Annotated in this window: 49 protein-coding genes (2 of these 49 running past the window's edge); 32 read left to right on the top strand and 17 right to left on the bottom strand. The window is 57.6% G+C overall.

Annotated features, from left to right (window positions below):
* Positions 1-855, bottom strand: partial view of a bifunctional tRNA (5-methylaminomethyl-2-thiouridine)(34)-methyltransferase MnmD/FAD-dependent 5-carboxymethylaminomethyl-2-thiouridine(34) oxidoreductase MnmC gene (gene mnmC / locus HU755_RS13020; protein ID WP_186633175.1) — the 5' portion only. The gene continues 1,125 nt to the left of window position 1, outside the view; the window shows 855 of its 1,980 coding nt (coding positions 1-855); it begins with the start codon at positions 853-855; its stop codon lies off the left edge, out of view.
* Positions 856-1,131: 276 nt separating this feature from the next.
* On the opposite strand from mnmC, the gene pap reads away from it, so the two are divergent.
* Both pap and HU755_RS13010 read left to right on the top strand, forming a co-directional pair.
* Positions 1,132-2,646 carry a polyphosphate:AMP phosphotransferase gene (gene pap / locus HU755_RS13015; protein WP_186633172.1) on the top strand — a complete coding sequence of 505 codons (1,515 nt, stop codon included), beginning with the start codon at positions 1,132-1,134 and terminating at the stop codon, positions 2,644-2,646.
* Between the two features lie 105 nt (positions 2,647-2,751).
* Complete coding sequence (locus HU755_RS13010; RefSeq protein WP_186633169.1) at positions 2,752-3,936, top strand: thiolase family protein; 1,185 nt, start codon at positions 2,752-2,754, stop codon at positions 3,934-3,936.
* 270 nt (positions 3,937-4,206) lie between these two features.
* Here HU755_RS13010 and HU755_RS13005 read toward each other — a convergent pair whose 3' ends face one another.
* Entirely contained in the window at positions 4,207-4,404 is a 198-nt protein-coding gene (locus tag HU755_RS13005; protein WP_186633165.1) for a DUF6316 family protein, read from the bottom strand.
* A 209-nt stretch (positions 4,405-4,613) separates the two neighbouring features.
* On the opposite strand from HU755_RS13005, the gene HU755_RS13000 reads away from it, so the two are divergent.
* Positions 4,614-5,573 (top strand): DMT family transporter, encoded by a 960-nt coding sequence (locus HU755_RS13000; protein ID WP_186547024.1) that lies wholly within the window; start codon positions 4,614-4,616, stop codon positions 5,571-5,573.
* A 105-nt stretch (positions 5,574-5,678) separates the two neighbouring features.
* Here the strand turns inward: HU755_RS13000 and HU755_RS12995 are convergent, their stop codons facing one another.
* Positions 5,679-7,073 carry a class II fumarate hydratase gene (locus HU755_RS12995; protein WP_186633162.1) on the bottom strand — a complete coding sequence of 465 codons (1,395 nt, stop codon included), beginning with the start codon at positions 7,071-7,073 and terminating at the stop codon, positions 5,679-5,681.
* A 192-nt stretch (positions 7,074-7,265) separates the two neighbouring features.
* On the opposite strand from HU755_RS12995, the gene HU755_RS12990 reads away from it, so the two are divergent.
* The 7 genes from HU755_RS12990 (at position 7,266) to HU755_RS12960 (ending at position 15,195) form a co-directional block, all read left to right on the top strand.
* Complete coding sequence (locus tag HU755_RS12990; protein WP_186547026.1) at positions 7,266-7,781, top strand: DUF2059 domain-containing protein; 516 nt, start codon at positions 7,266-7,268, stop codon at positions 7,779-7,781.
* 12 nt (positions 7,782-7,793) lie between these two features.
* Positions 7,794-8,093 carry a BolA family transcriptional regulator gene (locus HU755_RS12985; RefSeq protein WP_186547027.1) on the top strand — a complete coding sequence of 100 codons (300 nt, stop codon included), beginning with the start codon at positions 7,794-7,796 and terminating at the stop codon, positions 8,091-8,093.
* A gap of 274 nt (positions 8,094-8,367) precedes the next feature.
* Positions 8,368-9,309, top strand: a complete 942-nt coding sequence (locus tag HU755_RS12980) for a rhodanese-related sulfurtransferase (protein WP_186633159.1) — start codon at positions 8,368-8,370, stop codon at positions 9,307-9,309.
* A 35-nt stretch (positions 9,310-9,344) separates the two neighbouring features.
* Complete coding sequence (locus HU755_RS12975) at positions 9,345-9,947, top strand: DsbA family protein (RefSeq protein WP_186633355.1); 603 nt, start codon at positions 9,345-9,347, stop codon at positions 9,945-9,947.
* The gene (locus HU755_RS12970; protein WP_186633156.1) at positions 9,940-11,757 is read left to right on the top strand and encodes an ATP-binding cassette domain-containing protein; all 1,818 of its coding nucleotides are present in this window, start codon (positions 9,940-9,942) and stop codon (positions 11,755-11,757) included. The genes HU755_RS12975 and HU755_RS12970 overlap by 8 nt, the downstream gene beginning before the upstream one ends.
* 137 nt (positions 11,758-11,894) lie before the next feature.
* Positions 11,895-14,354, top strand: coding sequence for an EAL domain-containing protein (locus HU755_RS12965; protein WP_186633153.1), 2,460 nt, complete (start codon positions 11,895-11,897; stop codon positions 14,352-14,354).
* A gap of 46 nt (positions 14,355-14,400) precedes the next feature.
* A complete protein-coding gene (locus HU755_RS12960; RefSeq protein ID WP_186633150.1) occupies positions 14,401-15,195 on the top strand; it encodes an iron-containing redox enzyme family protein in 795 nt (264 codons plus the stop codon).
* A 136-nt stretch (positions 15,196-15,331) separates the two neighbouring features.
* Here the strand turns inward: HU755_RS12960 and HU755_RS12955 are convergent, their stop codons facing one another.
* The 5 genes from HU755_RS12955 to HU755_RS12935 all read right to left on the bottom strand — a co-directional run bounded on the left by HU755_RS12955 (position 15,332) and on the right by HU755_RS12935 (position 20,308).
* Positions 15,332-16,258, bottom strand: a complete 927-nt coding sequence (locus HU755_RS12955) for a GGDEF domain-containing protein (protein WP_186547032.1) — start codon at positions 16,256-16,258, stop codon at positions 15,332-15,334.
* Positions 16,259-16,619: 361 nt separating this feature from the next.
* Entirely contained in the window at positions 16,620-17,360 is a 741-nt protein-coding gene (locus tag HU755_RS12950; protein WP_186633147.1) for a YciK family oxidoreductase, read from the bottom strand.
* Between the two features lie 181 nt (positions 17,361-17,541).
* Positions 17,542-18,213 (bottom strand): N-acetylmuramic acid 6-phosphate phosphatase MupP, encoded by a 672-nt coding sequence (mupP, locus tag HU755_RS12945; RefSeq protein WP_186547034.1) that lies wholly within the window; start codon positions 18,211-18,213, stop codon positions 17,542-17,544.
* Positions 18,214-18,217: 4 nt separating this feature from the next.
* Positions 18,218-18,916 (bottom strand): bifunctional 2-polyprenyl-6-hydroxyphenol methylase/3-demethylubiquinol 3-O-methyltransferase UbiG, encoded by a 699-nt coding sequence (gene ubiG, locus HU755_RS12940; protein WP_186547035.1) that lies wholly within the window; start codon positions 18,914-18,916, stop codon positions 18,218-18,220.
* Between the two features lie 57 nt (positions 18,917-18,973).
* Positions 18,974-20,308, bottom strand: coding sequence for a TRZ/ATZ family hydrolase (locus HU755_RS12935; protein WP_186633144.1), 1,335 nt, complete (start codon positions 20,306-20,308; stop codon positions 18,974-18,976).
* 108 nt (positions 20,309-20,416) lie between these two features.
* Here HU755_RS12935 and mtnA point away from each other — a divergent pair, with 108 nt between their 5' ends.
* From mtnA to HU755_RS12825, 22 genes are all read left to right on the top strand, one after another.
* Positions 20,417-21,493 (top strand): S-methyl-5-thioribose-1-phosphate isomerase, encoded by a 1,077-nt coding sequence (gene mtnA, locus HU755_RS12930; protein WP_186633141.1) that lies wholly within the window; start codon positions 20,417-20,419, stop codon positions 21,491-21,493.
* A 424-nt stretch (positions 21,494-21,917) separates the two neighbouring features.
* Positions 21,918-24,692, top strand: coding sequence for a DNA gyrase subunit A (gyrA, locus tag HU755_RS12925; protein WP_186633139.1), 2,775 nt, complete (start codon positions 21,918-21,920; stop codon positions 24,690-24,692).
* 253 nt (positions 24,693-24,945) lie between these two features.
* Complete coding sequence (gene serC / locus HU755_RS12920) at positions 24,946-26,031, top strand: 3-phosphoserine/phosphohydroxythreonine transaminase (RefSeq protein ID WP_186633136.1); 1,086 nt, start codon at positions 24,946-24,948, stop codon at positions 26,029-26,031.
* Positions 26,031-27,125, top strand: coding sequence for a prephenate dehydratase (pheA, locus tag HU755_RS12915; RefSeq protein WP_016770924.1), 1,095 nt, complete (start codon positions 26,031-26,033; stop codon positions 27,123-27,125). The genes serC and pheA overlap by 1 nt, the downstream gene beginning before the upstream one ends.
* 11 nt (positions 27,126-27,136) lie before the next feature.
* Complete coding sequence (gene hisC, locus HU755_RS12910) at positions 27,137-28,249, top strand: histidinol-phosphate transaminase (protein WP_186633133.1); 1,113 nt, start codon at positions 27,137-27,139, stop codon at positions 28,247-28,249.
* A gap of 28 nt (positions 28,250-28,277) precedes the next feature.
* The gene (locus tag HU755_RS12905) at positions 28,278-30,485 is read left to right on the top strand and encodes a bifunctional prephenate dehydrogenase/3-phosphoshikimate 1-carboxyvinyltransferase (RefSeq protein ID WP_238349992.1); all 2,208 of its coding nucleotides are present in this window, start codon (positions 28,278-28,280) and stop codon (positions 30,483-30,485) included.
* Positions 30,482-31,171 carry a (d)CMP kinase gene (gene cmk, locus HU755_RS12900; RefSeq protein ID WP_064391442.1) on the top strand — a complete coding sequence of 230 codons (690 nt, stop codon included), beginning with the start codon at positions 30,482-30,484 and terminating at the stop codon, positions 31,169-31,171. The genes HU755_RS12905 and cmk overlap by 4 nt, the downstream gene beginning before the upstream one ends.
* 119 nt (positions 31,172-31,290) lie before the next feature.
* Positions 31,291-32,976 (top strand): 30S ribosomal protein S1, encoded by a 1,686-nt coding sequence (rpsA, locus tag HU755_RS12895; protein WP_016770920.1) that lies wholly within the window; start codon positions 31,291-31,293, stop codon positions 32,974-32,976.
* Positions 32,977-33,167: 191 nt separating this feature from the next.
* Positions 33,168-33,446 carry a hypothetical protein gene (locus HU755_RS12890; RefSeq protein WP_186547042.1) on the top strand — a complete coding sequence of 93 codons (279 nt, stop codon included), beginning with the start codon at positions 33,168-33,170 and terminating at the stop codon, positions 33,444-33,446.
* A gap of 154 nt (positions 33,447-33,600) precedes the next feature.
* Positions 33,601-33,897, top strand: a complete 297-nt coding sequence (ihfB, locus tag HU755_RS12885; protein ID WP_007950920.1) for an integration host factor subunit beta — start codon at positions 33,601-33,603, stop codon at positions 33,895-33,897.
* 30 nt (positions 33,898-33,927) lie between these two features.
* Positions 33,928-34,167 (top strand): lipopolysaccharide assembly protein LapA domain-containing protein, encoded by a 240-nt coding sequence (locus tag HU755_RS12880; protein WP_186547043.1) that lies wholly within the window; start codon positions 33,928-33,930, stop codon positions 34,165-34,167.
* Positions 34,168-34,390: 223 nt separating this feature from the next.
* On the top strand, positions 34,391-35,467 hold the full coding sequence (rfbB, locus tag HU755_RS12875; RefSeq protein ID WP_186633128.1) for a dTDP-glucose 4,6-dehydratase: 1,077 nt from the start codon (positions 34,391-34,393) through the stop codon (positions 35,465-35,467).
* Positions 35,464-36,357, top strand: coding sequence for a dTDP-4-dehydrorhamnose reductase (rfbD, locus tag HU755_RS12870; RefSeq protein ID WP_186633125.1), 894 nt, complete (start codon positions 35,464-35,466; stop codon positions 36,355-36,357). Before rfbB ends, rfbD begins: the two co-directional genes overlap by 4 nt.
* On the top strand, positions 36,354-37,244 hold the full coding sequence (gene rfbA / locus HU755_RS12865; protein ID WP_186633122.1) for a glucose-1-phosphate thymidylyltransferase RfbA: 891 nt from the start codon (positions 36,354-36,356) through the stop codon (positions 37,242-37,244). The genes rfbD and rfbA overlap by 4 nt, the downstream gene beginning before the upstream one ends.
* Positions 37,245-37,302: 58 nt before the next feature.
* Complete coding sequence (locus HU755_RS12860) at positions 37,303-38,226, top strand: glycosyltransferase (RefSeq protein WP_186633119.1); 924 nt, start codon at positions 37,303-37,305, stop codon at positions 38,224-38,226.
* Positions 38,223-39,185, top strand: a complete 963-nt coding sequence (locus HU755_RS12855; protein ID WP_186633117.1) for an SDR family oxidoreductase — start codon at positions 38,223-38,225, stop codon at positions 39,183-39,185. Before HU755_RS12860 ends, HU755_RS12855 begins: the two co-directional genes overlap by 4 nt.
* A gap of 353 nt (positions 39,186-39,538) precedes the next feature.
* The gene (locus HU755_RS12850; protein ID WP_346655434.1) at positions 39,539-40,522 is read left to right on the top strand and encodes a glycosyltransferase family 2 protein; all 984 of its coding nucleotides are present in this window, start codon (positions 39,539-39,541) and stop codon (positions 40,520-40,522) included.
* A 117-nt stretch (positions 40,523-40,639) separates the two neighbouring features.
* On the top strand, positions 40,640-41,458 hold the full coding sequence (locus HU755_RS12845) for an ABC transporter permease (protein WP_186633110.1): 819 nt from the start codon (positions 40,640-40,642) through the stop codon (positions 41,456-41,458).
* Complete coding sequence (locus HU755_RS12840; RefSeq protein WP_186633107.1) at positions 41,448-42,815, top strand: ABC transporter ATP-binding protein; 1,368 nt, start codon at positions 41,448-41,450, stop codon at positions 42,813-42,815. Before HU755_RS12845 ends, HU755_RS12840 begins: the two co-directional genes overlap by 11 nt.
* A 4-nt stretch (positions 42,816-42,819) precedes the next feature.
* On the top strand, positions 42,820-47,757 hold the full coding sequence (locus HU755_RS12835) for a glycoside hydrolase family 99-like domain-containing protein (RefSeq protein WP_186633103.1): 4,938 nt from the start codon (positions 42,820-42,822) through the stop codon (positions 47,755-47,757).
* Between the two features lie 63 nt (positions 47,758-47,820).
* Positions 47,821-48,414 carry an adenylyl-sulfate kinase gene (gene cysC / locus HU755_RS12830; RefSeq protein WP_186633100.1) on the top strand — a complete coding sequence of 198 codons (594 nt, stop codon included), beginning with the start codon at positions 47,821-47,823 and terminating at the stop codon, positions 48,412-48,414.
* The gene (locus tag HU755_RS12825; RefSeq protein WP_186633097.1) at positions 48,411-49,787 is read left to right on the top strand and encodes an FAD/NAD(P)-binding protein; all 1,377 of its coding nucleotides are present in this window, start codon (positions 48,411-48,413) and stop codon (positions 49,785-49,787) included. Before cysC ends, HU755_RS12825 begins: the two co-directional genes overlap by 4 nt.
* A 96-nt stretch (positions 49,788-49,883) precedes the next feature.
* Here the strand turns inward: HU755_RS12825 and rffA are convergent, their stop codons facing one another.
* The 9 genes from rffA to HU755_RS12780 all read right to left on the bottom strand — a co-directional run.
* On the bottom strand, positions 49,884-51,023 hold the full coding sequence (gene rffA, locus HU755_RS12820) for a dTDP-4-amino-4,6-dideoxygalactose transaminase (RefSeq protein WP_186633093.1): 1,140 nt from the start codon (positions 51,021-51,023) through the stop codon (positions 49,884-49,886).
* Between the two features lie 79 nt (positions 51,024-51,102).
* On the bottom strand, positions 51,103-51,477 hold the full coding sequence (locus tag HU755_RS12815; protein ID WP_186633090.1) for an EamA family transporter: 375 nt from the start codon (positions 51,475-51,477) through the stop codon (positions 51,103-51,105).
* Complete coding sequence (locus HU755_RS12810) at positions 51,477-52,166, bottom strand: metallophosphoesterase (RefSeq protein WP_186633087.1); 690 nt, start codon at positions 52,164-52,166, stop codon at positions 51,477-51,479. The genes HU755_RS12815 and HU755_RS12810 overlap by 1 nt, the downstream gene beginning before the upstream one ends.
* Positions 52,147-53,121 (bottom strand): ATP-grasp domain-containing protein, encoded by a 975-nt coding sequence (locus HU755_RS12805; protein ID WP_186633084.1) that lies wholly within the window; start codon positions 53,119-53,121, stop codon positions 52,147-52,149. The genes HU755_RS12810 and HU755_RS12805 overlap by 20 nt, the downstream gene beginning before the upstream one ends.
* Positions 53,118-53,975, bottom strand: coding sequence for an NAD(P)-dependent oxidoreductase (locus HU755_RS12800; RefSeq protein WP_186633081.1), 858 nt, complete (start codon positions 53,973-53,975; stop codon positions 53,118-53,120). The genes HU755_RS12805 and HU755_RS12800 overlap by 4 nt, the downstream gene beginning before the upstream one ends.
* Positions 53,972-54,700 (bottom strand): bifunctional 2-polyprenyl-6-hydroxyphenol methylase/3-demethylubiquinol 3-O-methyltransferase UbiG, encoded by a 729-nt coding sequence (locus HU755_RS12795; protein WP_186633078.1) that lies wholly within the window; start codon positions 54,698-54,700, stop codon positions 53,972-53,974. Before HU755_RS12795 ends, HU755_RS12800 begins: the two co-directional genes overlap by 4 nt.
* Complete coding sequence (locus tag HU755_RS12790; protein WP_186633075.1) at positions 54,684-55,637, bottom strand: glycosyltransferase family 2 protein; 954 nt, start codon at positions 55,635-55,637, stop codon at positions 54,684-54,686. The genes HU755_RS12795 and HU755_RS12790 overlap by 17 nt, the downstream gene beginning before the upstream one ends.
* On the bottom strand, positions 55,634-56,329 hold the full coding sequence (locus HU755_RS12785) for a WbqC family protein (RefSeq protein WP_186633072.1): 696 nt from the start codon (positions 56,327-56,329) through the stop codon (positions 55,634-55,636). The genes HU755_RS12790 and HU755_RS12785 overlap by 4 nt, the downstream gene beginning before the upstream one ends.
* On the bottom strand, positions 56,326-57,671 hold the 3' portion of the coding sequence (locus tag HU755_RS12780; protein ID WP_238349990.1) for a hypothetical protein. 250 nt of this gene lie beyond the right edge of the window; 1,346 of the gene's 1,596 nt are visible here — the last part of the coding sequence; its start codon lies off the right edge, out of view — the gene reads right to left on this strand; the stop codon is at positions 56,326-56,328. Before HU755_RS12780 ends, HU755_RS12785 begins: the two co-directional genes overlap by 4 nt.

The raw sequence follows: 57,671 nt of genomic DNA, 5'->3' as shown, positions 1-57,671 counted from the left end.
CCAGCCTCGTGCGGCGAGACTCGATGCGCTGGCGCAGCCGGCCAGACCGGCGCCGATCACCAAGGCCCTTCGCTCGCCACTCATCGGGGCAGGGCGTGCAAACCATGGCTTTGCCGGGGCGGGCGCTGCGACCTCTGGCGGCCAGCCGAGAAACTCGCCACGCAGAATCTCCCATTTATGCCCGATGCCCGGCGTGCGCTTCATTTTGAACCCGGCGGCATTGAGCAAACGCCGCACCCAGCCGGTGCTGGTAAATGTGCTGATGGTCGCGCCCGGCGCCGCGAGCCGCGCCAGTTCGACGAAAAGTTCTGCAGTCCACATGTCGGGGTTTTTCGCCGGAGCAAAACCGTCGAGAAACCAGGCGTCAATCTGGCCGTCGAGTTGGGGCAGTTGCTTCAGCACATCGCCGATCAGCAGGGTCAGCGTCACTCGCCCGTCGGCCAGGGTGATGCGCTGAAAACCTTGGTGGATCGCCACGTAACGGGTCAGCAACTGATCGGTCAGGGATTTGAGTTCAGGCCATAACGCCAGCGCCCGCTGCAGGTCGGCAGGGCTCAGGGGATATTTTTCGACGCTGACAAAGTGCAGCCGCGCACCGGCCACGGCATGCTGCTCGAACAATTGCCAGGCGCAGAGAAAATTCAGTCCGGTGCCAAAGCCGGTTTCACCGATGACCAGGCGTCCGCCCGCCGGCAGCGCAGCAAAACGCTCGGCCAGGCGGTTTTGTTCAAGGAACACATAACGGGTTTCGTCCAGCCCCGACTGGTCGGAAAAATACACGTCGTCGAACACTCGCGAACGAGGACGTCCGTGGTCATCCCAATCGAGTTGGGCATGGGGCAATGGGGCTTTCATGGCAGGCTCGGCAACGACAAGGCCGCCATTCTAGCCGATCAGGCGCGGGCTGCCTGATCCACAGCAATGTTGACCCTTGTGGCGAGGGAGCTTGCTCCCGCTCGGCTGCGCAGCAGGCGCAGACCTGCGATCGCTTTTTCCTGGCAGACCGCGTGCACTGGTTTTTGGGCTGCTCCGCAACCCAGCGGGAGCAAGCTCCCTCGCCACAGGGAATTTATGCGCCGCCTGCATGCCCAATCCGCTAGTCTTGCTGAACCCTGGAAGGAGCCGTCGCCCATGTTTGAATCCGCTGAAATCGGTCACGCCATCGACAAAGACACCTTTGAGGCCGCCGTCCCGGCGCTGCGCGAGGCGTTGCTGGAAGCCCAGTTCGAATTGCAGCAGCAGAAGCGCTTCCCGGTGATCATCCTGATCAACGGCATCGAAGGTGCAGGCAAGGGCGAGACGGTCAAGCTGCTCAACGAGTGGATGGACCCGCGCCTGATCGAGGTGCGCACTTTCGATCAGCAGACCGATGAAGAACTGTCGCGACCGCCGGCCTGGCGCTATTGGCGGATGCTCCCGGCCAAGGGGCGCATGGGTATTTTCTTCGGCAACTGGTACAGCCAGATGTTGCAGGGCCGGGTGCATGGGCTGTTCAAGGATCCGCGTCTGGATCAGGCCATCGCGGGCGCCGAGCGTCTGGAAAAAATGCTTTGCGATGAAGGGGCCCTGATCTTCAAGTTCTGGTTTCACTTGTCGAAAAAACAAATGAAAGCCCGGCTCAAGACCCTGGCCGACGATCCCCTGCACAGCTGGCGTATCAGCCCGCTGGACTGGCAGCAATCGCAGACCTACGACAAGTTCGTCAAATACGGCGAGCGCGTGCTGCGCCGCACCAGCCGCGATTACGCACCGTGGCACGTCATCGAGGGCGCCGACGCCAATTACCGCAGCCTGGCCGTCGGCAAGATTCTCCTCGAAGGCCTGCAAAATGCGCTCAAGCGTGCCGACGTCAGTCCTCACGATGTCAGCGCCGCGCCGTTGGGCACGCCGGTCGATCAGTTGAACCTGCTCGACAGCCTCGACCTCAGTCAGCGTCTGGACAAGAAAGACTACGAAGAACAACTGATCACCGAACAGGCGCGCCTGTCGGGTTTGATGCGCGACAAACGCATGCGCCGCCATGCACTGGTCGCGGTGTTCGAAGGCAACGATGCAGCGGGCAAGGGCGGGGCGATTCGCCGTGTCGCGGCGGCGCTCGATCCGCGCCAGTACAGCATCGTGCCGATCGCCGCGCCGACCGAAGAAGAGCGCGCGCAACCGTACCTGTGGCGGTTCTGGCGGCATATTCCGGCGCGAGGCAAGTTCACGGTATTCGATCGCTCGTGGTACGGACGGGTGCTGGTCGAGCGGATCGAGGGCTTTTGCACCCCGGCCGACTGGCTGCGCGCCTATGGCGAAATCAACGACTTCGAAGAGCAACTGGCCGATGCCGGGATCATCGTCGTCAAGTTCTGGCTGGCGATCGACAAATACACGCAAATGGAGCGCTTTCAAGAGCGCGAAGAGATTTCCTTCAAACGCTTCAAGATCACCGAAGATGACTGGCGCAATCGCGAAAAATGGGACGCCTATCGCGCAGCGGTCGGCGACATGGTCGATCGCACCAGCACCGAAATCGCGCCGTGGACGCTGGTCGAGGCCAATGACAAGCGCTGGGCGCGGGTCAAGGTTTTGCGCACGATCAACCGGGCATTGGAAGAGGCTTTCGAGCAATCCGACAAGAAAGCCAGGAAACACAAGCACTGAGGCGATGGCCGCGCATACGCCGGGTGAATGATCCTCGCGGTCGGCAAGAAGGTGGACTTATGCTCAGGTCCACTCTCAACCGACAACAACAATGAGGTATGCGCCATGCGTGAAGTGGTGATCGTCGACAGCGTGCGGACCGGCCTGGCCAAATCCTTTCGCGGCAAGTTCAACCAGACCCGCCCCGACGACCTGGCGGCCCATTGCGTCAATGCGCTGCTTGAGCGCAACGCCCTCGACCCGGCCAGCGTCGAGGATTGCATCGTCGGTGCCGGCTCCAACGAGGGCGCGCAGGGTTACAACATCGGTCGCAACGTCGCGGTGCTGTCGCGTCTGGGCACCGGCACCGCCGGCATGACCCTGAACCGTTTCTGCTCGTCGGGCTTGCAGGCAATCGCCATCGCCGCCAACCAGATCGCCTCGGGATGCAGCGACATCATCGTTGCCGGCGGCGTCGAGTCGATCAGCCTGACCCTGAAAAGCGTCAACACCGACAACTTGATCAACCCGCTGCTCAAGCAACAGACCCCGGGCATCTACTACACGATGGGCCAGACCGCCGAAGTGGTGGCACGGCGTTATGACGTCAGTCGTGAAGCGCAGGATCACTATGCGCTGCAAAGCCAGATCCGCACCGCTCAGGCGCAGGCGACCGGGCTGTTCGATGATGAGATCGTGCCGATGGCGGTGCAGTATCGCGTCGAGGACAAAAACACCGGCCAGGTGCAGGTACTCGACGGCGTCGTGGATCGCGACGACTGCAACCGTCCCGACACCACTTACGAAAGCCTCGCGGCGCTAAAACCGGTGTTTGCCGAAGACGGTTCGGTGACGGCGGGCAACTCGTCGCAACTGTCTGATGGGGCGTCGATGACCTTGGTGATGAGCCTGGAAAAAGCGCTGGCGCTGGGGCTTAAGCCGAAAGCGTTTTTCCGCGGTTTCACTGTGGCCGGCTGCGAGCCGGACGAGATGGGCATCGGCCCGGTGTTCTCGGTGCCGAAACTGCTCAAGGCCAAAGGCTTGCAGGTGGCGGATATCGATCTGTGGGAATTAAATGAGGCGTTCGCTTCGCAGTGCCTGTACAGCCGCGATCGGCTGGAGATCGATAACGACAAATACAACGTCAACGGCGGTTCGATCTCGATCGGACATCCGTTTGGCATGACCGGGTCGCGCCAGGTCGGGCATCTGGTGCGCGAGCTGCAGCGGCGTAATCTGCGTTACGGCATTGTCACCATGTGCGTGGGTGGCGGGATGGGGGCTAGCGGGTTGTTTGAGGCGGTGCGCTAAGCCGCAAATAATTGGGTCTGTTCCGGCCTCTTCGCGAGCAAGCCCGCTCCCACATTCAACCGCGATCCCAGGTGAGGAATGCGGTCGAATGTGGGAGCGGGCTTGCTCGCGAAAGCAGCACTGCGGTCTATCGGTTGCAATCCTGCCGCTGCATCCGCGCGACGTAAGCCTTTATTTCCTGCTCAGCATTCTCGGGACTGAACCGCGATCCCAGGTGAGGAATGCGGTCGAATGTGGGAGCGGGCTTGCTCGCGAAGGCATCACTGCAGTCTATCGGCTGCAATCCTGCCGCCGCATCCGCGCAATATAAGCCTGAATTTCCTGCTCTATCACCCGGCCGTCAAACGGCCCCTCAAGGGTGTTTTCCCGGGTGCTGAAAAACAGTTCGCCGTTGACCCTGCAGATGCGGTCGCTGCGAAAACGGGTAGCGGGAGCGGGGGCGCTGTCGTCGGCGCGCTTGGCGTACATGTCGGTCTCCTGAGCAATGCGCTGAAACGTCTGCAATCAGCTTATGCCTGAAGCACTTGGGGCGCCTGTTGAGGCGATCAACGGCGGCGCGCCGGTTTACTGCTGCGACCCGCACAGTTTCATTCGCGGCCTGTCCTCAACTGTCCCTGTGTTGCACGCGGCGGCGCGCCTAGAATGAGTGCTCTTGTCAGCAGGCTTTTGGGGTTCGCATGCACATTTCATCGGGGCGCTGGGTGTACGGATTGTTCCTGGCGCTGCTGACCGCATTTTTGTGGGGCATCCTGCCGATCAAGCTCAAACAGGTGTTGCTGGTGATGGATCCGGTCACGGTGACCTGGTTTCGCCTGATGGTGTCCGGCGGCTGCCTGTTCATCTACCTGGCGTCGGTGAAGCGTCTGCCGAGCCGCAAGGTACTCGGGCCCAAGGGCGGCTGGCTGGTGCTGATGGCGGTGCTCGGCCTGGTCGGCAATTACGTGTTGTACCTGATGGGCCTCAACCTGCTCAGCCCCGGCACCGCGCAACTGGTAGTGCAGATGGGGCCGATCATGTTGCTGATCGCCAGCCTGTTTGTGTTCAAGGAGCGTTTCAGCATCGGCCAGGGCATCGGGTTGGCGGTGCTGCTGATCGGTTTCGGATTGTTCTTCAACCAGCGTCTGGCCGAATTGCTGACCTCGTTGTCCGATTACACCGCAGGCGTTTTGCTGGTGCTGCTGGCCTCGACGGTATGGACCTTTTACGCGCTGGGCCAGAAGCAATTGCTGACGGTGTGGAATTCGCTGCAAGTGATGATGGTGATCTACCTGTTCTGCGCGTTGTTGCTGACGCCGTGGGTGCATCCGCTTGAAGCGTTGAACCTGAGCCCGCTGCAAGGCTGGCTGCTGCTGGCGTGCTGCATGAATACGCTGATCGCCTACGGGGCATTCGCCGAAGCGCTGGCGCACTGGGAGGCGTCGCGGGTCAGCGCGACCCTGGCGATCACGCCGCTGGTGACGTTTGCTGCGGTGGCGATTGCGGCGCGGGTCTGGCCCGAATATGTGCATGCCGAGCAGATCAATGCGCTGGGCTATGGCGGGGCAGTGCTGGTAGTGCTCGGCTCGGCGCTGGTGGCGCTGGGGCCGTCGTTGATGGCCGGGCTCAGGGCGCGGCGTCTGAAAATGGCAGCCAGTTAAACCGCGTCGGCCGCATTCGCGAGCAGGCTCGCTCCCACATTGGAATGCAATTTTCCTGTGGGAGCGGGCTTGCTCGCGAAGGCTGACTTGCAGGCGCTACATGACTCAGCCCTTGGCCCCAGCCTCGATCATGTTCTCCGGCCGCACCCACGCCTCGAACTCTTGATCGGTCAGATAGCCCAGTTGCAGCGCCGCTTCGCGCAAGGTCAGCCCTTCGCTGTAAGCCTTCTTGGCGATTTCCGCCGATTTGTCATAACCGATGTGCGGGTTCAGCGCTGTCACCAGCATCAAGCCACGTTCCAGGTGTTGGGCCATGACCTCGGCATCCGGTTCCAGCCCGGCAATGCAGTGCTGCTGGAAGTTGCTGCAGCCGTCGCCCAGCAGGCGGATCGATTGCAGCAGGTTGTGAATGATCACCGGTTTGAACACGTTCAACTGCAAGTGACCCTGGCTGGCGGCGATGCCGATCGTCACGTCATTGCCCAATACCTGACAGGCGAGCATCGACAGCGCCTCGCACTGTGTCGGATTGACCTTGCCGGGCATGATCGAACTGCCTGGTTCATTGGCCGGCAACTTCACTTCGGCGAAACCGGCACGCGGGCCGGAGCCAAGCAGACGCAGGTCGTTGGCGATTTTCATCAGGGCTACGGCGAGGGTTTTCAGCGCGCCGGACAGGTTAGTCAGTGGCTCGTGGCCGGCCAGCGCGGCGAACTTGTTCGGCGCGGTGACAAACGGCAAGCCGGAAAGCGCGGCCAGCTCGGCGGCAATCGCCTCACCAAAACCGTGCGGCGAATTCAGCCCGGTGCCGACGGCGGTGCCGCCCTGAGCCAGCTCGCAGACAGCGGGTAGAGCGGCGCGAATGGCACGCTCGGCGTAATCGAGTTGCGCAATGAAACCGGACAACTCCTGGCCGAAAGTGATCGGGGTGGCATCCATCATGTGCGTGCGGCCGGTCTTCACCAGTTTCATGTGCCGCGCCGCCAGTTCGGCGAGGCCGCCGGACAACTCGGCAATCGCCGGCAGCAGTTGTTCGTGCACCGCTTTGACGGTGGCGATGCTCATGGCCGTGGGGAAGCAGTCGTTGGAGCTTTGCGAGCGGTTGACGTGATCGTTCGGGTGCACTGGCGTCTTGCCGCCGCGCGGATTGCCGGCCAGTTCGTTGGCACGGCCGGCGATCACTTCGTTGACGTTCATGTTGCTCTGGGTGCCGCTGCCGGTCTGCCAGACCACCAGCGGAAACTGGTCGTCGTGCTGACCATCGAGAACTTCATCGGCGGCTTGTTCGATCAGGCGGGCGATGTCGGCGGGCAGGTCGCCGTTGCGGTCGTTGACCCGTGCGGCGGCTTTCTTGATCAGCGCCAGGGCGTGCAGCACCGGTAGCGGCATGCGTTCCTGACCGATGGCAAAGTTGATCAGCGAGCGTTGCGTCTGAGCACCCCAGTAGGCGTCGTCCGGGACTTCAATCTGGCCCAGGCTGTCGGTTTCGATACGGCTCATCGTGCTCACTCCTGTTGGTCGGTTGGCGCAGTTTAGGCCGGCTTCGGCCCGGGTGGTTCCATCGGCTCGATTGTTGACCGCAAAACCGGGCCAATCAAGCGCGGCAAGGGTCGGGGGTTGAGCCATAGCGTTTTTTAGGCGCAGAATGGTCGCCCTTGGGGTTTGACCTCGCTTTGCTTAAAAGGAAACTCGATGACTCGTCTTCGTGCCATCTGTACCGCGGTTGCACTGGTTTGCGCCAGCGGCCAGGTGCTTGCCGATACCGCCAGCCACAACGCCAGTGCCGAAGCTTTCCTGACGCTGGCTCACGCTGACAAACTGGGCACTCCGGTGTACATGCAAGTGCAGCAAATGTTCGCTCAGCGCTTCGAGCAGACCAAAGCCCCTGAGGCCAAGAAAGCCGTACTGGAAACCTATCAGGCCAAGGCCAACGCCGCGCTGGACCAGGCCATCGGCTGGAACAAGCTGAAGCCGGACATGGTCAAGCTCTACACCAGTAACTTCAGCGAATCCGAGCTCAAGGATCTGGTTGCTTTCTACAAGTCGCCACTGGGCAAGAAAGTCCTGGAAAAAATGCCGCAGCTGACCCAGCAATCGGCGCAGATGACCCAGGGCAAACTGGAAAGCGCCGTACCGGTCGTCAACAAACTGCTCGACGACATGACCAAAGAGCTGACCCCTGCCGCTGCACCGGCCAAGAAGAAGTAAGCGGAGTTCGTGATGACCATGCAACAACGCATCGAATCGACGCTGGGCCTGCTTCAGCCTGAGCATCTGCAAGTGCTGGACGAAAGCCACATGCACAGCCGCGGGTTACAGACTCACTTCAAGGCTGTGGTGGTCAGTGCGCAGTTCGAAGGCCTGAACCGGGTCAAGCGCCACCAGAAAGTCTACGGCACGCTCGGCGAGCTGATGGGCGAGTTCCATGCGTTGGCGCTGCACACCTACACCCCGCGGGAATGGGCAGAGACCGGCGCCGCCCCGGCGTCGCCGACCTGTGCCGGCGGTAGCAAACACTGAGAACGGCGAGGGCTGCTGTTGTGGCGAGGGAGCTGGCTCCCGCTGGAGTGCCCAGCATTCCCATACTGGCAAAAGTGCGCTGATTGAAGAGGTGCGTTTGCTGGTTTTATGACTGCTTCGCAGCCAGGCGGGAGCAAGCTCCCTCGCCACAGAGATATCAGTGCATCCTCAACCGATCGTGTTTTTGCTAGAATCCGCAACGCGCCGCTTAGCCGGCGCGTTTTTTTTGAATCCGGTTCACCCTTTGCGAGGGTAGCCACCTGGAGAAATACCCATGACACAACCGATTGTCGTGGCGGCACTGTACAAGTTCGTCACCCTCGAAGATTACGTCAACCTGCGCGAGCCACTGCTGCAAGCGATGGTCGACAACGGCATCAAAGGCACTCTGCTGATCGCCGAAGAAGGCATCAACGGCACGGTCTCCGGCACCCGCGAAGGCATTGACGGCCTGCTCGCCTGGCTGAAGAACGATCCACGCATGGTCGACATCGACCACAAGGAATCGTACTGCGACGAGCAGCCGTTCTATCGCACCAAGGTCAAGCTGAAAAAAGAAATCGTCACCCTGGGCGTCGAAGGCGTCGACCCGAACAAAAAGGTCGGCACCTACGTTGAGCCGCAAGACTGGAATGCGCTGATCAGCGATCCGGAAGTGCTGCTGATCGACACGCGCAACGATTACGAAGTGTCGATCGGCACGTTCGAAGGCGCCATCGATCCGAAAACCACCAGTTTTCGCGAATTTCCCGACTATATCAAAGAACATTTCGACCCGGCCGTGCACAAGAAGGTCGCGATGTTCTGCACCGGCGGTATTCGTTGCGAGAAAGCCTCGAGCTACATGCTCGGCGAAGGTTTCGAAGAGGTTTATCACCTCAAGGGCGGCATCCTGAAGTACCTGGAAGAAGTACCGCAGGAAGAGACCAAGTGGCGCGGCGACTGCTTCGTCTTCGACAACCGCGTGACCGTGCGCCACGACTTGACGGAAGGCGACTACGATCAATGTCATGCCTGCCGCACGCCGGTCAGCGTGGAAGATCGCGCCTGCGAACACTACGTGGCCGGCATCAGTTGTCCGCATTGCTGGGACAAGCTCAGCGAGAAAACCCGGCGCAGCGCCATCGATCGGCAAAAGCAGATCGAACTGGCCAAGGCGCGCAACCAGCCGCACCCGATCGGCTACAACTATAAGCAAGCATCCACCGAGGCTTAACCATGTCCGCGCGCCTGCTCTATGTGATGGATCCGATGTGTTCCTGGTGCTGGGGGTTCGCTCCGGTCGCCAAGGCACTGGTCGAGCAGGCGCAGGCCGGCGGAGTCGAGCTGCATCTGGTGGTCGGTGGTTTGCGCACCGGCAGTGGTTCGGCGCTGGAGCCGACCACGCGGCGCTACATTCTGGAGCACTGGCAAGCGGTCACCGAGGCCACCGGCCAGCCGTTCAGATTCGATGGCGCGTTGCCTGACGGTTTTGTCTACGACACTGAGCCGGCCTGTCGCGCCATCGTCACCGCGCGCAGTCTGGCGCCGGATTGTGCATGGACACTGGTCGGGCTGATCCAGCAGGCGTTTTACGCTGAAGGCCGCGATGTCACCCAGGCCAGCGTGCTGGTTGAGCTGGCCGAACAGGCCGGGGTGCCGCGCATCGAGTTCGCCGAGCATTTTGATCACGCCGATCAGCACAAGGCGACTCAGGCCGATTTCAGCTGGGTGCAGGATCTGGGCATCGCCGGGTTTCCGACCCTGCTGGCCGAGCGCAACGGCCAATTGGCGCTGTTGACCAACGGCTATCAACCGCTCAGCGAGCTGTCGCCGTTGCTCGGCCGCTGGCTGGAGCGTGCGGCCTGTGTCTGATCTGGCCGATGACACGCCAGGCGTAACGCGTATCGACCGGCTGAGCTGGGCGGAAGTCCGGCGGCTGGCGCTGCATCACAAAAAATCGCTGTGGATCGCCAACGGCGTGGCCGTGCTGGCGACGCTGTGCAGCGTGCCGATTCCTTTGCTGCTGCCATTGCTGGTCGACGAAGTCCTGCTCGGCCACGGCGATGCTGCGTTGAAAGTCATGAATCATTTCCTGCCGAGCATGTGGCAGCAGGCGGCGGGCTATATCGGCCTGATGCTGCTGGTGACCCTGACCTTGCGTTGCGGCGCCCTGTGTTTTGGCGTGTTGCAGTCACGGCTGTTCGCGCGGTTGGCCAAGGACATCGTCTATCGCATTCGCGTGCGTCTGATCGAGCGACTCAAGCGCATCTCCCTCGGTGAATACGAAAGCCTGGGCAGCGGCACGGTGACCACGCATCTGGTCACCGACCTGGATACCCTGGACAAGTTTGTCGGCGAAACCCTCAGTCGTTTTCTGGTGGCGATGCTGACCCTGGTCGGCACCGCGAGCATTCTGATGTGGATGCACTGGAAGCTGGCGCTGTTGATCCTGCTGTTCAATCCGCTGGTGATCTACGCCACGGTGCAGTTGGGCAAACGGGTCAAGCACCTGAAGAAGCTTGAGAACGACAGCACCTCGCGCTTCACTCAGGCGCTGAGCGAAACCCTCGATGCGATTCAGGAAGTGCGTGCCGGCAACCGTCAGGGGTATTTCCTCGGCAGGCTCGGATTGCGTGCACAGGAGGTGCGCAACTACGCGGTCAACTCGCAGTGGAAAACCGACGCCTCCAATCGTGCCAGTGGCTTGCTGTTCCAGTTCGGTATCGACATCTTCCGCGCCGCAGCGATGCTCACCGTGCTGTTTTCCGACCTGTCGATCGGGCAGATGCTCGCGGTGTTCAGTTACCTGTGGTTCATGATCGGCCCGGTGGAACAACTGCTCAATCTGCAATACGCCTATTACGCGGCGGGCGGGGCGCTGGCGCGGATCAACGAGCTGCTGGCGCGCGCCGACGAGCCGCAGTACCCGGGCGGTGTCGATCCGTTCAAGGGACGCGACACCGTGGGCATCGAAGTGCAGGGCCTGAGTTTCGGTTATGGCGACGAACTGGTGCTGGATCAGATGAACCTGTCCATTGCGCCCGGTGAAAAAGTCGCGATCGTTGGCGCCAGTGGCGGCGGCAAAAGTACCCTGGTGCAACTGCTCCTGGGGCTGTACACACCGTTGGCCGGGAGCATCCGTTTCGGCGGTTCGACCCAGCAGGAAATCGGCCTGGAGACGGTCCGCGAGAATGTCGCGGTGGTGCTGCAGCATCCGGCGCTGTTCAACGACAGCGTGCGCGCCAACCTGACCATGGGCCGGCCCCGTACTGACGAAGCCTGTTGGCAGGCGCTGGAAATTGCGCAAATGGCCGCGACTATCCGGGCGTTGCCCGATGGCCTCGACAGCATCGTCGGGCGTTCCGGTGTGCGTTTGTCGGGCGGCCAGCGGCAACGGCTGGCGATTGCGCGGATGATTCTCGCCGAACCGCGGGTGGTGATTCTCGACGAAGCCACGTCGGCTCTTGATGCCGCCACCGAATACAACCTGCACCAAGCGATGGCGAAGTTTCTCAATGGCCGCACCACGCTGATCATTGCCCATCGCCTGTCGGCGGTGAAACAGGCGGACCGGGTGCTGGTGTTTGACGGCGGGCAGATCGCCGAGGACGGCGACCATCGCCAACTGATTGCCGACGGCGGTCTTTACGCCAAGCTCTACGGCAACTTGCAACAGCACTGATCGAAACACTTGCTGGCCTGTCAGACGTTCTACGCGTGGTGTAAAGCCGCGCCTTGCCTTGCGCGAGAACCCCACCTAGTCTCGTCATAGCGATTTCGTCCGGAAGGCGAGCGGGCAGTGCTCATGCAAGGAATCTCATGAAGCAAAAGCAGACTCTGGGAACGCCACGGTTGTTGGGTATCGTCTGGCCTTTTATTGCTGTCGTGGTGTTCCAGGCGTTATTGGGCGGTGTGAGTCTTTATGTACTCTCGGCCGTTCGCGGCTATGTTGCCGGCGAAAGCCTGTGGTCCAAGGGCCAGAAAGATGCCATCTATTATCTGAACCTCTACGCCGATAGCCGGGACGAGGCGATTTACCACAAGTACCTGACGGCGATTGCCGTGCCTCAAGGCGGGCACCAGTTGCGTCTGGCGCTCGACCGCCAGCCGCCGGACCTGCCGGCCGCGCGCGAGGGCATTCTCAAGGGCGGCAATCACCCCGACGATGTCTCCAGCCTGATCTGGCTATACCTCAATTTCCGTCATTTCAGTTATCTCGAAACCGCGATCGATCGCTGGACCGTTGGCGACGCCTATCTCGACCGATTGCATGAAGTTGCGCAGGAAATGCATCAGCGCATCACCCGCAATGAAGCGACCTCCGGCGATGTTCAGCGCTGGAAAGTGCAGATCTTCTCCATCAACGACGCGGTGACGCCGGCCGCCAGGGCGTTCAGCGATGCCCTGGGCGAAGGGTCGCGGGTCATCATGCGTTTGCTCTTGTTCATCAACCTGGCCACTGCGCTGGGGCTGATCGTGCTGGCGCTGTGGCGCACGCACAAGCTGCTCAAGCAGCGGCATGCGTTTGCCCAGGCACTGCAACTGGAAAAGGACCGTGCGCACATCACGTTGCAATCAATTGGCGATGGCGTCATCACCACGGACGTCAGCGGTGCGATCGATTACATGAACCCCGCTGCCGAAGCCATGACGCACTGGAAGGCCGAGCAGGCTGCGGGCCTGCCACTGGCCGCGTTGTTCAATCTGCTCGATGACAACGCCCAGACCGAAGGCCTGACGCTGATCGAACACATCCTCAGCGGTCAGCTCAGCGGCGGCAGCGAACATTCGAAGCTGATCCAGCGCCTGGATGGCAGCACTGTGTCGGTTACGCTGGTGGGCGCGCCGATCCGCAATGCCGGTAAGGTCAGCGGCACGGTGCTGGTGTTGCACGACATGACCCAGGAGCGGCAGTACATTGCCAACCTGTCCTGGCAAGCCACGCATGATGCGCTGACCGGGTTGGCCAACCGCCGGGAATTCGAGTATCGCCTGGAGCAGGCGCTGCACAACCTTACGCGCCAGGCGGGGCGGCACGCGTTGATGTTCCTCGATCTGGATCAGTTCAAGCTGGTCAACGACACCTGCGGCCATGCGGCAGGCGATGAGCTGTTGCGCCACATCTGTACGCTGTTGCAGTCGGGCTTGCGCGAGGGCGACACCTTGGCGCGGCTGGGCGGCGATGAGTTCGGCATTCTGCTGGAAAACTGTCCACCGGACGCTGCGGAAAAAATTGCCGAAAGCCTGCGCCAGACAGTACAGAATCTGCATTTTGTCTGGAAAGGGCGGCCCTTCCTGACCACTGTCAGTATCGGCCTGGTGCACATCACCCAGGCGCCGACCACGCTCGAAACGTCACTGCGGGCGGCCGATATGGCGTGCTACATGGCCAAGGAAAAAGGCCGCAACCGCGTGCAGGTCTATCATGCCGACGATTCCGAACTGTCGCTGCGCTTTGGTGAAATGGCCTGGGTGCAGCGTCTGCACATGGCGCTGGAAGAGAACCGCTTCTGTCTGTACGCCCAGGAAATCGCGCCGCTCAAGCAACAGGACGGCGAGCGCGGGCACATTGAAATTCTCTTGCGTCTGCATGATGAGTCCGGGCGAATGATTTTGCCTGACAGTTTTATTCCCGCCGCCGAGCGTTATAGCTTGATGAGCCAGTTAGACCGTTGGGTGGTGCAAAACGTATTTAAGGTTATTGCCCAATGTATTGCCGAGGAACATCAAGAACCGTTGGCAATGTGTGCGATTAATCTGTCAGGCATTACTATAGGAGATGACGCCTTTTTGCACTTTCTGCGCGAACAGTTTGTTAACTACGCTATACCGCCTGAAATGATTTGTTTTGAAATTACTGAAACCAGTGCTATTTCAAATTTAGGCAGTGCAATTAGATTTATTAATGAACTCAAAGGCTTAGGTTGTTACTTCTCGCTGGATGACTTTTGTGCCGGAATGTCTTCATTCGCTTACTTGAAACATTTGCCTGTAGACTTCCTGAAGATCGACGGGAGTTTCGTCAAGGATATGCTGGACGACCCGATTAACCGGGCCATGGTCGAAGTGATCAATCACATCGGGCATGTCATGGGGAAGCGGACAATTGCCGAGTTTGTTGAAACTGTCCAGATCGAACAGGCGTTGCTTGAAATCGGTGTGGATTACGCTCAGGGTTATGTCATCGAGCGTCCGCAGTTGTTTACCTGTGACAGTTTGCGCAGTCGCCCCGCCAGGCCGCAGCCGCTGTTATTCAAAGCGCCTGGTACGTTCCGTTGAAGTCTCTCGCCGATCCTTGCCATCACAACTCAAAAGGAGCCGAACAGTGATCGACACATTCAACCGAGCCGGACCGCTCATGGAAGCCGCCAGTTATCCCGCCTGGGCACAACAGTTGATCCAGGATTGCAGCGAGAGCAAACGCCGGGTTGTCGAACATGAACTTTATGTGCGCATGCGTGACAACAAACTCAGCGCTAAAACCATGCGTCAGTACCTGATCGGGGGCTGGCCGGTGGTCGAGCAGTTTGCGCTGTACATGGCGCAGAACCTGGCCAAAACCCGCTTCGCCCGACATCCGGGCGAAGACATGGCGCGGCGCTGGCTGATGCGCAACATTCGTGTCGAACTCAATCACGCCGATTACTGGCTGAACTGGAGCCGGGCGCACGGTGTGAGTCTGGAGGATCTCCAGGCGCAACAGGTGCCGCCGGAGCTGCACGCCTTGAGTCATTGGTGCTGGCACACCAGCGCTGCCGACTCGCTGATCGTGGCCATCGCGGCGACCAACTATGCGATCGAGGGCGCGACGGGCGAGTGGTCGGCGCTGGTCTGCTCAAGCGGCGTCTATGCGGCGGCGTTCCCCGAAGAGGAGCGCAAGCGGGCGATGAAGTGGTTGAAGATGCACGCCCAGTACGACGATGCTCATCCGTGGGAAGCGCTGGAAATCATCTGCACCCTGGCCGGGATGAACCCGAGCAAGGCCTTGCAGACCGAGTTGCGCCAGGCGATTTGCAAGAGCTATGACTACATGTACCTGTTCCTGGAGCGGTGCATGCAGCTCGAAACCTCTGAGCGTCTGCTGGTCAATCGGGAGCGCAGAACTGTCGTCGAGAGCTGACCTTCAAAGCGATGGATAACCATGTAGGAGTGAGCCTGCTCGCGATAGCGGTGTGTCAGTCGATAAATTTATTGTCTGATACGCCGAATCGCGAGCAAGCCCGCTCCCACAATTGCTGTGTGGTGGTCGAAAAGGTTTAGCCTGCCATTGCCAGGCGATTACGCCCCTCGCGTTTCGCCACATACAGCGCACTGTCGGCGCGACGCAGCAAGCTGTCAGCCGACTCGCCCGGCAGCAAGGTGGAGCAGCCCAGGCTCACCGTCAGTTCAATCAATTGTCCATCCGCGTAGTACTCCGCCGCCTGCGTCGCGTAGCGCAGACGCTCGCCGACCATCGCCGCCGCCTCCCGGCTGGTGTTCGACAGCAGGACCAGAAATTCTTCGCCCCCATAACGGAACACCATGTCGACGTTGCGCAGTTGCGCCTTGATCGTCGCGGCGATCGCCTTGAGCACATCGTCGCCCGCGCTGTGGCCGTGACTGTCATTGACCCGTTTGAAATGATCGATATCGAGCATCAGCACCGACAACGGTTGCTGATGGCGGCGCGACATATCGATCTCGCGCTGCAAGGTCTGCTCCATCGCAATCCGGTTACCGGCACCGGTCAGCGGGTCGCGCAGGGCGCTCTGGGTGGCGGCGCGATAAAGCAGGGCGTTGCGCATCGGATAAAGAAGGGATGACAGCAGGGATTCGAGGTCGCCTTGTTCCTTGTCGTTGAAGCGCTGGTTGCGGCGAAACACCAGTTCGCCCATCTGCTCACCTTCGTGACTGAGGCTGTAGCTGAGCGAGTGGTGACCGCGCGTGCCGAACTCAAGGCGCAGGTCGCTTGCCTGATGCACATAACTCAGGGCATCGAGCGGTACCAGGCGTTGGGCTTCGCGGAAAAACAGGCCAAGGATGCGTTGCGGCTCAAGGCTGGTTTGCAGCTGCAGGCTCATTTGCTGGCGCAGTTGCGCAAGACTGGCCGGGCGCTCCAGCAGAGGGGGCAACTGACCAAAGCCCAGGCGCTGCAATTTGGCACTGTCAAAGTCAATTGCATGGGTCTGGGAGGGTGGTTTCATATGGCGTGAGCCCCTAAGCAGTAGATCTGTCTTACAGGCTGGGTGAGAGCGGCTGTGGGCTGCGCGTCATACTGATCCATCAGTCCCATAGGACGTTTGGCGTAAGTTTAGTCTGCCTGATCACGATGAGTCAGCTATCGAAATCGGCCTTGCCCGACTGCCTTCACACGGCATGCTTTGAAGGAAGTTAGAGCGAAAGTCGTGCCATTCGGTTCGCTTTTATTTAAACCCTTTCGAATCAGTTAGTTGGCAACGAAGTGTCAAGAGAGGTGGTGGGAAATTGACTGATTTGTGACGCGCGGATCCGGCAAATGTTCGCCGCGACAGGAATCTGCCGCGGCAACAAAAGCGACGTGTGGCACTACTGGGCGTTGAAAGCCTGGCCGTTTATCCCGGTACTGTCAGGCCCCATCAGGTACAGGTACACCGGCATGATCTCTTCCGGCGTCGGGTTGTTCAGCGGGTTTTCCCCCGGATAGGCCTGGGCGCGCATGCTCGTGCGAGTCCCGCCGGGGTTGATGCTGTTGGAGCGCACCGGTGCCACGCCCTCGACTTCATCGGCCAGGGTTTGCATCAAGCCTTCGGTGGCAAACTTCGACACGCCGTAGGCGCCCCAATAAGCTCGGCCCTTGCGTCCGACGCTGCTTGAAGTGAACACCACTGAAGCGTCCTGCGACAGCTTGAGCAACGGCAGCAAGGTGCTGGTCAGCATGAACATGGCGTTGACGTTGACCTGCATGACGCGCATGAAATTGTCGCCGGACAGTTGCTCGATGGGCGTGCGCGGACCAATGATCGAGGCGTTGTGCAGCAGACCGTCGAGATGGCCGAACTCGGTTTCGATCATCGCCGCCAGCTCATCGTACTGATGGGGCAGGGCGGTCTCGAGATTGAACGGAATCACCGCCGGTTGCGGATGGCCCGCGGCTTCGATCTCATCGTAGACCTGCGTCAGATTGGCTTCGGTCTTGCCCAGCAGCAACACGGTCGCGCCGTGGGCGGCGTAGGTTTTCGCCGCGACCGCACCGATGCCACGCCCGGCGCCGGTGACCAGAATGACCCGATCCTTGAGCAATTCGGGACGAGCGGAATAATCAAACATAAAAACCTCACAATCCATTTCGTGAAGACCTGCTTCACCTGTAGTGAGGGGATTTATCCCCCTTCAGCGGCGAAGCCGTCGCAAAACCTGCCTGTCATATCATGCGGATGAAAGCGGGGGCCGCTTCGCAGCCCAGCGGGGATAAATCCCCTCGCCACAAGGGCATCCTGCAACAGTCAGGTCAGCAGCTGCAGAGCGCGCTGTCGAGCACTTTGCGCAACTCCAGCGGATGATCCACCACCACGTCCGCGCCCCAATGCCGCGGGTTGTCGTCCGGGTGAATGTAGCCATAGGTCACCGCCGCGGTTTTGGTCCCGGCGTCGCGGCCCGACTCGATATCACGCAGATCATCGCCGATAAACAGCACGGTCGACGGATCCAGATCAAGCATCTTGCACGCGAGGATCAGCGGCTCCGGATCCGGCTTGCTGTTCTTCACGTGGTCGGGGCAAATCAATAACGCCGAGCGCTCGGCCAGCCCCAGCCGTTGCATGATCGGCTCGGCGAAGCGCACCGGTTTGTTGGTGACCACGCCCCAGATCAGGTTGGCGCTCTCGATGTCGGCCAGCAGCTCGGCCATGCCGTCGAACAGTTTGCTGTGCACCGCGCAGCCGACCAGATAGCGCTCGAGAAACTCCTGACGCAGCTCCTCGAAACCCGGCGACTCCGGGTCCATGGAAAAGGTCACCGCGACCATGGCTTTGGCGCCGCCGGAAATCTCGTCGCGGATGTGCTTGTCATCGATCGGCGGCAGGCCGCGATCCGCGCGCATCGCCTGACAGATGGCGATGAAGTCCGGCGCCGTGTCGAGCAGGGTGCCGTCCATGTCGAAAAGTACCGCTCTGATCGCCATCGGCTTATTCCTCGCGCAGGGTCTGGATCATGTAGTTGACGTCAACGTCGTTGCCCAACTTGTAGTGCTTGGTCAGCGGGTTGTAGGTCAGGCCGATGATGTCTTTGACGGTCAGGCCGGCCATGCGGCTCCAGGCACCGAGCTCGGACGGGCGGATGAATTTCTTGAAGTCGTGGGTGCCGCGCGGCAACAGCTTCATGATGTATTCGGCGCCGATGATGGCGAACAGGTACGCCTTCGGGTTGCGGTTGATGGTCGAGAAAAACACCTGGCCGCCCGGCTTGACCATGCGGAAGCAGGCGCGAATCACCGAGGACGGATCCGGCACGTGTTCAAGCATCTCCAGGCAGGTGACGACGTCGAACTGCTCGGGCATTTCTTCGGCCAGGGCTTCGGCGGTGATCTGCCGGTATTCGACGCTGACACCGGATTCCAGCTGATGCAGTTGCGCGACCGCCAGTGGCGCTTCGCCCATGTCGATGCCCATCACGGTGGCGCCGCGTTGCGCCATGGCTTCGCTGAGGATGCCGCCGCCGCAGCCGACGTCGAGGACTTTCTTGCCGGCCAGATTGACCCGCTCGTCAATCCAGTTGACCCGCAGCGGGTTGATGTCGTGCAGCGGTTTGAATTCGCTTTCGCGGTCCCACCAGCGATGGGCCAGGGCTTCGAATTTGGCGATTTCGGCGTGGTCGACGTTGCTCATGGTGTATTCCTCTGAAACTTCAAAAGGGCTGTCGCCGCGGCATGTAGGCCGGGGCGTTTACGATTCGGTGTGGCCGCTGATCCGCTGGCCCCAGGCGCGGGCGGTGGCGCCAAGCTGCTGTTCGTCCATGCGGGTCAGACGCCGGTCGTCGAGCAACTGTTTGCCAGCGACCCAAAGGTCTTTCACGCAATCGCGACCGGTGGCATATATAAGCTGCGACACCGGGTCATAGACCGGTTGCTGCGCCAGGCCGGACAGGTCGAACGCGACGATATCGGCGGCTTTGCCGATCTCCAGCGTGCCGACTTGCGTTTCGATGCCCAGTGCCCGGGCGCCGTTGAGCGTGGCCATGCGCAGTGCGCGATGGGCGTCGAGCGCCGTGGCTGAACCCGCGACGGCTTTGGCCAGCAGGGCGGCGGTGCGGGTTTCGCCGAGCAGGTCGAGATCGTTGTTGCTCGCCGCGCCATCGGTGCCGACTGCAACATTGACCCCAGCCTGCCACAAACGCTCGACCGGGCAGAAGCCGCTCGCCAGCTTGAGGTTCGATTCCGGGCAGTGGATCACGCTGCTGTTGCTTTCTACCAGCAAGGCCAGATCGTCATCGCTGATCTGGGTCATGTGCACCGCCTGGAAGCGCGGCCCGAGCAAGCCCAGGCGAGCGAGGCGCGCCAATGGGCGTTCGCCGGTCTGCTCGATGGCTTGCTGCACCTCGAACGCGGTTTCATGCACGTGCATGTGAATCGAGGCGTCCAGTTCCTCGGCGATCACCCGGATTTTTTCCAGGTTCTCGTCGCCGACGGTGTAGGGTGCATGGGGGCCGAAAGTGACCTTGATGCGCTCGTGGTGCTTGAGGTCGCCGAACAACTCGACGCCCTGACGAATGGCTTCGTCGGCGCTGCTGGCGCCCGGGATCGGGAAATCCAGGATGGGAATGGCGATCTGTGCGCGAATGCCGCTGTTATGCACGCGTTCGCTGGCGACTTTCGGGAAGAAGTACATGTCCGAGAAGCATGTGATGCCGCCCTTGATCTGCTCGGCGATCGCCAGGTCGGTGCCGTCGCGGACGAAGTCTTCGTCGACCCATTTGCCTTCGGCCGGCCAGATGTGGTTTTCCAGCCAGGTCATCAGCGGCAAGTCATCGGCCAGGCCGCGGAACAAGGTCATCGCCGCGTGGCCATGGGCATTGATCAGGCCCGGGGCGAGCAGCACGTCCGGCAATTCGCGGACTTCCGTGGCGTTACACTTCAGCGCTTCGGCGCGCGGGCCGATAAACACGATGCGACCGTCGCGGATGCCCAGGCCGTGCGCCTTGAGCACCACGCCTGCGGGTTCGACGGGGACCAGCCAGGTCGGCAGCAATAACAGGTCGAGCGCAATGGCAGGTTTCGGCATCGAGGGTCGGTTCCAGTGCTTTTGTAAAGGATGGCGAAGTATACCCGAGCGTCTTCGCGGGGGGATCGCTATAATCGGCGGCTTTTGTTCATGAGTGCGGGGTGTGGGATGCGCGATCGACTGTTGGCTGCGGAGAAAGTGAAGGCCATCGATTGGCGTGATGGCGCGCTGCACCTGCTGGATCAGCGTATTTTGCCGTTCGAGGAAACCTGGATTGCCTACACCAGCGCCGCCGGCGTGGCCGAGGCGATTCGTTCGATGGTGGTGCGTGGCGCACCGGCCATCGGTATCAGTGCCGCCTACGGTATCGTCCTCGCCGCGCGGGCGCGGATTGCCGAAGGGGGCGACTGGTATGCGGCCCTGGAGGAGGATTTTGCCTTGCTGGCCGATTCGCGTCCGACCGCGGTCAATCTGTTTTGGGCGTTGAACCGCATGCACGACCGCCTCGATCGGCTCAAGGACAATGTCGATCCGCTGGTGGCGCTGGAAGCAGAAGCCATCGCCATTCATGAAAGCGATCGCGAAGCCAACCTGACCATGGCCCAACTGGGCGTCGATCTGATCCGCAAGCATCAGGGCAATGCCCAGGCGATTCTGACCCACTGCAACACGGGCGCGCTGGCCACGGGCGGTTTTGGTACGGCGTTGGGGGTGATTCGTGCCGCGTTTATCGAAGGCATGGTCGAGCGTGTTTACGCCGATGAAACCCGTCCATGGCTGCAGGGTTCGCGCCTGACCGCGTGGGAACTGGCCAATGAAGGGATTCCGGTGACGCTGAACGCCGACTCCGCCGCCGCGCACATCATGAAGACCAAGGGCGTGACCTGGGTGATCGTCGGGGCTGACCGCATCACCGCCAATGGCGATGTGGCGAACAAGATCGGCACCTACCAACTGGCGGTCAATGCGATGCACCACGGCGTGCGCTTCATGGTCGTGGCGCCGAGTTCAACCATCGACATGCACCTGGCCAGCGGCGACGACATTCCGATCGAGGAGCGCGACGGTGCCGAGTTGCTGGAAGTCGGCGGCAAGCGCGTCGGTGCGGACGTTGAGGCGTTCAACCCGGTATTTGATGTCACCCCGGCGGACCTGATCGACGCGATCGTCACCGAGAAAGGCATCGTCGAGCGCCCCGACACGGCGAAAATGGCCCAGTTGATGTGCCGCAAGCGCTTGCATTGAAGGGCTGTGGCGTCTGCAGGGACGCCATCGCGAGCAGGCTCACTCCTACAATTTTGTGTCGAACGCAAATCCTGTAGGCGTGAGCCTGCTCGCGATGAGGCCAGAAAAGTCAATAAACAACCCCAAACCAAGCCAATATTTCACATTCAAAGAAGCTCTGAGCCTCTCTCGTCCCCCTCAAGCCTGTCACCGGTCAACTAACTATGCTCCATGCGCATCTGGGGGATAGGTGCGTGGCGGCCTTTGTGATAACATCCGGCGTTTTCCGAGGCAGCTCCACGGAGCTGTCTTTACTGCGCAAATCCACTCTCCAGATTGTTGATTTGTCGTAAGTCGGCGCATGGCACTCGGCCGGCCCCGACGAGCTTCGTTGCTCCCACATGGATATGACGAAGTTTCACCAGAAAAAGGAATCAGGCTTCTCATGGGCGAACTGGCCAAAGAAATCCTCCCGGTCAATATCGAAGACGAGCTGAAACAGTCCTACCTCGACTACGCAATGAGCGTGATCGTCGGCCGTGCACTGCCGGATGCGCGCGATGGCCTCAAGCCCGTGCACCGTCGCGTACTGTTCGCGATGAGCGAGCTGGGCAACGACTTCAACAAGCCGTACAAGAAATCTGCCCGTGTCGTCGGCGACGTGATCGGTAAGTATCACCCGCACGGTGACACCGCCGTGTACGACACCATCGTCCGCATGGCCCAGCCATTCTCCCTGCGCTATCTGCTGGTCGACGGCCAGGGCAACTTCGGTTCGGTCGACGGCGACAACGCCGCGGCGATGCGATACACCGAAGTGCGCATGACCAAACTGGCGCACGAGCTGCTGGCTGATCTGCACAAGGAAACCGTGGACTGGGTGCCGAACTACGACGGCACCGAACTGATCCCGGCGGTCATGCCGACCCGTGTGCCGAACCTGTTGGTCAACGGTTCCAGCGGTATCGCCGTGGGCATGGCGACCAACATTCCGCCGCACAACCTCGGTGAAGTCATCGACGGTTGCCTGGCCCTGATCGACAATCCCGAGCTGACCGTCGATGAGCTGATGCAATACATCCCCGGTCCGGACTTCCCGACTGCCGCGATCATCAACGGTCGCGCCGGCATCATCGAAGCCTACCGCACCGGTCGCGGCCGCATTTACATGCGTGCCCGCTCGATCATCGAAGACATCGACAAGGTCGGTGGCCGTCAGCAGATCGTTATCACCGAACTCCCTTACCAGTTGAACAAGGCGCGTCTGATCGAGAAGATCGCCGAGCTGGTCAAAGAGAAAAAGCTCGAAGGCATCACCGAACTGCGCGACGAGTCCGACAAGGACGGTATGCGCGTCGTGATCGAGCTGCGTCGCGGCGAAGTGCCTGAGGTCATCCTCAACAACCTCTACGCCCAGACCCAGCTGCAATCGGTGTTCGGTATCAACATCGTTGCGCTGATCGACGGCCGCCCGCGCATCCTCAACCTCAAGGATCTGCTGGAAGCCTTCGTCCGTCACCGTCGCGAAGTCGTCACCCGCCGTACCGTGTTCGAACTGCGCAAGGCGCGCGAGCGTGGCCACATCCTCGAAGGCCAGGCCGTTGCCCTGTCGAACATCGACCCGGTGATCGCCCTGATCAAAGCCTCGCCAACCCCGTCGGAAGCCAAGGAAGCGCTGATCAGCACGCCTTGGGAGTCGTCGGCCGTGGTGGCGATGGTTGAGCGTGCCGGTGCCGATTCGTGCCGTCCGGAAAACCTCGATCCGCAATACGGTCTGCGCGAAGGTAAATACTTCCTCTCGCCAGAACAGGCCCAAGCGATTCTCGAGCTGCGTCTGCACCGTCTGACCGGTCTTGAGCACGAGAAGCTGCTGGCCGAGTATCAAGAGATTCTCAACCAGATCGGCGAGCTGATCCGCATCCTCAACAGCGCCGTGCGCCTGATGGAAGTGATCCGCGAAGAGCTGGAAGTGATCCGCGCCGAATACGGCGACCAGCGCCGCACCGAGATCCTCGATGCCCGTCTGGACCTGACCCTGGGTGACATGATCCCGGAAGAAGAGCGCGTCGTGACCATTTCCCACGGTGGCTACGCCAAGACCCAGCCGCTGGCTGCGTACCAGGCACAGCGTCGTGGCGGTAAAGGCAAGTCGGCCACCGGCGTCAAGGACGAGGACTACATCGCTCACCTGCTGGTCGCCAACAGCCATACCACGCTGCTGCTGTTCTCCAGCAAGGGCAAGGTGTACTGGCTCAAGACCTACGAGATTCCGGAAGCGTCCCGCGCCGCCCGCGGTCGTCCGCTGGTCAACCTGCTGCCATTGAGCGAAGGCGAATACATCACCACGATGCTGCCGGTCGATCTCGAAGCGATGAAGAAACGCGCTGACGAGGAAGAGGCCGAAGGCGTCGAGGCTGACGTTGAAGAAATCGAAAACAGCAACGAGACCGACGAAGAGCGTCGCGCCCGGATCAAGGCTGCCGACCGCAAGAAGGCACCGTTCATCTTCATGTCGACCGCCAACGGTACCGTGAAGAAAACTCCGCTGGTGGCCTTCAGTCGTCAGCGCAGCGTCGGCCTGATCGCGCTGGAGCTGGACGAAGGCGACATTCTGATTTCCGCCGCGATCACCGATGGCGAGCAGGAAATCATGCTGTTCTCCGACGGCGGCAAAGTCACACGCTTCAAGGAATCCGAAGTGCGCGCCATGGGCCGTACCGCTCGTGGCGTACGCGGCATGCGTCTGCCAGAAGGACAGAAGCTGATCTCCATGCTGATCCCGGAAGAAGGCAGCCAGATCCTCACCGCTTCCGAGCGCGGTTATGGCAAGCGCACCGCGATCACCGAGTTCCCTGAATACAAGCGTGGCGGTCAGGGCGTGATCGCCATGGTCAGCAACGAGCGTAACGGCCGTCTGGTTGGCGCGGTTCAGGTGCAGGACGGCGAAGAGATCATGCTGATCTCCGATCAGGGCACCTTGGTTCGCACCCGCGTCGACGAAGTGTCGAGCCTGGGTCGTAACACTCAAGGTGTCACGCTGATCAAGCTGGCCAAGGATGAAACCCTGGTCGGTCTGGAGCGGGTTCAGGAACCTTCGGAAGTCGAAGGTGAAGAGTACGAAGGTGAAGAGGGTGAGGAATTCGATGGCAGTGTCGTGAACAACGATGCTGGCGAAGACCAGCAACTCGACGCCGCAGCTGACGAAGAACCGCAAGAATAAGCGGACAAACAAGGGGGGCGGATGAGAATTCGCCCCCTTGTTATTTGTCCGGTATGAAATATCGTCAGGCACGGAGATTCCCTTGTAGGAGTGAGCCTGCTCGCGATAGCAGTGTGTCAGTCAACGCATGTTTATATGACACACCGCTATCGCGAGCAGGCTCACTCCTACACTGGAAAGCGTTTCATCGCCGTTCCAGTGTCGACGGTCGATACGATTTAATGCGTGATATCAAATCAGAGCGAGATTGGATGTGAGCAAGCGAGCCTATAACTTCTGCGCCGGTCCTGCGGCGTTGCCTGAAGCTGTCCTGCAGCGCGCCCAGGGTGAACTCCTTGATTGGCACGGCAAGGGTCTGTCGGTCATGGAAATGAGCCATCGCAGCGATGAGTTCGTGTCCATCGCGACCCAGGCCGAGCAGGATCTGCGTGACCTGCTGAATATCCCGTCGAACTACAAAGTGCTGTTTCTGCAGGGTGGCGCCAGCCAACAGTTTGCGCAGATTCCCCTGAACCTGTTGCCGGAGGGCGGCTCGGCCGACTATATCGACACGGGTATCTGGTCGCAGAAAGCCATTGAAGAAGCCTCGCGCTACGGCCACGTCAATGTCGCCGCGACCGCCAAGCCTTACGACTATTTCGCCATTCCGGGCCAGAACGAGTGGAACCTGTCGAAAGACGCCGCTTACGTTCACTACGCGCCAAACGAAACCATCGGCGGTCTGGAATTCCAGTGGATTCCGCAAACCGGTGACGTTCCGCTGGTGGCCGACATGTCTTCGGACATCCTCTCGCGTCCGGTCGATATCTCGCGTTTCGGCATGATCTACGCCGGCGCGCAGAAGAACATCGGCCCGAGCGGCATCGTCGTCAACATCATCCGCGAAGACCTGCTTGGCAACGCCCGCGCGCTGTGCCCGACCATGCTCGACTACAAGGTCGCGGCGGATAACGGCTCGATGTACAACACTCCGCCAACACTGGCCTGGTACCTGTCCGGTCTGGTGTTCCAGTGGCTGAAAGAGCAGGGCGGCGTCGAAGCGATCGCCAGGCTCAACGACGTCAAGCAGCGCACGCTGTACGACTTCATCGACGCCAGCGGCCTCTACAGCAACCCGATCAACAAGTCGGATCGCTCGTGGATGAACGTACCGTTCCGTCTGGCTGATGATCGTCTGGACAAGCCGTTCCTCGCCGGTGCCGACGCGCGCGGCTTGCTCAACCTCAAGGGCCACCGCTCCGTGGGCGGCATGCGCGCGTCTATCTATAACGCCGTCGACATCAACGCCGTCAACGCGCTGGTGGCGTACATGGCTGAATTCGAGAAGGAACACGGCTGATGTCCGAGCAAGAACTCAAGGCACTGCGCGTTCGCATCGACGCTCTGGACACTAAAGTCCTGGAGCTGATCAGTGAGCGTGCGCGTTGCGCCCAGGAAGTCGCGCGAGTAAAGATGGCCTCGCTGGCCGAAGGCGAAGTGCCGGTGTTCTATCGTCCCGAGCGCGAAGCTCAGGTGCTCAAGCGGGTGATGGAGCGCAATCAGGGGCCGCTGGGCAACGAAGAGATGGCGCGCTTGTTCCGCGAAATCATGTCCTCGTGCCTGGCGCTGGAGCAGCCACTGAAAGTGGCCTATCTCGGCCCTGAGGGCACTTTCACCCAAGCGGCGGCGATGAAGCATTTCGGTCATGCCGTGATCAGCAAGCCGATGGCGGCGATCGACGAAGTGTTCCGCGAAGTGGCGGCCGGTGCGGTGAATTTTGGCGTGGTGCCGGTGGAAAACTCCACCGAAGGCGCGGTCAACCACACCCTCGACAGCTTCCTCGAGCACGACATGGTGATCTGTGGCGAAGTCGAACTGCGTATCCACCATCACCTGCTGGTTGGGGAAAATACCAAGACCGACAGCATCAGCCGCATCTATTCCCACGCGCAGTCGCTGGCCCAGTGCCGCAAGTGGCTGGACGCGCATTATCCGAATGTCGAGCGCGTCGCGGTGTCGAGCAACGCTGAAGCGGCCAAGCGGGTGAAAGGCGAGTGGAACTCGGCGGCGATCGCCGGCGACATGGCGGCGGGCCTGTATGGCCTGACCCGTCTGGCCGAGAAAATCGAGGATCGCCCGGATAACTCGACGCGTTTCCTGATGATCGGTAATCAGGAAGTGCCGCCGACCGGCGACGACAAGACTTCGATCATCGTCTCGATGAGCAACAAGCCTGGCGCGCTCCACGAGCTGCTGGTGCCGTTCCACGACAATGGCATCGACCTGACCCGCATCGAGACCCGGCCGTCGCGCAGCGGCAAATGGACCTATGTGTTCTTCATCGACTTTGTCGGTCATCACCGTGATCCGTTGATCAAAGGTGTGCTGGAAAAGATCAGTCAGGAAGCAGTAGCACTCAAAGTGCTGGGTTCCTACCCGAAAGCAGTTCTCTAAGGGGCTAGCAAATGAGTGGCAACTTCCTCGCTCTGGCACAGCCGGGCGTGCAACAACTGTCGCCGTACGTTCCGGGCAAGCCTGTGGACGAACTGGCGCGTGAGCTGGACCTGGATCCGGCGAAAATCGTCAAACTGGCGAGCAACGAAAACCCGCTGGGCGCCAGCCCGAAAGCGCTGGCGGCGATCCGTGAAGAACTGGCCGAGCTGACGCGTTATCCGGACGGCAACGGTTTCGCCCTGAAATCGCTGCTGGCCGAGCAGTGCCGGGTCGAGCTGAATCAGGTCACGCTCGGCAATGGCTCCAACGACATTCTTGAGCTGGTCGCCCGCGCCTACCTGGCGCCGGGCCTGAACGCGGTGTTCAGCGAGCACGCCTTCGCGGTGTATCCGATTGCGACTCAAGCGGTCGGCGCACAAGCCAAAGTGGTTCCAGCCAAAAACTGGGGGCATGACCTGCCGGCGATGCTGGCGGCCATCGATGCCAATACCCGTGTGGTGTTTATCGCCAATCCCAACAACCCGACCGGCACCTGGTTCGGCGCCGAAGCCCTGGACGAATTCCTCCAGGACGTTCCCGAGCATGTGCTGGTGGTGCTGGACGAGGCCTACATCGAGTACGCCGAAGGCAGTGATCTGCCTGACGGTCTGGATTTCCTCGCCGCTTACCCGAACCTGCTGGTGTCGCGAACGTTCTCCAAGGCTTATGGCCTGGCCGCGCTGCGTGTCGGTTATGGCTTGTCGACGCCAGTGGTCGCTGATGTACTGAACCGCGTTCGCCAGCCGTTCAACGTCAACAGTCTGGCCCTTGCGGCGGCTTGCGCGGCGTTGAAAGACGAGGAATATCTGGCGCAGAGCCGTCACCTCAACGAGTCTGGCATGCAGCAGTTGCAGGCCGGTTTCCGTGAGCTGGGTCTTGGCTGGATCGAGTCCAAGGGCAACTTCATTTGCGTCGATCTCGGCCAGGTCGCGGCGCCGGTTTTTCAGGGCTTGTTGCGCGAAGGCGTGATCGTGCGCCCGGTCGCTAACTACGGCATGCCGAACCACCTGCGCGTGACCATTGGACTGCCGGCGGAAAACAGCCGTTTCCTCGAGGCACTGCGCAAGGTTCTGGCTCGTGGTTGATGTCACTGCACTGCAACCTGCTGCACCTATGATCGGTCGCCTGGTGGTGGTCGGTCTGGGCTTGATCGGTGGTTCGTTTGCCAAAGGCTTGCGCGAAAGTGGCGTGTGCCGCGAAGTGGTCGGGGTCGATCTCGACCCGCAATCGCGCAAGCTTGCGGTTGAATTGGGTGTGGTTGATCGTTGCGAAGATGACTTGGCGCTGGCCTGTGTCGGCGCGGATGTGATTCAGTTGGCGGTGCCGATTCTGGCCATGGAAAAACTGCTCGCGCGTTTGGCTGTGATGGATCTGGGGCAAGCGATCCTTACGGATGTCGGCAGTGCCAAAGGCAACGTGGTGCGCGCCGCGACCGAAGCGTTCGGCGGCCTGCCGGCTCGCTTCGTGCCAGGGCATCCAATCGCCGGTTCCGAGCAGAGCGGGGTAGAGGCCTCGAACGCCGAGCTGTTCCGTCGGCATAAAGTGATCCTTACGCCGCTTGAGCAGACCGATCCCGTCGCGCTGGCAGTGGTTGATCGGCTCTGGCGAGAATTGGGCGCCGACGTCGAGCACATGCAAGTCGAACGTCACGACGAAGTGCTGGCCGCGACCAGTCATCTGCCGCACCTGCTGGCCTTTGGTCTGGTCGATTCATTGGCCAAGCGCAATGAAAATCTGGAGATCTTCCGTTACGCTGCCGGTGGTTTTCGCGATTTCACAAGAATCGCCGGAAGCGACCCGGTGATGTGGCACGACATCTTCCTCGCCAACCGCGAGGCTGTTTTGCGCACACTCGATACATTTCGCAGCGACCTCGACGCCTTGCGCGACGCGGTCGATGCAGGGGATGGGCACCAATTGTTGGGCGTTTTCACGCGCGCCCGGGTTGCCCGCGAGCATTTCAGTAAAATCCTGGCCCGCAGGGCCTATGTGGACGCTATGAATTCCAACGATCTGATCTTCCTGGCTCAACCTGGTGGCCGCCTGTCCGGTCGGATTCGCGTACCGGGTGACAAATCGATTTCCCACCGTTCGATCATGCTCGGCTCGCTGGCCGAAGGCGTCACCGAAGTCGAAGGCTTCCTTGAGGGCGAAGACGCCTTGGCGACCTTGCAGGCGTTTCGCGACATGGGCGTGGTCATCGAAGGCCCGCACCATGGCCGCGTGACCATCCACGGTGTCGGCCTGCACGGTCTGAAACCAGCGCCGGGCCCGATCTATCTGGGCAACTCCGGCACCTCGATGCGTCTGCTGTCCGGCCTGCTGGCGGCGCAGAACTTTGACAGCACCCTGACCGGCGACGCTTCGCTGTCCAAGCGTCCGATGAATCGCGTGGCCAATCCATTGCGCGAGATGGGCGCGGTGATCGAAACCGCCGCTGAAGGTCGTCCGCCGATGACTATCCGCGGCGGGAACAAGCTCAAGGGCCTGACCTACACCATGCCGATGGCCAGCGCCCAGGTGAAATCCTGCCTGCTGCTTGCCGGTCTCTACGCTGAAGGCAAGACCACCGTCACCGAACCTGCGCCGACCCGTGACCACACCGAGCGCATGCTGCGTGGCTTCGGCTACCCGGTCAGCGTCGACGGTGCCACGGCTTCGGTCGAATCCGGCGGCAAACTCACCGCGACTCATATCGAAGTGCCGGGCGACATCTCGTCGTCGGCGTTCTTTCTGGTCGCGGCTTCGATTGCCGAGGGTTCCGAGCTGGTGCTCGAGCACGTCGGCATCAATCCGACCCGTACCGGCGTGATCGACATCCTGCGTCTGATGGGTGCCGATATCACTCTGGAAAACCAGCGCGAAGTCGGTGGCGAGCCAGTGGCTGACTTGCGCGTGCGGGCAGCTAAACTCAAAGGTATCGAAATTCCCGAAGAACTGGTTCCGCTGGCGATCGACGAATTCCCGGTCCTGTTCGTCGCGGCTGCATGTGCTGAAGGCCGCACCGTGCTGACCGGTGCCGAAGAACTGCGGGTCAAGGAATCGGATCGCATTCAGGTCATGGCGGACGGTTTGCTGGCGCTGGGCGTCAAGTGCGAGCCGACCCCGGACGGCATCATCATCGACGGCGGCCAGATCGGCGGCGGTGAAGTGCATGGTCATGGCGACCACCGTATCGCGATGGCCTTCAGTGTTGCCTCGTTGCGCGCGACTGCACCGATCCGCATTCACGATTGCGCCAACGTCGCAACCTCGTTCCCCAACTTCCTCGCGCTGTGCGGGCAGGTCGGTATTCGTGTGGCACAAGAGGCTCAGTCGTGAAAAACATTGCACCGGTCATCACCATCGACGGGCCAAGCGGCTCTGGCAAAGGCACGGTTGCCGGGATTCTGGCCAAACGTCTGGGCTGGAATCTGCTGGATTCCGGTGCGCTTTATCGCCTGCTGGCGTTCGCGGCGCACAACCATGGTGTCGACCTGACCAATGAAGAACTGCTGAAGAAGCTTGCCGCTCATCTGGATGTTCAGTTCATTGCGGCGACCGAAGGTCAGTTGCAGCGGATCATTCTGGAAGGCGACGAAGTCAGCGATGTCATCCGCACCGAGAGCGTTGGTTCCGGCGCTTCGCAAGTGGCTGCGCTGCCTGCCGTGCGCGAGGCACTGCTGCAGCGCCAGCGTGCATTCCAGGAAGCGCCGGGCCTGGTCGCCGACGGGCGCGACATGGGTACGGTGGTTTTTCCGGATGCACCGCTGAAGATTTTCCTCACCGCCAGTGCCGAGGAGCGGGCGCGCCGTCGATATTTGCAGTTGAAGGGCAAAGTCGAGGGTGTTAGTCTGTCGAGTCTGCTAGATGAGATCCGTGCACGCGATGAGCGTGACACCCAGCGCGCAGTAGCCCCGCTCAAGCCGGCGGCCGACGCGATACAGCTGGATTCCACGGAGCTTTCCATCGATCAGGTGCTTGAACGCATCATGAGCGAGATCGCCATTCGCGATATCGCCGGGTGACCAAGAGGGTCGCAGGGGACCAGTCATAGTCCTGCGGTGCTTCTTTTAAATGAAACTAACCCACACCGTCTGGGGTGTGGAGATGGGCGTTTACTTCGCCCTCATCTACAGGAATTAAAATGAGCGAAAGCTTTGCGGAACTCTTTGAAGAAAGCCTGAAAACCCTGAACCTTCAGGCAGGCTCCATCATCACCGGTGTTATCGTTGATATCGATTACCAGGCTCGCTGGGTAACCGTTCACGCTGGTCTGAAGTCTGAAGCACTCATCCCGCTTGAGCAGTTCTACAACGATGCTGGCGAACTGAACATCAACGTTGGTGATGAAGTTCACGTTGCTCTGGATTCGGTTGAAGACGGCTTTGGCGAAACCAAGCTGTCCCGTGAAAAAGCCAAGCGCGCTGAATGCTGGATCGTTCTGGAAGCAGCCTTCGCAGCCGAGGAAGTGGTCAAGGGCGTTATCAACGGTAAGGTTAAAGGCGGCTTCACTGTCGACGTTAACGGCATCCGTGCGTTCCTGCCAGGTTCCCTGGTTGACGTCCGTCCAGTGCGCGACACCACGCACCTGGAAGGCAAAGAGCTGGAATTCAAGGTCATCAAGCTGGACCAGAAGCGCAACAACGTTGTCGTTTCCCGTCGCAGCGTCCTCGAAGCCGAGAACTCCGCCGAGCGTGAAGCTCTGCTGGAATCCCTGCAGGAAGGCCAGCAAGTCAAAGGTATCGTCAAGAACCTCACCGATTACGGCGCATTCGTCGATCTGGGTGGCGTGGACGGCCTGCTGCACATCACCGACATGGCCTGGAAGCGCATCAAGCATCCTTCCGAGATCGTTAACGTTGGTGACGAAATCGACGTCAAGGTTCTGAAATACGATCGCGAACGCAACCGTGTTTCCCTGGGCCTGAAGCAGCTGGGCGAAGATCCATGGGTCGCTATCAAAGCCCGCTACCCAGAAGGCACTCGCGTAACCGCTCGTGTTACCAACCTGACCGACTACGGCTGCTTCGCTGAGCTGGAAGAAGGCGTTGAAGGTCTGGTACACGTTTCGGAAATGGACTGGACCAACAAGAACATCCACCCTTCGAAAGTCGTACAAGTCGGCGACGAAGTGGAAGTCATGGTTCTGGACATCGACGAAGAGCGTCGTCGTATCTCCCTGGGCATCAAGCAGTGCAAGTCGAACCCATGGGAAGACTTCTCTGGCCAGTTCAACAAGGGCGACAAGATCTCCGGCACCATCAAGTCGATCACCGATTTCGGTATCTTCATTGGTCTGGACGGCGGCATCGACGGTCTGGTTCACCTGTCCGACATCTCCTGGAACGAAGTGGGCGAAGAAGCCGTACGTCGTTTCAAGAAGGGCGACGAGCTGGACACTGTCATCCTGTCGGTTGACCCAGAGCGCGAGCGCATCTCCCTGGGCATCAAGCAACTGGAAAGCGATCCGTTCTCCGAGTACGTCTCGGTCAACGACAAGGGCGCTATCGTGACCGGTACCGTGAAAGAAGTTGACGCCAAAGGCGCCATCATCGTTCTGGCCGACGACATCGAAGCTACCCTGAAAGCCTCCGAAATCAGCCGTGACCGCGTTGAAGACGCGCGCAACGTTCTGAAAGAAGGCCAGGAAGTTGAAGCCAAGATCATCAGCGTTGATCGCAAGAGCCGCGTAATCCAGCTCTCGATCAAGTCGAAAGACGATGCTGAAGAGAAAGAAGCCATCCAGAGCCTGAAAGCAGCTCCGGAAGGCGAAGCAGCCGACACCACCATGGCGGCACTGCTGCGTCAAGCAATGGCCAAACAGAACTGAGTTCTGTTTGATCATGAAAAAGGGCGACTTCGGTCGCCCTTTTTTGTGTCTGAGATTTGGCAATACGGCTTGGCCGTGAAACCAATCGCTTCGCTTGCGGGTCTGTTTCTTTAATCGGATCAATCGCCTATTCGCGACTAAGCTTCGTCTAAGCGTGTAAGCGTCGGGCTTGACCTGGCATAAGGAAGTGGATGAACAAGTTGATTGTCGTTGCAGCGATATTGGCATTGGCGGGTTGCACGACCAGTGCAAAGACCCATGCCGTGCGTGGTGTAAGCGGTATCGAGGTCGACTGCTCCGGGCTGGGTTCTGGCTGGGAGAAGTGCCACAAGCGCGCTGCGAAGGAGTGCAAGGGGGCGGGCTACAAGGTCGTCACGCGGTCAGACGATGCCAAGGATGAAGATGAATATCCGTTTGGGTTCAACCCGGCAGGTTACCTGACCAGGACCATGTTGGTGATCTGTCGTTAAGTGCGTGACTGCCGCCCGGCATCGATTCGATGCCCTGAAAATGGGCGTTTTGACGCTGGCGAAGATATGTCAATCCCTGGGCTGTTCAAAATCTTCCGGGCATGCTAAAACCTTTCAAGCGCTGATCTAGCTGCTTGAAAAAGAAGGGAAAAATATGACGAAGTCGGAGTTGATCGAACGAATTGTCACCCATCAAGGGCTACTCTCATCCAAGGATGTGGAGCTGGCCATCAAGACCATGCTTGAACAAATGTCTCAGTGCCTCGCCACCGGTGATCGCATCGAGATCCGTGGATTTGGCAGCTTCTCCCTGCACTACCGCGCGCCACGTGTCGGCCGCAATCCCAAGACCGGCCAGTCGGTCAGTCTGGACGGTAAATTCGTTCCGCATTTCAAGCCGGGCAAGGAATTGCGTGATCGTGTGAATGAGGAAGAGGAGGAGGGCGCTTGATCTTCGCTACTCAAATTCAAGGGGGCGTGAATGCGTAACCTGAAGCGCATATTGCTTGGCGTATTTCTTCTATTAATGGTTCTGGTCGTCCTGGCGTTCGTGCTGGAGAACCAGCAATCGGTCGCGCTTTTGTTTCTGGGTTTTTCCGGGCCGCAGTTGCCAGTGTCACTGGTCGTGGTGTTGGCATTGCTTATCGGCATGTTGATCGGGCCGCTGCTGGGCTGGTTTCTGGGACGCTCGTCCAGAGCGGCGCGCAAGCGACTGGTCTGATAACGACAGGTGCAGGGCATCTGTCGAAATTGCGCCTCAGCCTGTCTTTATCCATTAGTAAAACCATCATTAAGCTGTAAAATGCGTCCCTTGTTCGATCGTGCCTTTACGCATGTCGATTCAGACTGACTCTGACGGATGCCAACGGCGAGTGGCTTCTGCATTCATGGATTAGACCGCGCTCACTGGCAGCGCTGTCCGCAGCTCAAGGGTATCGTTTCGCGTGAAAATTCTAGTTACCGGCGGCGCCGGCTTCATTGGCTCGGCAGTCATCCGTCACATCATCTCCAACACTTCCGATGCGGTCGTTAACGTCGATAAGCTGACGTACGCCGGCAATCTGGAGTCCCTGGCAGATGTCAGCCAGAATTCGCGTTATGCATTCGAGCGCGTCGATATCTGCGACCGTGGACAGATCGATCGTGTCCTGCGTGAACATCAACCAGATGCAATCATGCACCTGGCCGCAGAATCCCACGTCGATCGCTCGATCTCCGGCCCGTCCGAGTTCATCCAGACCAATATTATTGGCACTTACACGCTGCTCGAAGCCGCGCGCCATTACTGGACTGCGCTGGACGTCACCCGCAAAGCCGACTTCCGCTTCCACCACATTTCGACTGACGAAGTCTACGGAGACCTCGAAGGTCCGGAAGACCTCTTCACCGAAACCACGCCGTACCAGCCAAGCTCGCCATACTCGGCCAGCAAGGCAAGCTCCGATCACCTTGTTCGCGCCTGGGCCCGCACGTACGGCCTGCCAACACTGGTGACCAACTGCTCGAACAACTACGGCCCATGCCACTTCCCAGAGAAGCTGATCCCGCTGATCATTCTCAATGCGCTGGAAGGCAAACCGCTGCCTGTATATGGCAAGGGTAATCAGGTTCGTGACTGGCTGTATGTCGAAGATCACGCCCGTGCGTTGTACAAAGTCGTCACCGAAGGCGTCATCGGTGAGACTTACAACATCGGCGGTCATAACGAAAAACAAAACATTGAAGTAGTGCATACCCTGTGTGCGTTGCTCGATGAGTTGCGTCCGGATTCTGCCCACCGCCCTCATGCCAGCCTGATTACTTATGTTCAGGATCGTCCTGGTCATGACGTGCGTTATGCAATTGATGCGAGCAAGATCCAGCGTGAGCTGGGCTGGACACCTGAAGAGACGTTTGAAACCGGCATACGCAAGACGGTCGAGTGGTATCTGAATAACACTGAATGGGTAGAGCACGTGAAGAGCGGCAGCTACCAGCAGTGGATCGACCAGAACTATGCGGATCGCTCGAACAAAGCATGAGAATTCTTCTGCTGGGTAAGAACGGCCAAGTGGGCTGGGAGCTGCAACGCTCCCTGGCGCCGCTTGGTGAGCTGGTGGCGCTTGATCGTCATCTTGTTGATGGCCTTAGCGGTGATCTGTCCAATCTTGAGGCTTTGCGCGCAACGATTCGTCAGGTAAAGCCCAACGTTATCGTCAATGCTGCTGCCTATACGGCGGTCGACAAAGCTGAGTCGGAAACCGAGTTGGCGGATCGCGTAAACGGCCTTGCGAGTGGCGTTATGGCAGAAGAGGCCGCAGCGCTGGGCGCATGGCTGATTCACTATTCAACGGATTACGTCTTCAGTGGCCAAGGCGTAGCGCCGTGGCAGGAGACAGATGCTGTCGCGCCGGTGAACCATTACGGCGCCAGCAAGCTCGCCGGTGAACAGGCAATTGTCGCATCGGGTTGCAAGCATCTGATCTTTCGCACGAGCTGGGTTTATGGTGCTCGCGGTAACAACTTCGCAAAGACGATGCTGCGGCTGGCGAAAGACCGCGAAACGTTGAGCGTCATTGCGGACCAGATCGGCGCGCCAACCGGGGCTGATCTGATTGCCGACGTCACGGCGCTGGCTATTCAGCAAGTTATCAAGCGTCCAGAGTTGGCTGGCCTCTATCACTTGGCCGCTGCGGGCGAGGTGTCCTGGCATGGCTATGCCAGCCATGTCATTGACTTCGCCAAAGCCCACGGCGAGGAGTTGGTAGTGACGGCGGTCAATCCGATCGAAACAACGGACTATCCGACACCTGCACGACGCCCTCTGAACTCGCGCTTGAGTACTCGGAAACTGCGAGACAATTTTTCTCTACACTTGCCGGATTGGCAAAGTGGTGTAACCCGAATGCTTAGGGAAGTTCTGAACAAATGACCACGACAAATCGTAAAGGCATCATCCTCGCAGGTGGTTCGGGCACGCGCCTGCACCCGTTGACTCTGGGCGTGTCGAAACAGATGTTGCCGATCTACGACAAGCCGATGATCTTTTATCCGTTATCGGTACTTATGCTTGCGGGGATGCGCGAGATTCTTATCATTTCCACCCCTGAGGATTTACCGTGCTTTCGCAAGTTACTAGGCGATGGCAGCCTGTACGGTATCAAACTCACCTACGCTGAACAGCCTAGCCCTGATGGCCTGGCGCAAGCGTTCATCATCGGTGAAGAGTTTATCGGCAAAGATCCGTGCTGTCTGATCTTGGGAGATAACATTTTCTATGGTCAACACTTTTCGGAAAACTTGCGGTCTGCCAGCACTCAAGAGCATGGCGCAACCGTCTTTGGTTACCATGTATCTGACCCAGAGCGTTTTGGTGTCGTAGAGTTTGATGCAACGGGTAGAGCGCTGAGTATTGAGGAGAAGCCGCTGAAGCCAAAGTCCAGCTACGCGGTGACTGGCCTGTACTTCTACGACAACCAGGTCGTCGAGATTGCCAAGAACATCAAACCATCTCCGCGTGGCGAGCTGGAAATCACTGATGTTAACCGTGCGTACCTGGAGCAGAAGACCCTCAACGTCGAAATGCTCGGCCGCGGCTTCGCTTGGCTGGATACGGGAACTCACGATTCACTGCTTGAAGCGAGCCACTTCGTCCATACCATCGAACAGCGCCAAGGATTGAAGGTGGCCTGTCTGGAAGAAATCGCATATCACAGTGGCTGGATTACGGCTGAGCAATTGGCTATGCAGGCAGAAGCCCTGAAGAAAACCGGCTACGGGCAATACCTGCAAAAGCTGTTGGATTCGCCTTCTCACTGATTCGATTGTTCCGACCGTATCGAGTGAGAAGGTTCAACCTAGTCCGAGCAGGAAAGCCATGCCAGTAAAACGTCCGAAGGTTGCGGTTTTGCTGGCCGCCTTTAATGGTATTCAGTGGATCGAAGAGCAATTGAATTCGATTCTTGAGCAGTCTGGGGTCGAGGTAGTCGTACATATCAGTGTTGATCCCTCCAGCGATGGAACCGAAGCCTGGTGTCTGGCCTATGCGTCCCGGCACCCCTGTGTTTCGGTACTTCCGTGCGACGGTATTTTTGGAGGAGCGTCCCGCAATTTTTTCAGATTGATCCGCGATGTTGCTCTCGATGAATTCGATTACGTTGCGTTTGCAGATCAGGATGACGTCTGGTATCCGGAGAAGCTTGAGCGGGCCATTCTCGAAATCGGAAACCGAGATGTGGACGCCTATTCCAGTAACGTCATAGCGTTCTGGCCGGACGGTCGCAGACATTTGCTGGACAAGGCACAGCCTCAGGTAGCCTGGGACTTCCTGTTCGAGGCCGCCGGACCTGGTTGTACGTACGTATTCACTCATGAGCTGTCCACCCAACTCAAGGCCTCTATACTTGCCAATTGGGGTGAAGTGCAGCGTGTCAGTCTTCATGACTGGTATTGCTATGCGTTTGCTCGCAGTCGCGGGTTCAAGTGGTTTATCGATCCGCGGCCTTCCATGAATTATCGTCAGCACGAACGGAACCAGGTGGGGGCCAATACCGGTATCGGTTCCCTGATCTCTCGATACAAGACGATTCTTGACGGGTGGTGGTTTGCACAAGTCAGGTGCATCGCCCGTTTGAATCGACTTGAACATGACGCGTTCGTCGGGCAATGGTTGACTTTGCGGCGCTGGCAACTGGTGAAGCTTTCATTCAGCGCCAGGCAATGCCGGCGCAGGGCGCGCGACAAACTGTTCTTCTTTTGTATTTGCTGGGCTGCTGCGTTGATTGGAAGCCGAGCCAGATGAGCCATCCTCATGTATTGGTTACGGGGGCGACCGGTCTGGTAGGGGAGGCCGTCGTGTTCCGATTGCTGCGTGACCGAAAAAAAACTCCTGTTGCCGCGGTGCGCAGTGAGTCCAGATTGAAGGGGTTGTGTCGCGTTGAGCTTTTTGATCTGGATGATGCGTGTGCGCAGCCGTCGCTCAGCGGCATCCAGGTCGTAGTGCATTGTGCGGCGCGCGTGCACGTCATGCAGGACTGCGCCGCGGACGCATTGGCAGAATATCGTCGGGTCAATGTCGAGGGCACTATTCGTCTGGCCCGAAGTGCCGCGCAAGCGGGAGTCGGGAGATTTATCTATATCAGCTCAGTCAAGGTTAACGGGGAGGTGACAGCGCCGGGGTTTCCCTTCAAGGCGAGCGACGCACCAGCTCCTGTCGATCCGTACGGGATTTCCAAGCGAGAAGCAGAGGATGCGTTAAAGAAGATCAGCGCCGAAACCGGCATGCAGCTGGTAATCATTCGGCCTCCACTGGTCTATGGTCCGGGCGTCAAGGCAAACTTTCTGAGTATGATGCGCTGGCTGGCACGCGGCGTGCCGTTGCCTTTGGGGGGGATACACAATAAACGCAGCCTGGTTTCGATCGGCAATCTCGTAGACCTGATCAATGTCTGTATTGACCACCCACAGGCCGCAGGCAATATATTTCTGGTCAGTGATGGGGACGATTTATCCACGTCGCAATTGCTTGGGCGAATGGCGGCTGCGCTGAAGGTCAGGGCGTCCTTGCTGACGGTTCCCTCCTGGGTGGTGACTGCGTGCGCCTCGCTGCTTGGTCGTCGGGAAATTGCCTGTCGATTGTGCGGTTCGTTGCAGGTTGATATCAGTGATACCTGCGCCATTCTGGGATGGCAGCCTGTGATTGGTATGGATAAGGCGTTAGAGCAAACAGCAGAGCATTATCTTGCACAATCGCGCCTTTGAAACTCTCCAGCAGCGCGCTGAAGGGGGAGGCCTTGGTCTGGTTGTTGGCAGACTGCCACCCTTTTTCGTCAGAGGGGTGCTTGATACCCTACATCGCCGCGGCGGCTACGTTCGGAGGGAGAGAAATGATCCGGATTGCCTCTGTCATCGGTCGCCGCTTCAGTTGCGTGCGAATCGATAATGTCTCTGGGCTATCAAATGGCAATGCTCCCTCACTATAATTACGCCTTTTTTGCAGCGGGAAGTTCTCCGGGGGGCCGATCAGGTAATGGTTGGCATTCCCGTCGAGCGTGTGCTTGTGTTGAACGAATTGACGCAGGTGAAATTTTATCATTTCAGCGATGGAGTGCTCGGTGGTAGCCCCCCTTTCTCAGGTATTCAGTCCCAGCGATCCTGTGCAAGCAGGCGTCGCGTGTGCGGGGCGTGTTGCAATTCTGCTGTGCACTTTTAATGGCGAGCGATTTCTGGCTCAGCAACTTGAGTCCATCGCAACTCAAACCTATCCGCACTGGGTGGTAGTGGTGTCGGATGACGGCTCTATCGACTCTACTCTGGAAATAGTGCGCGAATATGCTGAGCGCTGGGGCGATGGCAAGCTGTTGGTGCGGCAGGGCCCAGGCCGTGGCTACGCCGCGAACTTCCTCGACGTCACCTGCGACGGATCTGTTAAATCCGAGTTCTATGCCTGGGCCGACCAAGACGATATCTGGCAGGAAAACAAGCTGGAGTCAGCGCTGCAGCGGCTAACTGAAGTCTCGCAGCTCACACCTGCCCTTTATTGCGGCAGGACACAGTTAATCGACGAGCATGGTGCCCGTATCGGTTTTTCACCCTTGCTCCAGCGCCCCGTTGGGTTTGCCAACGCACTGGTGCAAAGCGTTGGCGGCGGGAACACAATGGTCTTCAACGATGCTGCCCGTCAGTTGTTCCAGCGAGCAGGGGCCGATCTGGATATTGTCTCCCATGACTGGTGGGCTTATTTGCTTGTTTCGGGGGTTGGGGGGCAGGTGTTTTACGACGTTTGCCCGACAATCCTCTATCGTCAGCACGACACCAATCTCATAGGTTCTACTGCGGGAGTGAGCAAGCAGTTGAAGCGCGTACGCATGCTGTTTCGCGGCCGTTTTCGCGGGTGGAATGAGAGGAATATTGCGGCACTGGACTCGATTCAGTGCCTGTTGAATGAAGAAAATCGGACAAGTCTGGACTTATTCAAGCGAGCGCGGAGTTCGCGTGGGTTGGCCCGGCTCAACTGGTTGCGACGATCAGGAGTTTACCGGCAGTCCTCATGGGGCAATCTTGGGTTGGTTTTGGCAGCGATGTTCAATGGAATCTGACGCGAAGTCGAACCTGGCTCTTTTCAGGAATAGAAATGTGGTAATTCAAGTGATAATCGGGCGAGAAAATTCACTGGGGAAGTCAAACTTCTTCGGATTTTTTGAGGTTTTTGCACAATGCTGAATTTTTCTACATCGCCAAAGGAGATGCTGAACAGCATCTGGCGCAATAGAGGCCTCATCCGCGCATTGGTGCAGCGGGAAATTGTCGGGCGCTATCGCGGTTCGATCATGGGAATGCTGTGGTCGCTGTTCAATCCTATTGTCATGCTGGTGATTTACACGTTTGTCTTCAGTGTCGTATTCAAGGCCCGATGGAGTGTCGATAGCAGTTCGAAAACCGAGTTTGCGCTTATGCTGTTTGCCGGCCTGATCGTGTTCAACCTTTTTTCAGAGTGCATAAACAGAGCGCCCGGCTTGATCATCGGCAACGTCAATTATGTAAAGAAGGTCGTATTTCCACTGGAAATACTCCCTTGGGTAACATTGGGTGCCGCTTTGTTTCACTTTTTAGTCAGTCTCAGCGTCTGGCTGGTCGCCTATTCAATATTTTTCGGGAAACTGCAATATACCGTGCTGTTGTTACCGGTGTTTCTCGCGCCTTTGATGATTTTTGTTGTTGGCCTGGTCTGGTTTCTCGCCTCGATGGGTGTCTACCTCCGAGACGTTGGACAGATTATCGGTGTCTGTACGTCAGTGCTGATGTTCCTGTCTCCCATTTTTTATCCGATCACCGCGTTGCCTGAACAGTACCAGCACTTGCTTTTCCTGAATCCTCTGACTCCGGCGATCGAGGACGCTCGTGCTCTTCTTTTCCGTGGAGAATTGCCGAGCTTCGTTAATTTAGGTTTCTACTATATCGCTGCAGCCCTTGTCTTCTGGCTAGGATTTGCGTGGTTCCAAAAAACGCGTAAAGGGTTCGCCGATGTCCTCTGATACCGCAATTGTCGTTAACAATCTGAGCAAGTGTTTCCATATCTACGACAAACCGAGAGATCGGTTGCTGCAAATGTTCGCGCGTGGAAAGAGACAGTATTTTCGCGAGTTCTGGGCGTTGCAGGACGTTTCGTTCACCATCAACAAAGGTGAAACCGTCGGGATACTTGGGCGCAACGGCAGCGGTAAGTCCACGCTGCTGCAAATGATTTGCGGAACACTCAACCAGACACACGGCGACATCATGACTCACGGTCGAGTTGCCGCCTTGCTGGAACTGGGGTCCGGCTTCAACCCGGAATTCAGCGGCCGCGAAAATGTGTACATGAATGCTGCGGTCCTTGGGCTTACAAGAGAGGAAACCGACGCTCGTTTCGCGGAAATCGAAGCGTTCGCTGAGATTGGTGAGTTCATCGAACAGCCGGTCAAGACCTATTCCAGCGGCATGATGGTGCGTCTGGCGTTTGCGGTGGCGATCAACGTTGACCCGCAAATACTGATTGTCGACGAGGCATTATCTGTCGGTGACGAGTTATTTCAACGTAAGTGCTTTGCGCGTATCGAAGCGATCAAGGCCAGCGGCGCCACTATTCTGTTCGTCTCTCACTCCGGAAGCGCAGTCATCGAACTGTGCACCCGTGCCATTCTCCTGGATAAAGGCGAGAAGCTGGCGGAGGGTGTGCCGAAAGTCATCGTCGGACAGTACCAGAAGTTGTTGTACGCGCCGAGCGACAAAGTCATTTCCATTCGTGAGGCGATCAAGTCCGGCGGCCTTGAGCGCCTTGAACTGGAGCGAGAAGCAAAGCGCTCGGCCATTGCTGTCGAGGTATCGCAAGCGACGGACAACGGTCTGGAGGAGTATTTTGATCCTCATATCGTTTCCAAAAGCACGATGTCCTACGAGTCTCACGGTGTTTTGATCAGTGAGCCGCGGATCCTCAATGCATCCGGCAAGCAGGTCAATTGTCTCAAGCGCGGCGATACCTACCGTTACACCTACCGGGTTGCGTTTTCAACAGGTGCCGTGGCGGTGCGCTTTGGCATGATGATTAAAACGCTGGCGGGTATCGAAATCGGCGGGGCGGCCAGTTCTGCAACGACCCAGGACGCTATTACTTACGTGCCGACAGACACGGAAATCGAGGTTGAATTCGCATTTGAATGCAACTTGAACCCCGGAACCTACTTCCTTAATTGCGGCGTGGTAGGCGTGGTCGGAGAGGGTGAAACCTACCTCCACCGCTTGATTGATGCATGCCTGTTCCGTGTTCTTCCGGAGAACGCGATTACCGCGACCGGGACTGTAGATTTCAAGTGCATTTCAGCTTTTACCATTTCAAGTGTTGAGCATAATTAATCTTATGGAACATAAACAAATAGTCGTAGTTCTGGGCATGCACCGCAGCGGAACAAGTGCCATTACTCGTGGGTTACAAGTTCTTGGTGTCGATCTCGGCGGCAATCTTTTGTCAGCCGAGCAGGGCAATAATGAGAAAGGTTTTTTTGAAGACGCAGCTGTCACCGATTTCAATGTCGAGTTGCTCAAAGCGTTGGGGCATGACTGGCATACGCTGACACCTATCTTGCCGGAAGAGTTGGAGTCGAGCGTCGCTCAGGAGCAAAAGGTTCGCGCGATCGAGTTACTGCGTAGCAAGCTTGCGGGCATTGAGTGTTTCGGCGTCAAGGATCCCCGCATGGCGAGGCTTCTGCCCTTCTGGCAATCGGTTTTCGCAGCACTTGAGTTGAAAGTCAGCTACGTCGTCGCTTTCCGCAATCCAAAAAGTGTCGCCCATTCGCTGGTTAAGCGAAATGGATTTGAACTTGAAAAGGGTTACTTTCTCTGGCTGGAGCACATGCTGTTCAGCCTGAAGCATAGCAAGGGCACTTCACGTGTTTTTGTAAATTACGACCTGATGCTGCAAGAGCCCGAGAAGCAGTTGCAGCGCATGTCGGCTTCGCTTGGGCTGCCGTTTGATCCGCAAGGACCTGAGTTCGTCGAATACCAGCACAAGTTTCTTGAGCGTGGATTGCAGCACAATATCTTCACTCCCCAAGAACTCAGCAAGGACCCGGCGGTACCGGTCGACGTGTTGAAACTGAGCAACCTGCTTCTTGAGCTTTCCCAGGACACACGTGCTGATGATAAGACGCTCGATGCGGTACTCGATGAACTTCACCGCAACATGCTGGAGCGATTGCCAGCCTATCGACTGATGCGTCACTTCGAGGATCAAAGCGCCGAGATGAGCCTGCGCCTCGCCGAACAAGCGGCTCTATCCGAGCAGCATGTACAGACAATCAAGGCCGGGGTCGTCGATCTGGAGTCCCGGCACAGCGCTCTTGAGAGCGCACACGGCGATTTGGCTTCGCGCCATGATGAACTTTTTGCCCAGTACAGGCATCTCCAAACGCTTCACAGCACGCTTGCATCTGAATACGTGAATCTGGAGTCGCGTGAGCGCGCACTTGAAAACCAGGTGGAAGCGGTAAAGGGCGTTTTGGCTGATTCCGAGCGATCGATTCAAAGCCTGCAGTCTGATCTGCAACGCCATGCGTCAGGACGTTTTCTTCTGAAATCGCTCGTGCTGCATATGGCTGAGCGATTCGGATTGCGATATCGCGGTGATAATCCCGCTGAAAGTGAATTGTTCGACGCTAATTATTACTTGACCACTTACGACGACGTTCGGGCGGCCGGCGTCGATCCGCTGTGGCACTATCTCGAACATGGCTGGCGTGAGGGGCGCGATCCTTCGGCCGGCTTTTCCAGCAATGCCTATCTTGAGCACTACGCAGATGTTCGGCTGCGTCGTATCAATCCGCTGATTCACTACTTGCGCCACGGTTATTATGAAGGCCGGCCGATTTTCGACACCAAAGGTCGAATCTATCACCTGTCACGTAAGTTGGGCCGTCATCGGACTGTTGTCCAGTTGCTGAATCTGGTCTCCCAACAGCCACAGTTGCTCGGGCGTTTTGTTCGCGAGGCGCGCCGCGGCGGGTTGCGTCATGCGATCGCAATCGCTGCGCGTGCCGTCAAACGCCATCAGAAACGCTTGGCCGTGAGCAAAGTGCCGGAGCCTCTGAACGAGATCGCACTGACCGAATATGAGGTACTAAAAGTCGTACCTTATTACCTGGACCCCTATTTGCAGGAAGTTTCCACGCCGGCCTCGGCCATGGTCGCCGTTCATCTGCATTTGCACGAAGGGGCCGTTTCCTCGACTTGGTCAGATTACCTCAAGCAAATTCCTGTCGAATTCGACCTGTTCATTTCTCTTGCCGGGACGGCAAAAATCGACGACAGGTTGTTGCGAGACGCCGTGCCGATGCTACGCAAGCTGGAGGTAGAAACGGTCCCGGCGGCGAGTGCTCATTTCGCCCCATTGATTATCCAGTTCGGCAGCCGGTTGGTGGGTTACGACTATGTTGCGCACTTCCATGATATGGCTGGTCAACATACCGGGACCGTTGATCGAATGGATCTGCTGTGCGGTTCGCCAGCCAGCGTTGGGCAGATTTTCGATCTGCTCGGCAACGACGCTAAAGTGGTGTTCCCGGTTGAACTACAGCCAGAGGAAGCTCTGAGCGTCGAAGCCGGCTGGAGCGATGCTCGCGGTGTTCTCTCCACGGCATTGGCAAAACATCTCGGGGTGGATGATGTCCCTTTCGCGAGCGCGGAATTCCCCCACGTCGGAATGTTCTGGGCTCGCTTGAGTGCCATCAGCGATTTTATTGGTCTGGATCTTCAGTACGAAGACTTTGCCGCGCCTGAGGCCGATTGCCTGACCCGCAGCCTGGAGCGCTTGCTGCTAATCTGCAGTGCCGCGCAAGAAGGCCGCAACTATCAGTTGCAATCCCCGCAGCTTTCGCGCGAGCCCCTGGCTTATTACGAGCCACAGTCCGATTATTCCGCTTCCATCGTGCACGACACGATCAAGGTGCTGGCGTATTACTTGCCACAGTTCCACCCAACGCCTGAAAACGATGAGTGGCACGGTGAAGGGTTTACCGAGTGGTACAAGGTTCGTTCAGCCAACCCGCTTTTTTATGGGCACTATCAACAGCACGTTCCTCATCAGGACATCGGTTACTACCATCTGGACGGCACGGCGCAGTTGATGCGACAGGCCGAGATGATGAAGAAGTCTGGCGTTCATGGCCTGATTTTCTATCACTACTGGTTTACCGGGCGCATGATTCTGGAAAAGCCCGCACAAATGCTGCTGGCCAATCCACAAATCGACATGCCGTTCTGCTTCTGCTGGGCGAATGAAAACTGGACTCGTCGCTGGGATGGTAACGAGCAGGAAGTTCTGCTTGGGCAGGTGTACTCGGAAGACGACGCGCGTGACTTCATCCGTTATCTCATTCCATTCTTCAAGGATGAGCGTTACATCAAGGTAGACGGTCGTCCGAAGCTGTCGGTTTACCGCCCGTCATCGATCGAGCATTGCGAACGGTACATTGCTATCTGGCGTGAGGAGTGCGAGAAGGCGGGCGTCAAAGCGCCTTATGTCGTCGCTACGCTGACCCGCGGTGCAACCGATCCGCAACACTATGGCATGGATGCTGCCATTGAGCGGGTTCTGCACGACTGGACTGGTGATGCGGTGGCTGACACCCGAAGTCAATTGCGCCCATATTGGCCGCTTGAAGGTAGCGTGCTCAATTACACAGAGGTCGCCGATCACTACATGGAGCAAGACCTGGGCAAGGACTTCACCTTGTTCCGTTCTCTGGTTCCGACCTGGGACAATACCGCGCGCTACGGTACCAGGGCCTATGTGTTGGATAATTTCACGACTTCCAAATTCCAGAGTTGGGTCGAGCGTCTCATCGACTACTCCGAGCAGTATCTGCCGGAAGATCGTCGTTTCGTCGTGATCAATGCCTGGAACGAGTGGGCCGAAGGCGCGCACCTTGAGCCGGATACCCGATTTGGTTATGGCTATCTCAACTCCATTGGGCGTGCGATGTCCGGCCAGCCCTTTACGGCAATCGACCATGTTGCCATCAGCGACCTGAAACTTGATATCGTCTTCAATGCCGAGGCCATGTTGCGATTGGAGGCTGAGCCTGCAACGCAAAACAAGTTCTTGAAGTGTCTTGCCAGTTCCGGAGTGTTCCAGCAGTGCTCGGTCACGATTCAAAGCGACCAGGTGTTCAAGGCCTTGCAGGGCCAAGGGGTGAAAGTGACCCCTCATGTTGCCGATGCTGCGGATTTTACTCTGGAGTTCAGTGATATTTGCCTGTTTCCCGCAGACAGCATCGAGTTGATGCTGAAAATGGCGATACGGCATAAGGGTTTTGCGGTATCCGCCAACCTGCGTAACGATCCTGACTTTGTACAGGGCGAAACCACTGTCAACTTCATGATCGAAGCCGATCAGGTTGCCAGCATGGTATTGCGCCCGAACGTTGAGGTATCGGGTTACAAGATCTGCTGCGACGCGACATGTTTGCGACTTATGCCCGAAGTTGCCGGTACGTCGGCGACGCTCGATTCGGTGACGACCATCATGCGCTACCATCGGCGGGGTGAAAGAGCCTCGTTGATCAATGCGCTTCTGTCCCTGATCGCCCAATCCGGTTGTCAGGTCAAACCGGTTCTGGCCATTCAGGACATGAACGACGACGAGATGGCTGTACTGGAAAAGGAACTGGCCAGGCTGCCTTGGGATAACGATTTCAAACCCGTCATTCGGCGTTACTTTTCGACCGAGCAAAAGCCGGATCTGCGCTCGCTGATGCTGAACGATGCGCTGAAGGCAGTCGGACACGGTTATGCAGCATTTCTCGATTACGATGACATGCTGTTTCCCACGGCTTATGCGGCGCTGTTGGAGCAAATCAAGTCGAGCGGCAAGAATGCGACGTTTGCGCGTGTGTATTCAACCATGGTGGATGCGACGACCGGCTGTACGATCAAGCGCGAGAAGATTTACGACTATGGTGAAACCTATCGAGATTTCGTGGAGCATAATCACGCGCCGTTGCACAGCTTTCTTCTGGATCTGGACAAGTGTGATCTTGAGGCAGTGACGTATTTCGATGACATGAAGTACATGGAAGACTATTACTTGACGATGCAACTGTTCACTCGGACCGGAACGGATTGGGCTTCGTTGCGCACCTGCGGCTTTATTGGCGACTACATTCATAGGGTTGGGTGCGACGCGCACACGCTCGCGCTCACTGATGAACAGCAGCGTACGGATTTGCTCGGTAGCGAGTCTTATCAAGTATGCGAAGCCCGTATCAAGGCCATGCGTGATCGTCTGCTGGCACACGCATAATCTGCAGTAGGTCCGCCAGTTTGCTGGTGGACCTCTGGACGACTTGTTCAATTAAGGTTTCGTATGAGTAAGGATCTGGTTTTTCACACGACTGCAATCAGTGCATCAATGAGAGCTCAGGTTAAGGGGCAACGGCCTGCCGTCATTTGGCTCACGGGGTTGAGCGGCGCGGGCAAGTCGACGATTGCCAACGCGCTGGAACAGGCTCTGGTCGGAAAAGGTCGGCACACCTTTCTGCTTGATGGCGACAATCTACGTATGGGGCTTTGCAAGGATCTCGGCTTCGCAGATGCCGACCGTGTCGAGAATATTCGACGAGTTGCAGAGGTATCCAAGCTGCTCGTCGATGCCGGCCTCATCGTCATCACCGCGTTCATATCGCCCTTCCATCGGGATAGAGCAATGGCGCGTGACGTGATCGGAACTGAAGAGTTCATCGAGGTGTTCGTGGACACTTCCCTGGCGGAGTGTGAGCGGCGCGACCCTAAAGGGCTGTACAGTAAAGCTCGAGCCGGGCAGATCAAAAATTTCACCGGGATCGACTCCGCTTACGAAAAGCCCGTCGCTCCAGATATCACTATCAACACCATTGATGAGCCTCTGGCGATCTCTATCGAGCGTGTTTTGGACTATCTGGACAAAAGGTCTGGTCAATGAAAACGGTAGTGATCATTGGTGCCGGTTTCAGTGGAGCGGTCACGGCGGCACAGTTTCTGCGCAACAGTGTCACCGGGGTTCGATTGGTGCTTATCAATCGTTCCGGGGCGATGGCGCGCGGTCTGGCATACGGCACAAACAGCTCTCTGCACTTGCTGAACGTGCCAGCAGGAAACATGAGTGCCTATGTTGATGAGCCAGAGCATTTTTTACGGTTTTGCCAATCCTACGATCCCGCACATACGGCATCTTCCTTTGTCCCGCGTAAGCTGTATGGCGAGTATCTGACGGCTGTACTGGATGCTGCTGAAAAGCAATGTGCGAGCGGCGTCACGCTGGAGCGGATCATTTGCGAAGTGAACTGCCTGCGGCCTGATGGAGAGGGGGCCCAGCTGGAGTTGGCTGATGGTCAGTGCCTGAAGGCAGACCAGGTAGTCTTGGCCTTTGGCAACTTCGCTCCTGCCGATCCCTGTGGCTTCGCTCGTATCGCGTCCGAGCAACAGTTCCAGGCCGACCCTTGGTCCAGTCGCCATTCTGACCCCATTGATGAGAATGCTCCGGTGCTGCTGGTGGGAACAGGACTTACGGCGCTTGATGTTTCGCTGGCGTTGATGCAGCAAGGGCACCGTGGGCCCATTTACATGGTGTCCAGACGTGGCTTGCGCCCGTTGCCCCATCGGCCTCAGCGTCCGTCACATGAGGTTTCGGCTCAATTGGTCGATGATCTGCTGCGCGGCCCTGCCAAAGTGCTCAAATATGTGCGTATCGTGCGTAATGCTGTCCGCGAGGCGCAGCCTCAAGGGTTGGATTGGCGCGACGTGCTGGCGGTTATCCGCACAGCTACGCCGCGGTTGTGGCAGCGCTTATCAGAAGTCGAGCGACGCCGCTTTCTGCGTCACGTTCAACCTTACTGGGATGTTCATCGGCATCGAGTGGCACCGGCGGCCTATCAGCGCTTCGAAAAGGCAGTGTTGGCAGGACAGGTTCAATTGCTGGCAGGGCGAGTCAAGAACATAAGTTTAGTAGGCGCCGAGATTACCGTTGATGTAACGCTGCGTGGTGGGGAGCGGATTCAACCACTCAAGGTTGCCCGGGTCATCAATTGCACCGGGCCAAATACCAATTTGGCTCGTGTTAATGACAAGCTGATTACTCAAATGAGGGAAGACGGTCTGATCCAGGCCGATCCACTCGGTCTGGGACTGGTTGTCGATGACCGGCTGGCCGTCGAAGATTGTCAGGGCAATGCGTTCACATGGCTCCATTATGTTGGGCCAATGCTCAAGGCAAACTATTGGGAAGCGACCGCTGTGCCTGAGCTGCGTCAACACGCGAAGCAGTTGGCGTCGAGCTTGATAGACTCGCTGCGTTAAGCTGCAAGTCGATAGAGAGCTGAAAAAAGGCTATTGTGAATAGCCCTTTTTCTGTCTGTCAGATTGCTGCTGAAAGCTGCTCGGTTCGAGGGAACACTAGCGTTTGAGTACCTTGTTGATGGTCTCGATCACCCGGTCCTGCTGTTCGTTTCTAAGGCCAACCCACAACGGAAGTCGAATCAGGCTTTCGGACTGGCGATCTGTCACGCTGAGCTCGCCGCTTGTTCTGCCGTAGCGCTTTCCCGCGGGGGAGGAGTGCAAAGGCACGTAGTGGAAAACAGACCAAATGTCATTGCATTTCAGTTCATTGAGAACAACCTGACGATCAATTTCAGGCGAAAGCAAAACATAGTACATATGCGCATTATGCTGACAATCGTCTGGCACGATAGGGCGACGCAACAAACCTTCAACTTCCAGTGGTGCCAATAGCTCGTGGTAACGGTCCCAGCTGGAAAGACGCGCTTGAGTTATGCGGTCAGCTTCTTCCAGTTGCGCCCACAGAAATGCCGCGATAAGTTCGCCGGGCAAGAACGATGAACCTACTTCCTGCCAAGTGTATTTATCGACTTCCCCACGGAAGAAACGGCTGCGATCCGTGCCTTTTTCACGAATGATTTCTGCGCGCAATGCGAGTTTCGGATCGTTGACCAGCAGTGCGCCTCCTTCCCCCGAAATAACATTCTTGGTTTCATGGAAACTGTAGGCCCCCAAGTCTCCAATACTGCCAAGTGCGCGTCCCTTGTAGCTGGCCATCACTCCCTGGGCTGCGTCTTCGATCACCCTCAGGTCGTAGCGTTTTGCGATGGAAATGATCGAGTCCATCTCACAGGCCATCCCGGCGTAGTGAACAGGCACGATCGCTCGGGTGCGAGGAGTGATTGCAGCTTCTATCAACCGCTCATCCATATTCAATGTGTCTTCACGTACATCAATGAAGACCGGGACGCCACCGCGCAGAACAAATGCGTTTGCAGTCGAAACGAAAGTGTATGACGGCATGATGATTTCGTCTCCCGGCTCGATATCCAGGAGAAGCGCTGCCATCTCGAGTGCAGCCGTGCATGAATGCGTCAGTAGCGCTGTGCTGCATCCGGTACGCTGTTCGAGCCAGCTGTGGCAGAGCTTGGTGAACGGTCCGTCACCGGCCAGTCGGCCATTGAAATGGGCCTCAGCGATGTAATAAAGCTCTTTGCCCGTCATATGGGGAAAGTTGAACGGAATGTTGTCGCTCATGTTTCTGATCTCCGTCGTCTGGCTGTGTGCGCACGACCAGCACGAATTACTTTGTTTTCTTCGCGTGTAGGAAATTTGATCAACCGCGCGCGGCGACCACAGTCCCCATGACAATCAAGGCCACACCAAATGCTTTTTGTAATGTGATGGGCTCGCTTAACAGCCAGCCGCTCAAAAACAGTACGACAACGAAGTTCAAACTCATGAATGGATAAGCGTGGCTGAGATCGAATTTTGTCATGGCCGCCATCCATGCCAAGGAGGCCAGAAACGCAGCCGCAAATCCGGAAAAAATCGCCGGATCAAATAGCAATGCAAGAACGAACTTAAGCTTTTCGAACGTTTCCGTCGGAAGTGGGCCAAACTTGCTAATACGCCATTTTAAAATAAGCTGACCATAAACTGTGAAGAAGATGGTTGCCAGAATATAAAGGTAATCGAGCAAGCGGCTCATTAAAGCAACCCTTCCAGGGAATCGATTTTCCCACCCATTCTGGAACCTTTTGAAAGGTTCTCGTAAAAATAAGGAGTAAACCCGGCTTCTTTCATTTTTTCCTGGATCTTGCCAATGTCGTATTCAATACGGTGCAGCGTGAACTCATTGTCATCAAGCAGCGCGAAAGACGCTCTTGGGTCACCGTCCCGTGGCTGGCCAACCGAGCCTGGATTGCAATAGCTTTTGTGTAGGCCTTTCCAGACACAAGGCACATGAGTGTGGCCAGAGGCGAATAACGTGCCATCCCTGTGAGAAAAATAGCTCTCGCTTGGCACCATGTATTCATCCAGAGGGTCGTTCCAACCGCCATGGACGATATCCAATGCGCCGATCGTCGCCTGTGGTTTCAAAGAGGCCAGCCACTGCTTATTCTGCGCGTTGATCACGCTGCGCTGGTAATCCAGGCAAACATTTACGCTGTTCGAGCGTGGGCAACTTTCTCCGGTGGCTAAATACCAGTCATGGTTGCCCATGAGCGTAAATATTTGCCGCTTTTGCAATGTTTCACAGCATTCATTGATTTCGCAGTAGTAGCCCCCGACGTCGCCTAGGCAAATGACTTGCGAAACTCCCAACTCATCCAAGCGGGAAAGTACGGCTTCAAGGGCAACGTGGTTACCGTGAATGTCAGAAATGATCCCGATCATAAACCACATGGTCCTCAATGAAGCGGGTAGCGAAGCCGTTCTTTATTTCAGGCTGAGAAGGTCGCTGGCCGTTCAGATAATAGTTTACGCACATTGCGGCTTCGTTATAGCCGAATGCGTTTCGGATCGAACTGGTAGAGGACACTCGAGGATTGATCTCCAAAAGCTTCCATTCACCATTATCGCGTCGAAATTGCAGATTCGTCGGGCCGACAGGTTTGAAGTGCCTGCACAAGCGAGCCACCACCGCATCCAGGCTTTCGTCCCGCACCACCCGAGCTTTAGCGGTCGCCCCTTCTCTGGATAGATGACGCTGCAAACTGATGGATGCGCAAACAGCACCGGTTCCGTCGCCGAACACACCTATGGTGAACTCATCATCGTCGGAGCCAACCAGTGGCTGTGCCATCAGGTCTTCCCCGAGCTGAGCCTGATGCATGGCAAAGTCGCTCTCGGACTCGACTCTGACCAGGCCTTTGGATGCATAACCTCTCCTTGGCTTGAGGATGAAAGGGATATTCAACAGTTCGCGTAGAGTGTTGAAGTCCCCCGTCAGGTAACTGGGTATGCGCGAGGCATCATCTCGCGCCAGTAGCGCTTGGTGCATTGCCCATTTGTCACGCGTCAGCTCGACAAGGTCAGGATTGTTGAGTGCGAACTTGCAGTTTAGCCCCGAGAGGATGCCACGCTCGACGGACAGACGCTGAGCATCCTGTTCGATTCCCGGAATGACCAGATCGACATTGTGCTTTTCGATGACCTCGTTGAGCCACTGCATATAAAGTTCGCTGTTCGTAAAGGGCGCTTGCTCGAAGGCATCAGACCATGCCTGGCCCACAGCATCGGGAAAGATATCGGTCCCTATCAAGCGTAGCTTGCGATCGTAAAGCCTAAGAGAGCGGAGCAGTCCATACCCCATGATCGCGCCCACTCCTGTTACCAATACCGTTGTCATGACCATCTCTCTCTATAGTCTTTAATGCGGGCGTATCCGTCTGCTATAGCGATCTGCGGTCGATAGCCTATTTTCGAGTAGAGCTCAAATTCGGTGCAGAGTGGCAGGTCAAGCAAATCTGCCTTTTCTCGCAAATAAACAACTGCTCCGCGATCCTGGGTGCCAAAGGCGCGATAGGCTGCGCTAGCCATTTCGCTCAGTCGCGAAGATTGCGGATGGGCACACGCGTATATACCGGTTTGACGCGTTTGAATAACGCGTTTGATTATCTCGGACAGGTCGCCAATATGTAGATAGTTACGAGTGGCGTCGTTCGATCCGAACAGGGTGATGGGTTCGCCCCTCTGTGCCTTGTCCGCCATGAGATAGAGCAGCTCCTGATGCGTCCGGCAGTTGCCCGCATCGTCGTAGACCTGAGAAGGGCGAAGCACGGTCAGGGGGATATTTCGTTCCTGGCAATAAAACTGTGCTACTTCCTCACTATGTCGTTTCGACAGTGCGTAAATTCCATAATATGGGTCGAAGCTGGAATAGGTAGAAAATATTGAGGAAATCAGCACGAAGTGTTTGGCATTGACACGGCTTGCCAGCGAGCAGGCCGATAGTGTCCCCACCGAGTTGACTAATTCAGTGCGGATAAAGTCCTCGTCACGGGCACCACCGAAATCAGCCGCAGTGTGTACAACGACATCAAAGTCTTCCTCGGCTGATGGACTGTCAGCCCACGCGCTCAGGTCCAGGGTAATGTCTGCGTTGCGCCGCCCTGCAAGTTTCACCTCCATGTGCTCCGACAGAAGACACGTGGCGAGCGACCTTCCAATGACGGACGTACTGCCGATAATCAAGACTTTCAAGGGGTGCCAGCCTGAACTTCAAACAATAAACCGCAGCTGAGTTCTGGATAGTCGATACCCACTTCACACATGGCTTGAACAATCGTGCTGTCCAGTTCCAAAGATAGAAGTTGGTCAGTTGTCATCGGCTTGAGGAAAATGCCTTCCTTGCGGACGATGTCATAACCGCAGTTGCTCAGTTCCGTGCAGAGGCTGTCGACTGAATAGAGGCGCTCATGACCCAATTCGAGGTCGCCGGCTCCCAGCGCCATCATGTCAGGCAGCAGGCCTGCAGCATGGCCAAAGCGCCGGTGTAGCGATTCACCGTTGGGGACCGTGACAAAGCAGCGGCCGCCTGGTGCCAAAAATTGTTTGAAGCGGCGCAGGATCGCTTCTGGATCGGCCACATGCTCCAGAATGAAACCGAGTACGATTACATCGAATTTTTGCTCGGGTTCAAAATCTTCAAAGTAAGACTCTACAACCGTGGCAGTGCAATCCGGAAACTGTTGACTGAACTGTTCGATAACCGATGCGGATCCGTCCACGACGACATGTCGGCCAAAAAAACGAGAAAAGCGATGGGTGGTGTATCCGTGCCCTATGCCCAGTTCCAGCAGGCTGTCGCCGGGTTTGCACAGGCGCATGATCCGGTCGGGATACCAGTTCAGCATAATATTGTTGTCGAACGCGAAACCAAAGCCTTCACCGTAGGCTGATAGATAGCTGTCAAGACGGTTGGTCATTTTGATTTCCTTTGTAAACGTTGCGAACGAGATAGAGCGGCCGACGTTTTACTTCATTGAATATTTTTGCGACGTAAAGGCCAAGTATGCCCAGGAACAGGATGATCGTGCCGCCGAGAAACCACAATGAAAGCATCACCGAGGTAAAGCCTGACAGTACGATTTCCGGATTTATCAGCTTCTGAATCAGCAGGAACAGTCCATAGATGAGCGAGCCGAGCCAGATCAATAGTCCCGTTGAGAAAATCAATGACAGCGGAGCGACGCTGAACGAGGAAAAGGAGTCGGCGACCTGCAACAGTTTTTTCGACAGGCTATAGGTCGACTTATGGGTGTTGGGGCGTGGTGTCTTTTTGAGCGCAAGAGGCTCCTGAGTAAAGCCCGCCCAAGCAAAGACTCCTGCCAGGTAGAGGACGCGATCACCAATGCTCATTAACGAGTCTACGTATTGCCGCGTCATCAGCCGACAGGTCATCGGGTTATGGGGTATACGCACGTTTGACATGAAATTCAACGACGTCCAGAAAGCCTCGCCGAGCAAGTTTGACACAGGTGAAGCCACGCGTTCCTGTTGGACACCGTAAACAACGTCAGCTTTGCTTTCCCGCATCTTGTCAACGAACATAGCCAGCCACTCGGGCTGCTCCTCGAGATCGCAGTCCAACAGAAAGACATGGTCCCCGCGAGTGTTTTCCAGTCCCGCGACAATCGCTGCGTGGTGGCCGAAGTTCCGTGAAAGGTCAACGATCTGCAGGTGGCTGTCGTTGCCCTGCAGTTGCAGTGCCATCTGGAGAGAGTGATCAGGCGAGCCGTCATTGACCAAGATGATTTCATAGTCGTCGCCGGCTATTTCACGGGCGGCACCGCTGACACGCCCATGGAATTCCTCAAGAAAAGGAGTAGAACGATAAAGTGTCGAAACGATGGATAATTTCATGCCGCGACATGCCTCATATATTGACGGCTATTGATGCCGCAATTGAATAACAGATCAAGAATCGTGACGCCATGGGTGAACTCTCCCCACAGTTGCGGATAGGAGGGGTAGCCAACGTAGTCAAACCAGGTGAGTTTAATGTCTGCATCGAGAAAGAGTTTATCGTCGATATAATTTTTCGCCGATGGACCTGATATATACTCTCCGCCACCGGCGCTGGCGCATAAATTTATAAGTCGCTCTGTTTTGCCTTCTGCCAGCGGATAATCCCAGCAGTTGCTAATCTTTGTCTGTATACCAAGGTACTGGCATATGCTTTCTATAAATGCTCTGTTCAAGGTGGATATGTGTGTATATGTCTGGTCTCGGTACAAGGGTTCGAGCCAGACGGCGACCTCATTAAAATAAGGCGACTTTCTGTAGTTTTGCCACAAACTTGCCCAGTGCGCAGCCGCCCAGTCAGTACCGTTTATTTCAGTGTCTCGGATTTTTTGATGGTACTTGCCTTTGACCAATACCGGGACCGTCAGCCATTGAGCGCCTTGTGGTGTCTTGATCTGGTTTCTGTTTCGCCAGTCTCTTTTGGTGTATTGCATGTCATCATAGATTATAAATTCATCAACAGCCGCTATCAGGTCGAAGTAGCCCTTCCAAGGGATGTAATTTGATTGCAGGATGGCCACTTTTTTCATTTTTCCGGCTCTTTTGCCTTGTATATTTCGTATGCAGGATTAGAAGGATAAGCTACTCTTTCGAAGTTTTCCTGGATGTATTTATAGAGCAGGGGGTAGGTATTTCTGAAGCGCAAGTCATCTCTTCCGTCCAAAGCGAAGTCATAAATGAATGCGAGCGTCGGTGAGTTCTTTTTTATTCGTTCTATTTCATTGTTTTGAAAGTCGACGCTGCGCGGCCATAACGCGTAAATGGTCCACATCGGAGATGAGCGTTCCAGCAACGAATAGGCTCCCGGCCAAAATGGCGCCACGAGTATTTTTTGGTCGTTTGGCGCATATTTGGCGGACAGGGCTCTAAGGAGATCAATGTCACTGGCAGTGCTTTTACCGACCTCGATGGAAGCCCCGGAGATATCGATGAATGTGCACAGGTCTTTCTTGGCGCACTGCCCCCCCGGTTGATACGCAGAGGTTACCCAAAATGATGCAGCTGCCAGAACAAGGGTGAGCGTCCATTTCAGCCTTTTCGACTGTATCGAAAGCAGAGTCAGGCTGCCGACCAGAAAGGGGAATATGCCTTGCGCGAGGTGGCCTACGTCCGCACGCGAATACGCGTAATGAGCGTACGGAATGGTAAGAACGGAGGCGGCGATAAAAGAGGCGGGCAGGGCCCAGTCGCGTTTTTTTCGAATGATCAGCCAGAAAATCGCTGCGCCACCTGATAAAGGTAGAAGAAGGAAGAAAGTACCTATTAACAGTTGACGGCCTATCTCGATAAAGGTATTCGATGAGAAGTCCACCGTCCAGGGCCACGGAACAGGCAGCGATATGTTTGTCGTCTTCATTTCAAACAATAGTCGAATGCTTTCAAAGAACGCCGAGCCAAATCCCGGGACAAGCGCAACCATCAATAAGATCGGCGAAAACCCCAAGACGACGCCTGCGATCCAGGACGCGCAGGCCTTCGATAATGCTGGCCGTACATCTGATTTAACCTGTAGCCAGGCAATAATCCCGAGGCTGCCTGCAGCGCCGTAGATGCCGTGGTTTCTTCCAAAAAATGCAGCAAATCCTACGCAGGATCCTGCGAGGAAATATCTCCGTATTGTCGGTTTCTCAATGAGAAGGGAAAGCGCGGCCGTTAAAAACAGGGATATCGACAAGTCAAATATTTTATGGCGCGGGAGCATCCAGCTGGCCATGATCAGCCCGCAGAGAAGCAAGAACGGTAAGGAATGTTTGCCGTGCAAACGGCCCGCTCTGGCTATGAGGATCAGGCCGACGAAAAGGCCCAGTGCCTGAAAAATATCCAGGGATAAGCGAAGCGCCATGATGCCGTTGCCGCCGGTCACGCTCATGA

It is taken from the genome of Pseudomonas sp. SWRI111 (assembly GCF_014268555.1).
Classification (GTDB): domain Bacteria; phylum Pseudomonadota; class Gammaproteobacteria; order Pseudomonadales; family Pseudomonadaceae; genus Aquipseudomonas; species Aquipseudomonas hamedanensis.
Note: the sequence above shows the minus strand (reverse complement) of the source record. Positions and strands in the feature narration are given on the sequence as shown.

Bases quoted from the DNA above. Each gene is read 5' to 3' on its own strand.
- HU755_RS12825 (WP_186633097.1), top strand. From the start codon at position 48,411: ATGAAAACGGTAGTGATCATTGGTGCCGGTTTCAGTGGAGCGGTCACG.
- HU755_RS12950 (WP_186633147.1), bottom strand. From the start codon at position 17,360: ATGTTTGATTATTCCGCTCGTCCCGAATTGCTCAAGGATCGGGTCATT.
- pheA (WP_016770924.1), top strand. From the start codon at position 26,031: ATGTCCGAGCAAGAACTCAAGGCACTGCGCGTTCGCATCGACGCTCTG.
- HU755_RS12975 (WP_186633355.1), top strand. From the start codon at position 9,345: ATGTGTTCCTGGTGCTGGGGGTTCGCTCCGGTCGCCAAGGCACTGGTC.
- HU755_RS12880 (WP_186547043.1), top strand. From the start codon at position 33,928: ATGCGTAACCTGAAGCGCATATTGCTTGGCGTATTTCTTCTATTAATG.
- HU755_RS12785 (WP_186633072.1), bottom strand. From the start codon at position 56,329: ATGAAAAAAGTGGCCATCCTGCAATCAAATTACATCCCTTGGAAGGGC.
- HU755_RS12810 (WP_186633087.1), bottom strand. From the start codon at position 52,166: ATGATCGGGATCATTTCTGACATTCACGGTAACCACGTTGCCCTTGAA.
- HU755_RS12980 (WP_186633159.1), top strand. From the start codon at position 8,368: ATGACACAACCGATTGTCGTGGCGGCACTGTACAAGTTCGTCACCCTC.
- HU755_RS12815 (WP_186633090.1), bottom strand. From the start codon at position 51,477: ATGAGCCGCTTGCTCGATTACCTTTATATTCTGGCAACCATCTTCTTC.
- HU755_RS12795 (WP_186633078.1), bottom strand. From the start codon at position 54,700: ATGACCAACCGTCTTGACAGCTATCTATCAGCCTACGGTGAAGGCTTT.
- gyrA (WP_186633139.1), top strand. From the start codon at position 21,918: ATGGGCGAACTGGCCAAAGAAATCCTCCCGGTCAATATCGAAGACGAG.
- pap (WP_186633172.1), top strand. From the start codon at position 1,132: ATGTTTGAATCCGCTGAAATCGGTCACGCCATCGACAAAGACACCTTT.
- hisC (WP_186633133.1), top strand. From the start codon at position 27,137: ATGAGTGGCAACTTCCTCGCTCTGGCACAGCCGGGCGTGCAACAACTG.
- rpsA (WP_016770920.1), top strand. From the start codon at position 31,291: ATGAGCGAAAGCTTTGCGGAACTCTTTGAAGAAAGCCTGAAAACCCTG.
- ihfB (WP_007950920.1), top strand. From the start codon at position 33,601: ATGACGAAGTCGGAGTTGATCGAACGAATTGTCACCCATCAAGGGCTA.
- rfbD (WP_186633125.1), top strand. From the start codon at position 35,464: ATGAGAATTCTTCTGCTGGGTAAGAACGGCCAAGTGGGCTGGGAGCTG.
- mupP (WP_186547034.1), bottom strand. From the start codon at position 18,213: ATGGCGATCAGAGCGGTACTTTTCGACATGGACGGCACCCTGCTCGAC.
- rfbA (WP_186633122.1), top strand. From the start codon at position 36,354: ATGACCACGACAAATCGTAAAGGCATCATCCTCGCAGGTGGTTCGGGC.
- rffA (WP_186633093.1), bottom strand. From the start codon at position 51,023: ATGAGCGACAACATTCCGTTCAACTTTCCCCATATGACGGGCAAAGAG.
- mtnA (WP_186633141.1), top strand. From the start codon at position 20,417: ATGCGCGATCGACTGTTGGCTGCGGAGAAAGTGAAGGCCATCGATTGG.
- HU755_RS12855 (WP_186633117.1), top strand. From the start codon at position 38,223: ATGAGCCATCCTCATGTATTGGTTACGGGGGCGACCGGTCTGGTAGGG.
- HU755_RS12905 (WP_238349992.1), top strand. From the start codon at position 28,278: ATGATCGGTCGCCTGGTGGTGGTCGGTCTGGGCTTGATCGGTGGTTCG.
- HU755_RS12860 (WP_186633119.1), top strand. From the start codon at position 37,303: ATGCCAGTAAAACGTCCGAAGGTTGCGGTTTTGCTGGCCGCCTTTAAT.
- HU755_RS12840 (WP_186633107.1), top strand. From the start codon at position 41,448: ATGTCCTCTGATACCGCAATTGTCGTTAACAATCTGAGCAAGTGTTTC.
- HU755_RS12935 (WP_186633144.1), bottom strand. From the start codon at position 20,308: ATGCCGAAACCTGCCATTGCGCTCGACCTGTTATTGCTGCCGACCTGG.
- HU755_RS12790 (WP_186633075.1), bottom strand. From the start codon at position 55,637: ATGAAATTATCCATCGTTTCGACACTTTATCGTTCTACTCCTTTTCTT.
- HU755_RS12995 (WP_186633162.1), bottom strand. From the start codon at position 7,073: ATGAGCCGTATCGAAACCGACAGCCTGGGCCAGATTGAAGTCCCGGAC.
- HU755_RS13010 (WP_186633169.1), top strand. From the start codon at position 2,752: ATGCGTGAAGTGGTGATCGTCGACAGCGTGCGGACCGGCCTGGCCAAA.
- HU755_RS12985 (WP_186547027.1), top strand. From the start codon at position 7,794: ATGACCATGCAACAACGCATCGAATCGACGCTGGGCCTGCTTCAGCCT.
- ubiG (WP_186547035.1), bottom strand. From the start codon at position 18,916: ATGAGCAACGTCGACCACGCCGAAATCGCCAAATTCGAAGCCCTGGCC.
- HU755_RS12965 (WP_186633153.1), top strand. From the start codon at position 11,895: ATGAAGCAAAAGCAGACTCTGGGAACGCCACGGTTGTTGGGTATCGTC.
- HU755_RS12805 (WP_186633084.1), bottom strand. From the start codon at position 53,121: ATGACAACGGTATTGGTAACAGGAGTGGGCGCGATCATGGGGTATGGA.
- HU755_RS12835 (WP_186633103.1), top strand. From the start codon at position 42,820: ATGGAACATAAACAAATAGTCGTAGTTCTGGGCATGCACCGCAGCGGA.
- HU755_RS12990 (WP_186547026.1), top strand. From the start codon at position 7,266: ATGACTCGTCTTCGTGCCATCTGTACCGCGGTTGCACTGGTTTGCGCC.
- HU755_RS12845 (WP_186633110.1), top strand. From the start codon at position 40,640: ATGCTGAATTTTTCTACATCGCCAAAGGAGATGCTGAACAGCATCTGG.
- HU755_RS13005 (WP_186633165.1), bottom strand. From the start codon at position 4,404: ATGTACGCCAAGCGCGCCGACGACAGCGCCCCCGCTCCCGCTACCCGT.
- HU755_RS12890 (WP_186547042.1), top strand. From the start codon at position 33,168: ATGAACAAGTTGATTGTCGTTGCAGCGATATTGGCATTGGCGGGTTGC.
- HU755_RS12955 (WP_186547032.1), bottom strand. From the start codon at position 16,258: ATGAAACCACCCTCCCAGACCCATGCAATTGACTTTGACAGTGCCAAA.
- HU755_RS13000 (WP_186547024.1), top strand. From the start codon at position 4,614: ATGCACATTTCATCGGGGCGCTGGGTGTACGGATTGTTCCTGGCGCTG.
- cysC (WP_186633100.1), top strand. From the start codon at position 47,821: ATGAGTAAGGATCTGGTTTTTCACACGACTGCAATCAGTGCATCAATG.